This is a genomic window from Streptomyces sp. CB02923 (genome assembly GCF_001905005.1).
Classification (GTDB): Bacteria; Actinomycetota; Actinomycetes; order Streptomycetales; family Streptomycetaceae; genus Streptomyces.
This window is the reverse complement of record NZ_LWKZ01000023.1, coordinates 917918-974701: the sequence shown is the minus strand read 5'-3', so window position 1 is coordinate 974701 and position 56784 is coordinate 917918. Positions and strand designations below refer to the sequence as shown.

The window sequence follows — 56784 nt, the reverse complement described above, 5'->3', positions numbered from 1 at the left end:
AGGGCATGGGCATCCCCTCCAACAAGCTCCTGCTGGGCCTCGGCTTCTACGGGCGCGGCTGGCAGGGCGTGACGCAGGACGCTCCGGGCGGCACGGCCACCGGCGCGGCGCCGGGCAAGTACGAGGCCGGCATCGAGGACTACAAGCTCCTCAAGACCCGCTGCCCGGCAACCGGCAAGGTCGGCGGCACGGCCTACGCCAAGTGCGGCAGCCAGTGGTGGAGCTACGACACCCCGGAGACCATCGGCACCAAGATGGCCTACAAGAACCAGCAGGGCCTGGGCGGCACCTTCTTCTGGGAACTGAGCGGCGACACGACGAACGGTGAGCTGATCAAGTCCATCAAGTAGCCGCACAAGCCATCTCTCGCCGCTCCCCTTCCCGGCGCGGCCTGCCCGCCCTGCCCGCCACCGCGCCCGGTGGCGGGCAGGGCGCGTCGCCACAACAATGTCGCCACAACAATGCGGACCTACCGCGTCGCTGCGGAAGAGGCCAGGTCACAGTGGTGCGGTGGCAGCGGGCACGCGGTGCGGCACCGCCCTGCCCCGGCACCAGTGCCCCTCGCCCGCCACGTGAGCCCGTCGCCGTCCTGCGGGAAGCCCAGCACCAGCACCTGCTGACCTCCGCTCTCGCCCCGGCCGATCTGCACCCCCGAGCACTGCGGCGAGGAAGCCTTTCAGCGCGCCCTGCGCACCCAGGCCCGCACCACCGCCCTGCGCGCTGCGGGCATCACCGTCGCCATCACCCCCACGCTCCAAGTCGGCTTCCAACTCCTCGGTAGCGGCGGCCGCGGCCGCGAGCTTCCAGGCGAGCTGCTCTTCTCATTCGAGACGGTCTGCCATCGCCTGTGCACCCTGCAGCACACCGGCCGTCGCGGCGTCCCCATCTCCGTCCTCCGAGCGGCGCTCCTGGGCGGCCGTCCTCCCCCGCTGTGCCCGGTCTCCCTTCGGCCTGCCGACGCGGGAGGCGTGGGTATACCGTCGATGATGAGCACAACTCGTCGCTCCGGAGCAGACGTTGACCCTACGTCGACGGGTGGCTCCCAGGGGGAAGGGGCCGGGATGAGTGAACGGGCGCTGATCGGCGGACGGTACCGGCTGGTGCGGCGCACAGGGCAGGGGCCTGGGGGCGGGGAGCAGTGGCTCGCGCAGGACGAGGATCTGGGGGCCGCCGAGGTTCTGCTCACGGAGATGGTGCCGGCGCCCGGGGCGGACGCGGGTGAAGCGGCCCGGCTGCGCCGGACGCGGGAACGAGCCGACCAGGTGGGGCAGTTGCGCCGGCACGCGCATGTGGTCGCCCTGTACGACGTCGTGGAACACGAGGGCAGCCCTTGGGTGGTGTCCGCGTACCACCCGGGCGCGGTCGACCTGGAGACCCGCCTGCGGCAGGAGGGGCCGGTGCCGGCCGGTGAACTGGCCGGGATCGCGCTGGCGCTCGCCGCCGCGCTCGGCGCGGGTCACTTCCTGGGGGTGCTGCACGGGCAGATCTCGCCGTCCGCCGTCCTGCTCGTACCGAAGAAGGCGGACGGGCAGGCGCCCGGCCGGGTGCTGCTGACCGGTTACCTGTTCCGGGACGCTGTGCCGCCCGTAGGAGCGGCGGCCGGGTTCCTCGCCCCCGAGCAGACGCGGGAATCCGGCCTGGCCGCGACTCCGGCCGCGGACGTCTACTCGCTGGGCGCGACGCTCTATGCGGCTGCCGAAGGCCACCCGCCGCCCGCCCGCCCCGGCCCGCCCGGCCAAGCGGCGGAGTTGGCGGGTCTCGTGCGTGAGATGCTGGCCGAGGAGCCGGCGCAGCGGCCGTCCGCCGACACCGTACGGGCGGCGCTGGAGCGGTTGACCGGTGCGCACGGAGACGGCGCCGGAGCCCCGGAGTCCGAGGAGCGAACCGACGGGCGGGAAGAGGCCGGCGGCGACGGGCCCGGTACCGGATCCGCCGGAGAGAAGCGCCCGGGGCCCGCGCCGCGAGCCGGAGTGTGGCGGCTCGCGGCCGTGACGGCGGTGGTGGCGCTGATAGCGGCCGCCGGGACCCTGCTGGTGCTGAACGCGGTCAACCACGGCCATGGGGAAAACAAGGGCAAGGCACCGCCGTCCGCGGCAGGGAACACGACGCCGTCCGCGGCACGGAGCGCGATGCCGTTCCCGTACGGACAGATGGTCGGTCTCACCGAGCCGCTCACCACCGGCGACTGCGTCCGGGCCGTGTGGGCGGACCGTCCGCTGCAGTCCGTCCCCAACCTCGGCGTCGTCGGCTGCGGCGAGGGAAACAACGCCCAGGTCGTCGCCATGATGGACTTTCCCGATGTCGAAGCGGCGCGTGCCGGGGCCGCCCGGCAGTGCGCGCGGCAGGCCGACGAGGTGGCGGGACGGCTGCCCGATGCCGGGTCCTACGCCGTGGTGCCGACGGCGCAGGGCTTCGAGGCCGCGGGCCGGCGGGCGGCCTGCCTGGTCGTCTCCCGCCACACCCCGTTGAACGGGGAGGTGGGCCGCTTCCGCGATCAGGGCACCGACCTGTACCTGCAGCAGATGTCGGTCGGTGACTGCTGGACCTACAAGGCCGAGAAGGACACCTTCCAGTCGCTGCTGGCATCCTCGTGCGGCGCGTCGCACACCGACCAAGTGGTGGGATTCGTCGAGGCGCCGCCGCAGGGCATGAGCGCCGCCCAGGCCCTCAAGAGCGCGAACGACCTGTGCGCCAACCGCTTCGGAGCGGCCTGGGCGCCCGACGACAGCGTCGCCGTGTTCGGTTACGCCCCCGCCGACACTGACTGGGACAACGGTTTCCGGCAGGTGGTCTGCACCGTGGGCCGGGCCGACGGGAAGGCCGTGACAAAGGCGTACGCGCCGACGGGATCCTAGGGGTCCGGGCGGAAGGGGGACCACATGAGCGGCCTTTCGACGGCCCCCTCGGGGCGGGAGGCCACCCGGCTGCTGTGTGTGGGTGCCCATGTGGACCGGCGGTACCGGCAGCAGATCATCGAGGAACTGGTCGAACACGAGGAGCGGCCGGTCGCCGTGTCCCTCGGCTGTGACGTGCTGCCCGTCCTTGCGCACGCACTGCGTGCCCGGCGCTGGGAAGCGGCCACCGGGCTGGCGGTGCTCCTGGTGTGGGCGGCCTTCGCGGTGGTGGACGGCCGGGCGGCGGCGCTCTTCGCGGTGGTCTGGTGCCTGCTGTGGCTGGCCGCTCTGGCGTGGCGCCTGGTGGCCTCGACCCTCGTTCCGGGCCGGGCGGCGGTGGCCACGAGAGCGCCGCTGGTGGCCGTCACACCGTACGCCTTGATCTTCCTGGGCCTGCTCATCAGCCAGTTCCCTCTTTCGGTGCGCTGGGTCACGACCGGGGGCGTACCGCTCAGCCATGCCGTGGCCTTCCCCCTGCTGCTGGCGGTGCCGGTGTGGGCACACCGCGTACGGAGGGTGCTGTTGATGCGGCGGGAGCTGAGCCGGGAGTCGTTCGACGCCCGCCCCGCGCTCCGGCTGCCGGACACCCGGCGCTGTCGGCGCATCGGCGCGGCCATCGGCCGCGAACAGTTCTCCCCGCTGTGCGCCTACCGGCCGGACCATCCGCTGATCGGCTTCGGGACCACCTACGACGCCTGGTCCTTCATCCTGGAGCTCCGGCCGAAGGACCCGGACGCGGAGGACGGTGCCGACCGGCCGCCACCGCCCGGCGAACTGAGCAACCGCGACGTCCTCGACCTCATCCGGCCACAAGTCGCCTCGCTGCGGCTGGCCGTCCCCGCCGCCACCGCCCGTGACCGGCTCCGGCAGCTGAAGGTCGACGAGTGCGTCTGCCTGCCCGTGTACGGGCCGCGTCAGGACATGCCCTACGAGACCGAGCGGCTGCGCGAGTGCCTGCGGGAGGCGGTCGACGACCACGGCGAGGGGCGCCGGCACTTCCTGCGGGTCCGGATCACGGCCTGGGGCGGACAGCTGGTGGTGAGCGTCCTGGTCCGGGTGCACACCCAGGGCGCCATGCTGGTGCTCGAAGTGGCGCCGCACGTACTGGCGCCGGTCCGGACCGACTACGCGTCGGCCGCCGACTCGGCCTCCGACCACGACCTGCTGCTGCTGCGCAACACGGCGCTGGCGCTGTTCTCCAGCCCGGCGGCCTCCACCACCGCCGTCTTCGGGCTGCTGCGTACGGCCGTCACCGTGTCCCGGACGTGGCTGCGCCGGCCGACCCGGTCGAGACCGGACGGTCCTCGGGTGTCGGTCCGGGAACTGGGCAGTGCGCAGCAGGTGACCCTCTTCCAGGAGATGGACGTCAGCCGGTACGTGAAGACCGTGCAGGACCGCATCACGAACGGTGTACTCCAGGCGCTGCGGTCGAAGGGCTACGACACCCGCGAGTTCGAGCGGCAGTCCGTCACCGTCGGCCAGGGAGCGATCTACATCGGTGCGATGAGCGGTGGCGTCGCGTCCACCGGAGCACGTACGGACATCCACTACACCCCGGGAGACCGCCATGGCCCCACCCGCAGCGGACGGACCGCGCCACCCTGACGTCACCGGTGACCCATCGGAGCGCGGCCGGACCTCCACGGCCCCGCCGGGCTCGATCAGCGTGGGCGGTTCCGTCTCGGGCGGGGTGCTCAGTACCGGTCCGGATGCCCGCATCACCTACGGCACGGCGGAACCGGACGATCCGGCCCGGCTCCTTGCCGCGCTGGGCGCGCTGCGTACGGCGCTTCTCGACGCGTCGAGGCCGGGCCCCGGCGTCGGCACCGGTCTCGGCCCTGGCCCCGGCTCCGGCTCCGGCTCCGGCTCCGCGGAACGAGAAACGGACCGCACCGGCCTCGACGCCGAACTCGCTGCCGCTCAAGAAGAGATCGAACGCCGCGGGGCCCTCACGTCTCCGCGCCGCCGAGCACTGCGGGAACGGCTGGACATCATCGCCGCCGCGGCCGCCGGCGGCGCGTCACTGGCCGCCCTGGCCCAGACGGTCGCCGGACTCCTGACCTGACCATACGGCCCGCCCCGGACGAGCAGGGCGGGCCCATCGGTGGTCGGCAGCGGGAACCCGGGCACTCCCTTCGAACAGGCAGCAGCCGGGAAGACGTTCGATTCCACCGAGCGCCTTCCCGCCGCTTTGTACCAGCGCCCCCTGTCAGCCAAACCGGGAAATCGCCGCACCACGGGAAGTCCACCGCCCCTCTGCCCCATCGGCGAAAGGCAGCCGACACCAGACCTGCCCACACACGACTTCACCCCCGGCCAGGCGGACGCCCTGCAGCTTCTCGTGCTACGCCGCGGCGTAACCGAGACGGAACAGGCCCTGGTCCTGAGCCCGCTCCAGGTCCCGCTCCGGGCGCAGCCGGACCTCCAGGTCGCCGGTGCCGTGGTGGTCCGGCCCCGTCCCGTCCCGGCTGAAGCCGGACACCAGACCGGCCTCCTTCGGGTCGGCCTTGAGGTAGACGAGCAGCTTGCTCTTCTGCGGCGGGCACACGCAGGCGAAGTTCCGCAGCCGCCGGTACGTCCGGTAGAGGCGGTTCTCGGTTGTGGTGATGTCCTGCCCCAGGCCCAGCAGCGTCTCATCGACCGCGGCGGCCAGCTCCGCCATCGCCCCTGCGTCAGGTGCCCGCGCGTCGATTCGGCCGCTCACCGGTGCTCGCGCACGGCGTGCACGTCGTAGTGGGTGATGTCGCCCGCCACGCAGATCAGCCGCAGTGCGCTCCACCGCACCCGAGAGGCGGCTGCCGCCCCCAAGCACTCGCGGACCAGGTGCCCGAACTCGGCGCGACCTCGCTCACGCCACTGTGCATGATGCGGAACAGCTTCAGCCCCGACACCTTCCCTTCCTTCCCTTCCTTCCCTTCCTCGACTCCGGGACCTGCAACGCCTGCGCGGGACACGATTGTTTCCACAGAGGGCCGCGAAACGGTGAAGATTGAGGTGAGAGCCCGGCCGTAGCTATTCGGCCCCTCGTGTCCCCCGGGCATCGAGAGCCTGACGTTCCCCATACGTCCCCCGCGCCCCGGAAGGCAGCTCAGGAAGAGCACGTTTACCCAGGTCAGGCGCCATGCACAGGATGATGGACCGAGCGCCTTCCAAGCACCTGCCTTTTCTTCATGGCTCCGTACGTCCGCTCCGGCCACACCCTCCTGACGCGGCTGCACGGCTTGGCGCTTATGTCGCTTCTGGGGATTTCGCCGCGGGACGAGCCGAAGCACGATAGTTTTTCCGGATACAAGCCTGTCGCCAGCAGAACTAGCAGAATCAGCAGAATCAGCAGAACTATTGGAAGGATGGGAAGGGCCCGGTCATCGACCGGGCAGCTCCAGATGTCAACGCACTACGTGCGCACGCGCGAGTCATACCGTTCCGGAGTGTCTGGACAGCCGTCTCATCCGCACCAGTTCCTGACACCGGAGTCACTCCCGTCCCGCCTTCCCGTTCGCCCCTTCGCGGCCAGTGCTCCATGTCCCTGAGTCAGGAAGTTCGGATGAGCGAGATCGCGCGGCCGGAACCAGGATTCTCACCCGAGAGGCTGACTTTCTTCACGGACGCGATCTTCGCGATTGCGATGACGCTGCTGGCCGTCGAGTTGGAGCGCCCCGACGAGAAGGAGCTCGCCTCGGCTCGTGCGCTGGGCAGCTTCCTGGTGGACCAGCGGGACTCCTACCTGGCGTTCGCGCTGGCATTTGTTCTGCTCTGGTCGGTATGGCGCCGTCACCACAAGCTGATGGACCGGATCGGCAGACTGTCCACGGCCTTCCTGGCCTGGCACGCGCCGTTCCTGCTGCTGGTCGCGTTCCTTCCGTTCCCGACAGCCGTCATCGGCGCGTCGGTCAGCAATCCGCTGGCACAAACCCTCTTCGCCGGCACCATGGCGGCCATGGCCTGCTGCGAGGCCGTCATCAAGGAGGTCTCCACCCGAAGCGGCCTGGTCACCGGCGACGCAGCAGAATCCCGTCGGCACACCGATGGCTCCTGGGCCGTCAGCCTGTGGTTCGTCCTCAGCGGGGGCGTCTCCTGGCTGTTCCCCCAAGCCTTCGTACTGTGGTTCTTCGCCCCGCTGGCCGCCCCGTACGGCGGAGCACTCATCTCCCGCCTGCGCCCCTCTCGCCCTGAATCACCCGGGCCCGCACGCTCGCCGCGGTGAATGAGCACGCCGTGCCCTGTCAGGAGAAACCAACGGCCTCAGCGCGGACGGTTCTCGTTCACCTTCAGCGGGCCTGGGGCCGGGGTGGTGCGCCGAGCCGGTCGCGGACCGGGCTCTCGGAGGCGCTCCTGCGCCCGGTGGGCCAGGCCATGCAGTCCAGACCCTGATTGATCACACCTACTCTCAACGACGATCGCGCCTCCGCGCATGAGGACTGCCTTACTGAGGCTGCGGTGAGGGCGGGTCATGGCGTCACCTGTGCACCTTCGTTGCCGTAGCCACGTCCGCCGCACCCGCCATGGGCCACCCCCGCAGGATCCGCTGGTGCAGTTCCCTCAGCTTGCGTCCGGGTTCCGTGCCCAGCTCTTCCACGAGGCGATGCCTGACCTGTGCGTAACAGCGCAACGCCTCCGCACCGTCTCCGGCCAGGTACAGGGCGTGCATCAGGGCCTCGGCGACGGATTCGGCCGCAGGGTGTTCGTCGAGCAGATCCCTCAACTGCTGCGCCACGGCGGCCGGGTCGCCGCTGTACATCTCTATGCACGCGAGGCGCACCGCGACATCCACGCGCCGCCGCCTCCACGCCTCGCGCACCCGGACCGGCCATGCTCCACGCAGCCCGACGAGGGGTTCGCCGCGCCACAACGAGAGAGACTCGCGGAGCAGCGTGGCCCGCTGGTCCTGGGATTGTCCGCTCTCACAGGCCGATGCGGCCAGCCGGTGGAACCTACGCAGGTCGACCGCGTCGGGGTCGAGGTCCAGCTGATAGCCACCGGACCGGCGCAGCACCGGTAACCGTTCATGGCCATCGCTGCCCAGTTCTTCGCCCAGGCGCCGGATCCGGCATATATGCGCGTACAGCGCGCGGCGGGCGCCTTCCGGGGGCTTCGCATCCCAGACTCGCTCGATCAGCACCTCGACAGGCACAGGCCGACCGGCATCGACTGCCAGTGCGGCCAGGACTGCGCGGCGCTGGGGAGGCCCCGTATCCAGAGGATGTCCTCGCAGTACGACTTCTACCGGCCCTGACAGACACAGCCGCAGCACCATGTCCAGCCCCCGTTCACATCGTCTCCACGGTCCTCGTACACCCGGTGCAGGGCGACAACCTTTCGGCAAACTTTCAACCAAAGACCGGCTGTCAATCTGGTCCAGGAGATGCCGGCTCTCTGCCGAAGGCGGCGGTTCCGGCTGCGGAACGACGCGGAGTTCAGCCTGGCCACGACTCCGCACGTACAGACGGGGGTGCGCTCGTGCACCGATGGAACACGGCGACCGAGGACTCGCAGGCCCGGTGGGACGGTGTGCCGCACGAGGCGTCAGCGCCCGGCGCGCCAAGGCGACGAGGGGTTCTGGCGGGCGCCTTCGCGCTGCTCACTGCACTGCGGCAGACCGAGGACGCGGGGCTCACCGCCTTGGCGTCCGCATGTGGTCTGCCCAAGACGACGGCGTACCGGCTCCTGGACCAGCTGAGCAATCTGGGGGCTGTCGAGCACAGGCATGGCCGGTACCGCATCGGTCCGCAACTGTTTCAACTCGGCCATGGGTGGCAGCCGTGTCCCGAGCTGCGGCCGGCCGCACGACGACCGACGCGGCAGTTGGCTTCGGTCACCGGGACGACGGTGGGGCTCGCCGTGCTGCACCAAGGGCAGACGATGATCTTGGACTGGACTACTGCACTGGACTCGGCGCCCGCGAAGGTGAGCGATCAGCGGGTCTGGCCGTGGTACACGGCGGCCGGCAAGGTCCTGGTCGCCATGGCCGGCCGCCCACTGCCCGTCGGGCCCTTGCCGGGTACCTGGTCCAGCGAGGCGGCCGTCATCCGCGAACAGGGGGTCGCCTTCGATCGGCAAGAAGTGCTGGAAGGGGTGTGCTGCGCTGCCGTACCGGTGTACGTACGCAGCGGTCCCCCGGTAGCGGCTCTGTGCGTGCTGACCGGTCCGGACCACCGGCTGGATCGCCTCGCCGAAGCCACCCGGAGGACCGCGGCCACCATCGGCGCCGCGCTCGGCCACCGCAGGTGAGCTGCCTCCATTCCCGGCACCCGGGCCGCCGCTCGTCACACGTCTGACCGGCTCCGCGATCTTCCGCCCCTAGCTGTGGCGGTGTATGCCAGCCAGGAACCCGCACGCCCACCCCCGCAAACCGGCAGATCTCAGGCGAGATCCCACTCGAACCACTACTTGTCGCCCTGGCCTTCCAACGGGCCCGTGTGCGCGCCGTGACACTGCGAGCCGATCGTCCGGTCCCGGCTGCCCGTGCTATTGATTTCGCCGCAGGATCCCGCCGAGCGTAGGGGCGTCATGGCTGGATCTTGCTGACTTTTAAGATCCAGCCATGAAGAAGACGCATGTGGTGGCTGTGCTGGCCTTCGATGCCATGGCACCCTTCGAGCTGGGCGTGGTGGTGGAGGTCTTCGGCCTGACCCGGCCCGAGCTGGGCGACCTGCCCTGGTACGAACTGCGGGTGTGCGCCGAGGAACCCGGCCGGGACCTGCGGGCGGTCGGCGGTTTCACGGTGCGCGCCGAGTACGGGCTCGACGCGCTGGCCGCAGCGGACACGGTCATCGTGCCGGGGGTGGCCAAGGCCGGGGCGGAGGTCTCGCCCGCCCTGGTGGAAGCGCTGCTGCAGGCCCACGCGCAGGGGGCGCGACTGGTGTCGATCTGCTCGGGGGCGTTCGCGCTGGCGGCGGCCGGCCTGCTGGAAGGCCGGCGCGCCACCACCCACTGGCGCTACGCCCGCGCGCTCGCCGAACGGCATCCCGGCGTCGAGGTGGACCCCGACGTGCTGTACGTCGACAACGGCGATGTCCTCACCAGCGCGGGCAGCGCGGCCGGTATCGACCTGTGCCTCTACCTGGTCCGGGCCGATCACGGTGCGGTCGTCGCCAACGCGGTGGCGCGCCGCTTCGTGGTGCCGCCGCACCGCGAGGGCGGGCAGGTCCAGTTCATCGAGGCGGCGGTGGGAGAGGTCAGCCCCGAGGACGACGGCGTCACGCAGAGCATGAACTGGGCGCTGCGGCATCTGCGCACACCACTGTCCGTGCCCGCCCTGGCCCGGGCCGCGCGCATGTCGCAACGCTCGTACTTGAGGCACTTCACCCGCCGAAACGGCGTGAGCCCCATGCGCTGGGTCATCGCCCAGCGGGTGGCCGCCAGTCTGCCGCTGCTCGAATCCGGCGAGGGGACCGTGGACGAGGTCGCCGCCGCGGTCGGCTTCGACAGCACCGCGACGTACCGGCACCACTTCACCCGCCGGATGCGCACGACACCGACGGCCTACCGCAAGACGTTCATCAGCGTCCCCGCGCGCCCGTAGGGGCATTCCGACGGCTGGCGGCATCTTGACGGCCTCAGGCGTTTACGCCACTCGTGGGGCGGGCCCAGGGATCGGAGGATGGAGCCATCGCCGACCGGGAAACCCGGCACGGCCCACAGGGACCGCGTCCCCACCAGCAAGAACACGAGGTACTCCCGATGTCCGCCACCGCTTCCGCCGAGATCACCAGCGCCGTCCTGAGCGTGCCCGCCGCCACCCCGGCCGAGGCCGCCGCCCACTACGCCGCCCGGCTCGCCTTCGAGGCGGATGTCTCCGACGTCCACGCCGACCTGGCAACCGGCGCACCCGGCGTCGTGGTGGTCGACACTCGCAGCGACGCCGGCTGGGACCAGGGCCGCATTCCCGGCGCCCTCCACATCCCCACCGCACGGATCGCCGAGCTGGCACCGCAGCTGATCGACCCGGCGCAGACCGTGGTCACCTACTGCTGGGGCCCCGGCTGCAACGGTGCGACCCGCGCGGCGCTGGCCTTCGCCGACCTCGGCTACCAGGTCAAAGAACTGCTGGGCGGCTTCGAGTACTGGGTACGCGAGGGCTTCGCCTACGACTCCGCCACCGGCGTCGAGCAGCGCCCCGTCGACGACCTGACCGCCCCGCGCTCGGGCGTCTTGTGCGCGTGCTGAAGGACACTGCACGGCCGGACGGTGTGATCCGTCCAGCCACCGCGGCCGACCTGCCGACGACAGCCGACCTGTGTGCCGCCCACGCCGCCTTCGAGAGCGCCGGCCCCGTGCCCACCGATCTCACCGCCCGCCTGGAGCCCGTGCTGTTCTCGGCACAACCCAGAGCGTGGTGCCTCGTGGCCGACCACGAAGGCGAACTGATCGGTTATGCCACCTGCTCCGGGAAGTTCTCCACCTGGCAGGCAGCCGATCACGTCCAGTTGGACTGTCTGTTCGCCATACGGGAGCTGCTCAGCGCAGTACGACTGCCAGCAGGTCGGTGCCCAGCTCTGCCAGATCGGGCAGATTGAGGGTGTACCGGATGTAACGTCCCTGCCGCCGGGCCGTGAGCAGGCCCGCGCGGCGCAGCACGGCGAGGTGGCGGGAGACCGTCCGGAAACGGCGGCGCAGATTGACTGCCGAGGTGAGCCCGACGCGGACGGCGACAGCCTCGACCGGACATCCCGGCAGTGACACCCTGGTGAATTACAAGCAGGGCCGTCCCCATTCGGGGCGGCCCTGCGACCCCGTCAACGCGGTTCAGGCAGCGGCGGTCCGCCAGATCTGTACCAGGCAAAACTGATCCTCCCCGCCCAGCGCGGCCTCATGGCCGGTGGGCGTGCCCAGCACGTCGGAACAACCTCGCAGCGGAGAAGTGAAAGGACCCGCGTCCGGGTCGAACACCCACTGCCACCGCATCCGGTACGTGCCCGGCGACGGCAACACCAGCGGAATCTCCCTCAGCCCGCCGTCGACGGTCTGCAGGCCAAGCTCGCCCTCGGGAAGGTCCACCTCGGCCTCCTCACGCCCCGCCCACCGGCCCGACGGCAACGCCGGCGCAGTGGTCCACGACTCCAGCCGTATCACCGTCGTGCCGACCTCGGAGGGCACCTGCAGGTACACCAAGCCCGGCCCCGGGAGCAGCCACTTCGATCTGTCCGCATCATCATCGAACGTTTCCGCCCCCATGGTCGTGTCAACCAGCCCGAACAGCCGATAGCTCGCCGACACGGTCGTATCGCAGGAATCCAGCAACCTACCCATCAAGCACCTCGCAAATCAGGAAAGAACAGCGCTCAATGGCAACGCTCTCGCCGACTGTAAACGAAGGGAAAGAACACGCTCAGTAGGATCATCAGTCGCTCCGGGGCCAGACCACCACCCACCTAATTGGGGTCGGCATGCCGTACGTCGAATGGCGCGGGACCACGTGCCGGGTCAAATGGTGGTCCGGCGAGTACTTGGAGAACGGCAGGAAGAAGTACGAGAGCGAGAGCGGCTTCGATGACGAGGAGATTGCCTACGACTACGGTCTCGACCGCGGGTACGAGGTGCGCCACGGCACGCGCGTGGCCAAGATCCGCGGCGACATCTTGATGCTCTTCGGGATGCTGATGACCGACGCGGTGCAGCGATACAAGGTGCGGACGGAATCTCCTGTCCCGGTGCCCGCCCCGCGGCGCGGCCGGTACGTGAAGAAGGTCCGCAAGAGGAAGCGCCCGCTGGCCATGGGCCCGGTGTACCAGCTGGCTGTGAACGCGTACACGGTGTGGGGCTTCACCGGCTGACTTACCTCTGGGACGCGGCCTTCCAGGGGATGCGGCCCCGTGAGATGTTCGGGCTGCAGAAAATCTACGTGGCCCCGGCCTGGCCGGCCTCCGACCCCGACCCGGAGCAGCGCGAGGAGTCCTGCGAGCGGTACGCGGCGATGCCCGCCACCCGGGTGCAGTTCCAGCACCAGTGCGTGCACGGGAAGAGGGCGCTCACCGATCCGAAGCACGACTCCCATCCCACCGCACCCTCGTCCAGGCGCCCACCGCACCCGGTGGCGGGCAGGGCGCGTCGCCACAGCCATGACGGCATTGGTCTGGACCTAGAGGCCGTCGGGTCGCCATGCTGTTGACGAGCGCACGCCAATTCCCTCGGTGTGGAAAGGTGCCCGTCATGCCCCCACAGCCACCTCAGCCCGTGGAGCACACAGACCGAGCCACCGCGGCCTCCGGCCTCGGCCGCCGCTCGCTCATCGGGGCGCTGGGCGCCGGTGTGCTCGGCGCCGCGTCCGGGGTGCCCGCTTCCGCCGCGCAGGACCGGCCGTCGCCCTCCCGGCCGGAGCGCGCGGATCTGCGTCCGGCGTTCCTGGGTACGTACGGCAACGGCATCATCTCCTGCACGTACGACACCACGACCGGCGCACTGACCCGGCGCGGCGGTTTCCCGGGAGTGACCGACCCGTCCTTCCTCGCGGTCTCCCCCGACGGCAAGGTGCTCTACTCCCTCGACAACGGCGGACAGCAGGGCGCGGTGCGGGCCTTCGCCATCGGCAAGGACGGCGCGCTCAGCCCCCTGGGCCCGGCGCAGTCCACGGGCGGCGCCAACGTCACCCACCTGTCGGTGCACCCGGCCGGCCGCCATCTGCTCAGCGCCAACTACGGCGCGGGCAGCGTCGCGGCGCACCGGGTCAACGCCGACGGCAGCGTGGGCGCCCGTACCGCGCTCGTCCAGCACACCGGCTCCGGGCCCGACCCCGGACGCCAGGAGGGTCCGCACGCGCACCAGATCATCACCGACCCCCGGGGCCGCCACGTCTTCGCCGTCGATCTGGGCACCGACAAGGTGTACACGTACCGGCTCGACACCGCGAGCGGCACGCTGCGGCCGGTTTCCGAAGCCCGTTCGGTGGCGGGCGCCGGCCCCCGCCACATGGTCTTCCACCCGACGGCCCCCTACGCTTACGTCGCCAACGAACTGAACAGCACGATCACCGTCTACGGCCATGATCCGGCGACCGGCGTGCTCACCCGCGGCGAGAGCCGGCCCACCGTCCCCGGCGGATCCGGGGCTGCCGTCCGCAACTACCCGGCAGAGGTGGCGATTTCGTCCGACGGCCGGTTCCTCTACCTCTCCAACCGGGGACACGAGAGCATCGCCCGGTTCGCCGTCACCGCCGACGGGTCCGGCCTGCGCCTGATGGACACGGTGTCCAGCGGCGGCTCCTGGCCCCGGCACATCAGCCTCGCGCCGTCGGGCACGCTGCTGTTCGCGGCCAACCAGTACGGCAGGACGGTCGGCGTCTTCAGCGTGAACCGGGACACCGGCGCCCTCTCCCCGTCCGGGCCGCCTTTCACCACGTCCTCGCTCGGCTGCGCCCTGCCTCTATGAGGCTGCTCCTCTGATGCTGCCTCGATGACGCTGCCCCTGTGACGCGGTGCCCCGCATATCGGCAAGCCGGGCGCGTATGCCCATCCGCCGCGAGTTGGGCCTGCCCGTGGTCCGCGATGCGGCGCGGCCCGGCGCATCGGAGGTTCCCGCGCGTCCCGAGCCGGCCGAGAGGCCCGGGACGCGCGGGCCGGTCAGTCTCCCGCCGCCGCTCCGGCGGCGATGACCTCGCGGTTGACGGCGCGGACGCGGGCCGGGTCGACCTTGAGCTTGCGCCGGTCGTACGTCCAGAAGCCGTTGAGTTCGTTCTCCAGGTCGGAGACCTGCGTGTAGATCGAACCGGACAGCTGCTCGCGCGCCTGGCGCAGGTAGAACTTCCGGGTGTTGTCGACGTACTTCCGGGTCAGCTCCTCCGTGTCGGCCACCCCGCTGTAGATCACGGTGGGGGTACCGGGCCACATGTGGCCGGGAGTGCGCAGGGTGAAGCCGCCGTGTTCGCCGTCCATGGCGGCCCGGCGGTCGTCGGGTGCGGGCGGGTCGACGTTGCTGTAGTCGTGGTGATCGATGACGTCACCCTTGCCCGAGTCGCCCTTGGAGTTGCAGCAGTTGACGCCGCTGTGCGCGTTGACGACGCGTGAGGGGTCCTCGGCCTTGACGGCCTCGGCGAGGCGGCCGGTGGCCTCGCGGTCCCACTCGCCCCAGCCCTCGTTGAAGACGATGTAGCCGCCGACGGCCGGAGAGTTGTGCGTCTGCTTCATCATCTCCCGGCCCTGGTCGGTGAACGCCCGCTGCCCGCGCTCGCCGGTGATGTCGCCGGAGACGAAGTCCTGCCACACCAGCAGTCCGAGCCGGTCCGCGTGGTAGTACCAGCGGGGCGACTCGACCTTGATGTGCTTGCGCACCGCGTTGAAGCCGAGCTGCTTCTGCCCCTCCAGGTCGAAGCGGAGCGCCTCGTCGCTGGGCTGGGTGTGGAGGCCGTCCGGCCAGAAGCCCTGGTCCAGCATGGCGAGGGAGAAGAAGGGCTTGCCGTTCAGCACGAGCTTGGGATGGCCGCCGACCTTCTGTACGCCGATGGAGCGCATCCCGAAGTAGCTCTTGACGACGTCCTTCGGCCCGCCGTCGCGCAGGGTGACTTCGAGGTCGTAGAGGTAGGGGTCGTCGGGCGACCACAGGTGCTGGTTCCGCACCTTCAGGTTCAGGTTCGTGTTGGCCGCTCCGGTGACCCTGCCGACCTCCTTGCCTTCCTTGTTCCGCGCCACGGCCGTGACCTTCGCCCGCGAGGAGGCGTTGCGGGATTCCGCCGTCACCTTGAGGGTGCCGCTGCCGATGTCGGGGGTGCTGACGATCCTGTCGACGGCCGTCCTGGCGACGGGCTCCATCCACACGGTCTGCCAGATACCGGAGGACTGGGTATAGAAGATGCCCCCGGGGCGCGGCGTCTGCTTGCCCTTCGGCTGATCGGCGCCGCCGGTGTCGGTGACGCCGACGATGATCTCCTGCTGGCCGTGCTTCTTCAGCGCGTCGGTGATGTCGGCGCTGAAACCGGTGTAGCCGCCGGTGTGCCGGGCCACCTGTGTGCCGTTGACCCACACCCGCGCCTCGTAGTCGACGGCGCCGAAGTTCAGCTTGAGGCGCTGCGCGTGGCCGACGTGCCAGCTCTTGGGGACGGTGATCAGCCTGCGGTAGAACATGTGGTCCTCGTGCCGCTCGATCCCGGAGAGCTGCGACTCGACGGGGAACGGCACCGTGATCTTTTCGGCCAGCCGCTTGCCGAACGGGGGCTGCTCGTCCTTACCGGCGCCGGCGAACTCCCAACGGCCGTTGAGGTTCTTCCACTTCGCCCGCTTCTCCTGCGGCCGGGGGTACTCGGGCAGCGGGTTGTCCGGGTCGACCTTGTCGCCCCACTCGGTGGTCAGCCGGTGGGTGGAGAGGTTCCCGGCGGAGCGGATGACCATGGGTACGCTCTTGTCTCCGCTGGTCAGCCCGCCCTTGCCGTCGTAGGCGAAGCGCACCCGCTGGCCCTTCTGGACGGGCCCGGCCAGTGTGAGGACCACGGAGCGCGGGTCGCCCTCATCCCTGGCGACCGACGCCACGGGCATGTCCGTGGTGTCGACCTCCAGCATCAGGTGGCTCTTGAGCGCCTCGGTCACACCGACCTCGTCCTCGAACGTCGCCCGCAGCCGACGCCCGTCGGCGCCGACGGAGAGGTCCACCGGGTACGGTTCGAAGCCGTCCGGCGGGGTGAAGGCCGACTCCGGGACCGGCTGCCGCTTGACGTCCGGACTCTGCCAGCTCAGCGCCATGTTGGAGCCGCCGCTGTCCTGGAACATCTCGAACCGGAAGTCGTACTGCCGGCCGGCGGTGAGTTCGACGGGTTCGCTCTTGACCTCGACGTCCCAGTCGGGCAGCCAGTGGTCGATGACCGGCTTACCGTCGATGAAGAACCGGAAGCCGTTGTCGCCCTTGGCGAAGAAGGTGAACTTTCCGCTCCTGGGCGCCTCGATCTTGCCGCTCCACCGCGCCGTGGTGTGCTCGGTGCGCCCTGTGGTGAACCGGAAGACGGAGCTGAGGTCGGGGAAGTCGACGGCCGGTTCCAGCGTCGTCCCGCCGAGCTCGGCGAAGTCGCGGGCACCGGGCTTGGACATCCGGAAGTACTCGCCCTTGAGGCCGTGCCCGGCCTCCCGCGGTGCTGTGGCCGCGGGGTCGGCGCCCTGACCCGCTGCCCGTGCGGGGGGCGCGAGGCTGCTGACGGGCAGCGACGCGGCGAGGGCGAACAGCAGGGCCCAGAGAAGCAGTCGGGGGGACGAGCGGCGGGGTTGTCCCACGCGGTGTCTTCGGCGCGGGACACCTCTGGCCATCAGGCTCAGGCGATGCGAAGAAGGAAACATAGTCAAACAGTTAGGCACAGCGCGCACCGTAAAACAACAGTTCTGCACGGGAATGGCCGGACGACCGGCACTGAAGGGGACGCATGGAGACGGACAGATGGAGACGGACGCAGGAGACGGACGTAGGAGACGCAAGACCGGGAAGCGCGGGCGCGAGACCGGATCACGAATCGGGCACCGCCTTCTTCAGCAGCTCATAGACGGCGAAGTAGTTCTGTCCGCCGTAGCCCCCGGCGACGGCACGTCGGGCGGTCTCCTCCATCAGCCGGGGGTGCTCGGAGCTGACATGCTGTTCCTCGCTGGTGCGGGTGATGTGCTCCAAGGCGGTGAGGTTCATTTCCAGGGTGCCCAGGGCGCCCGGGTAGTCAGCGGTGTCCAGGCTGAGTGCCTGCTCGCCCAGACTTCCGTAGCCCACGACGGTCGGCATGAACCAGCCGAAGGCCAGCTCCGCGAACGTCCGCGCCGAAATTCCCGCCGAGGCGACGAGGGCGGTCGCGTGCAGATATCCGTTGATGGTCGTGTACATCATGTCGAGCAGTGCGGCGTTGTGGAGCACCGCGAGGCCGGCGTCCTCACCGAGGTGACGTGGGTCGCCCAAGCTCGTCAGCGTCCGGTGGTGCCGGTCGAAGACGCTCCGCGACCCGCTGTACAGGAACACCGCGCCAGGGCCGCCCACCAGCGGAGGCGGCACCATGACGGCGCCGTCGAGGTAGTCGATGCCTCGCTCCTCGCACCACCCGACAGCCGCGCGGGCCTCGCTCGGCGTACCGGAGTTCACGTTGACCAGGGCGCGGCCCTCAAGTACCGCGGCGGCCGGCTGGAGGACCTCGTACATGGCCTCGTAGTCCTTGAGGCACACCAGGGTGACCGGGCTCGCGGCAACCGCCTCGGCCACCGTCCGTGCCCGCACGGCGCCCTTGGCCACAAGGCCGTCCGCCTTCTCCGGGGTGCGGTTCCAGACGGTGAGGGAGTGCCCCTTGTCCAGGAAGGCTTCGGCCAGGGCCGTACCCATGGGGCCGAGGCCGATGACGGTAACAGGGTCGGGGCGCACGTCAGTTGCTTGCTGCGTTGTCATGCGTCGCAGGTTAGAGTCTGACATCGGTGTGAGAGTCAAATGCACTGCGGACGATGGGCGGCACATGCGTATCGGGGAACTGTCCCGCCGGACCGGCGTCAGCGTGCGCCTTCTGCGCTACTACGAGGAGCAGGGCCTGCTGCACCCCGTGCGCCGTCCCAGCGGGTACCGCGAGTACCGCGAGAGCGATGTCCGTACGGTCGGCGGCATCCGCATGCTGCTGGCCGCCGGCCTCACCACCCGGACCATCGCGGAACTGCTGCCCTGCATGAACAACGACGGCGGCAAACTGGTGCCCGCCTGCTCCGGCCTGCTTCCCGACCTGCAACGCGAACGGGACCGCATCGACCGAGCGGTGGCCGAACTGCTCTCCGCACGGGATGCCTTGGACACCATCATGACCGGCACGCCGCCCTTTGACGCTGCCGATCCCCAGGCCTGCCACGCCCTCGGGGACCCTGCCTAGCCCGTCGGAGACCCCGCCTGGTTCATCAGAGCCCCCGCCTGGTTCAGCGGACCGACAGGGCGGGGCCACGGCCTCCCGCCCTGTGGCCTCCCTGTCGGCGCGCCGCCATGACCCGTACGCCCCGGCGCGCTTCCACACTCCCCCCGCTCCGAGGGGCGGGCGCTCATCAGGGGACGGGCGGCCGGGTGGGTGCCGGGCAGGCCGGCTCGAACTCCTCGATCAGCCGCAGGGTGTCCCCCAGCCCTCGCACGAGCAGCGAGACGACCGTCTCCCGGTCCAGTTCCTGCCGGGCGATCCATTCGAGGGTGACGCCCTCGACGCTGGAGAGCCAGCCGACCAGCGCCGTACGGGCCAGTGCGGGTATCTCGTCGCGGCCCCAGGCGGCGTGCGCGATGGTGCCGAGCAGCTGCTCGCGGACCTCCGCCCGGATGGCGAGCACCTGCGCGTCGAAACCGACGCCGCCGGTGACGATGGCGCGGTAGGCCGCCTGATGGTGCTGGGCATACCGCAGATAGCCGTCGATCGTGTGCTGGACCCGCTCCATGGGCGGCAGGTCGTGGGTGCTCGCGGCGCGCCGGGCGAGTTCGGCGACGGCGTCCTCGATGATCGCGAGGTAGTAGCCGCGCTTGTTCTTGAAGTAGTAGTAGATCAGGCCCTTCGCGACACCGGCCTGACGGGCGATGTCGTCCATGGACAGGGCGTCATAGGAGGTGTCTGCGAACAGCCGCCTTCCGGTGGCGATCAGTTCGGCACGGCGCGCCTGCGAGCGCTCGGTGGTGCGGGCGACCCGTGGGGCACCGGGTCCGCGCTGTTGACTATTATTCAATTCGAGCCCTAGTCTCCAACTGCCACGGGTTTTCCGCAGTATGGCAGAGGTAACCCACCTGCGGCTTCGTCCCGTGACAGCTCCACCAAGCACTTCCCTCGCGCGCTCGCACGTGTCAACGGCTGCGCCGGCAGCCGGCCCATCGCTGCCCCGGGGAGGAAGCAGTGAGCAAGAACAAGCGGCCGTTGCCGCAGGGACGTACTTCCTGGAAGAAGACCGCGGTGACCGCGATTCCCGCGGTGCTCGCGGTCGGCGCGATGGCCTCGGTGATGGCCGAGGGCGCGCTCGCCGCGTCGTTCGCCGTCTCGGGCACCAACTTCCAGGTCGCGTCGGGCAAGCTGACCAGCCAGGGACTGTCCTCTTACGTGCACACCGACCGCGACGTGAGCGGCCAGGGACACCCCGTCGCCCTGCTCGGCCTGGGCAAGGCCGTACTGAGCGACATCTGCCAGGCGGCCGAGGTCAAGACACCGCTGGGCTCCGTGGTGTTCAAGCTGACCGCGGGCGGCGACGCCGGACAGGTCACCGCCGACAACCTCGTCATCGACGGCGAGGACCTGGTGGGCGACGCGCGGTTCGGTACGGCGCAGATCGGGCGGGACGCCTCCACCCTCGACGAAGTGCCCGGCGTCCAGGGCGAGAAGGGCAAATTCGGACTCCAGGCCGGCAACGTCGAGGTCGCCGGCGTCAGATCGCACGCGTGGTCCGCCACCGGCGGCAACTTCCGCCTCAAGGGACTGCGGCTGGACGTGAGCCTGGACGGCAAGAAGTGCTTCTGAGCACCCGGCGCCCGGCCGCCGGGCTCCCCTGGCCCGAGCGGCGGGCGGCGTTCCGCGGCTGGCGGCGGACCCGGCCGTTCTGGGCCGGGCTGCTGCTGATCCTGGGCGGCGCGGAACTGCTGCTCGTACCGCTGTCGCCGCTGACCGTACTGATCAGCCTCGGCCTGGGCGGGCTGGCCGCGATCGGCATCGGGCTGGCGCTGATCGTGGCCGGGGTGTTCCTGTGGCTGCGCCCGGCCGCGCACCACTACGTGAGCCTGCACGCGCTGATCCTGTCCGTCCTGTCCTTCGCGGCGACCAACCTGGGCGGATTCCTGGTGGGGATGGGGCTGGGCATCGCGGGCAGCGCGATGGGGTTCGGGTGGACGCCGCTGCGGGACGGGGACGGCGGGGACGGGGGCGCCGGGGACGGGAACGTCGAGGACGGGAGCGTCGGGGACGAGGACATCGGGGGCGGGAGCAGCGGCGGCCGGGGCAAGGCACTCGCCGTAGCGCTGCCGATCGTCCTGATCACGGTCATCGGCACGCCCCCGGAGCCCGCCCACGCGGCCGGCATCCCCGCGGCGCCCACCCCGCCGACGGTGACGACGACGCTGTTCGCGCCGAAGGGCTTCCTGCTGGCCGGCGTCACCGAGGTGCCGACGGCCGACGGTCCGGTCAAGGCGATGGTCCTCCGGATGAAGGCGGCCTCGCTCACGGACTACCGGCTCACCACCCGCGACGCCGCCGGCCCGCAACTGCGCCTCGGCGCCCGTAGCCTGGACCTCAGCGGCAACGTGACGCTCTACCTCACCAAGTTCAGCGGCTGTCTGGAAGGGCTGATCTGTCTGACCTTCACCCCCGACACCCTCCCGGTGCCGCCGGTCGTGCCGCCGTTCGTCTTCATGACCGACGTGGACGCCGAACAGGCCCTGGTCACCTCCGACCTGATCGTCGCGGACGGGCTGAGGCTCGATGCCGGGGCCGGGGCCGGGGCCGGAACCAGGGCCGGGGCGGGGGCCGGACCCAAGGCCGGAGCGCGGGCGAGGACGGCATGATCGGCCTGCCGGCCGCGCTGTTCTGGGCGTACGCCACCGGCTCGACGTTCGCGCTCTCCGCCGCCCGGCAGCTGCAGTTCCTCGAACGCCGCGCCGCCGACCGCACCGGGCTGCCCCGGCTGCTCGCCCCGCGCCTCGTCAGCCGCGCCGCGAATCCGTACCTGTGCCTGACGCTCCTGTACGCCGCGGTGCTGCTGGTGCCGACCGGACTGTTCCTGATGTGGCAGAACCCGTCCTGGTCGACGATGCACCTCGCGGACGGCCACCGCGGCGTCTGGGCCGGCTTTCCGCTGCTGTACGCGGGCGGTGTCGTGCTCGCGGCGCTCCTGGGCTTCCTGCTCGCCCAGGCCCTGTGCCTGGTCGGCGCGGGTTACTGGGCGTATCTGAACTGCGTCTGCGGCCACTTCCTGCTCTTCGGCACCCTCGTACACGGCTGGGACGGCCAGGGCTACCGCCGCTTCCTCACCACGGACAGCGCCGCACTGCGCGCCTGGCCCCGGGACAGTGTCGTCAACGACGTCCTGCGTTTCCTGACCTCCGGCACCTTCCTCACGCTCCTGGTCCTCGGCGCCGCCGTGATCGGCACGATGCTGCTGGTCGAGATCGGCTGGCTGGCCGAGGGCTGGCTCCTGCCGGGCGGCGCACAGGACCGGAAGGTCCCGCGCTTCCTCGCCGTGGCCATCGCGGGCGCGGGCCTGTACGGGCTGCCGCTGCTGGGCGCCCTCCTCGCGAGCGCGCTGGTCCGCCTCCTCGGCTTCCCCCTCGGCCTCACGGCCTTCGCCGCCGTGGCGGGCACGCTCCTCCTGCCGCGCCGCTCCCCCGTCCGCCTGCTCTACGCACTGGTGGGCCTCCCGAAAGGACACTGGCGGGCCACGGCGGATCTGCTGCCGGAGAAGCAGACGGCGGCGCATCGCTGACCGTACGGGCGCGCCCTCCGCCCCCGCGCCCGGCCCCGGGCTTTACTGCCCCGCCCCGTACCAGCACCATCGGCGTACGGGACGGGGGCAGGAGTCGCATCGGAGAGGTGACGCGTGGTCAACCCTTGGCTGGCGATGGAGGCGGGAGCCGATCCCGTGGAGCGCACCCGCACGGTGCGCCGCGCTCACGAGGAATTCCTGTCGGGCGGGACGGTGGCGCAACCCGTGCGCCCGGTCGTGGCCGACTCCTGGCGCCGGTCGGCGTCCGCACACGCGACCCTCGACGGGCCGGCGCCGATCGACCTCGACGAGCCGGAACTGCGCGCCTACCGCGACGGGCACCCGCTGGCCCGCGCCATGCCCGTCTTCCGCGATCTCCTGGGCACCATCGCCCACGACGGCGCCCACGTCCTCGCCGTCTGCGACCCGCAGGGCAGGATGCTGTGGGTCGAAGGCCACGCCGGTGTCCGCCTGCACGCGGAGCGCATGAACTTCGTGCCCGGCGCCCGCTGGGACGAACGGCACGCCGGTACGAACGCCCCCGGCACCGCGCTGGCCGCCGACCACGCCGTACAGATCTTCGCCACCGAGCACTACAACAAGCGCGTACAGCAGTGGACCTGCGCGGCCGCGCCCCTGCACGACCTGCGGACGGGCCGCCTGCTGGGAGCCGTGGACATCACCGGCGGCGACCACCTCGCCAGTCCGCACAGCCTGGCCCTCGTCCAGGCCACCGCCCGTGCCGCCGAAGCCCACCTGGCCTCGTACGTTCAGCAGACCGCGCCCGCCGCGCACCTTGCCGTCCTGGCCCGGGACGAAGCCCTCCTCGTCGCGGACGGCCGGACGCGGCGGCTCGGCCGCCGCCACAGCGAGATCGTCCTGCTGCTGGCCCGGCACCCGGAAGGCCTGACAGGCGACCAGCTGGCCGCACTCCTGTACGGCGAACGTGATGTCCGCCCGGTGACCCTCCGCGCGGAAATGTCCCGGCTGCGCCACGTGGTGGGACCGCTGCTCGACTCGCGCCCGTACCGCCTGACCGGAACCGTGGAGACGGACCTGGACACGGTGGAGGCGGAACTGACGGCCGGCGACCTCGCGGCGGCGCTCCGCGGCTACCGCGGCCCCCTCCTCCCCCTCTCCGAAGCCCCCGGCGTACGCCGCCTCCGGGCCCTCCTGGAAGGCCGGCTCCGACGGTCCGTCCTCACCCACCGCGACCCACGGACCCTGCGCCTGTGGGCCGACACCCCCTGGGGCGAACACGATTTGGAGATCTGGGAGGCGTTGGAAGCCGCCGCGCTCCCCGGAGATACCGGACCCACCGCCGCCGCAACCCGGCTCCGCACGGCATACGCGCTCCCCCCGGCTCCGCCGTCCCCCGCCCGATATGACCACTACAACCGGTACGACCATCACAACCAGTACGACCACCACAACCGATACGAGACGCCGTACACCTCAAAGCCCCCTGCACCCCCTGCACCCCCCGCCCGACGCGAGCACCCGCACGGCCGCCCGCCCGCGCCCGCAACCTCCCCGCAACGTCCACGTCCCTAGCCTGCGCACCGGCGCCCCGCCGCGGGAGCGAGGGCGCGACGACCCGACAGCGATGGGGAGCCCTCATGGCCCGTTACGCGAACCCTGGCGCCGCCGACGCGGTGATGTCCTACCGGAGCCGCTACGACCACTGGATCGGCGGCGAGTACGTGCCGCCCGTGAAGGGCCAGTACTTCGAGAACCCCACCCCGATCACCGGACAGCCGTTCACCGAGATCGCCCGCGGCACGGCCGAGGACGTGGAACGCGCCCTGGACGCCGCCCACGCCGCCGCGCCCGCCTGGGGCCGTACCTCCCCCGCCGAACGCGCCCAGGTCCTCAACCGGATCGCCGACCGCATGGAGGACAACCTCCAGTCCCTCGCGGTCGCCGAAACCTGGGAGAACGGCAAGCCCATCCGTGAGTCGATGGCCGCCGACCTCCCTCTCGCCATCGACCACTTCCGCTACTTCGCGGGCGCCATCCGCGCCCAGGAGGGCACCCTCTCCCAGTTGGACGACGACACCGTCGCGTACCACTTCCACGAACCGCTCGGCGTCGTCGCGCAGATCATCCCCTGGAACTTCCCGATCCTCATGGCCGCCTGGAAACTGGCCCCCGCCCTCGCCGCGGGCAACACCGCCGTCCTCAAACCCGCCGAACAGACGCCCGCCTCCATCCACTACTGGATGAGCCTGGTCGCCGACCTGCTGCCGCCCGGCGTCGTCAACATCGTCAACGGCTTCGGAGTGGAGGCCGGCAAGCCCCTCGCCTCCAGCCCGCGCGTCGCGAAGATCTCCTTCACCGGCGAGACCACGACCGGCCGCCTGATCATGCAGTACGCCTCCGAGAACCTGAAGCCGGTCACCCTCGAACTGGGCGGCAAGAGCCCCAACCTCTTCTTCGACGACGTCTCCGCCGCCGACGACGACTTCTACGACAAGGCCCTCGAAGGCTTCACCATGTTCGCCCTCAACCAGGGCGAAGTCTGCACCTGTCCGTCCCGCGCCCTCATCCAGCAGGGTCATTACCAGGGCTTCCTGGCCGCCGGAGTCGCCCGCACCGAACAGATCGTCCAGGGCCACCCGCTGGACACCGACACGATGGTCGGCGCCCAGGCGTCCAACGACCAGCTCGAAAAGATCCTCTCCTACCTCGACATCGGCCAGAAGGAAGGCGCCCGCATCCTCACCGGCGGCACCCGCGCCGAACTCGGCGGCGAACTCGAAGGCGGCTACTACGTCCGCCCCACCGTCTTCGAAGGCACCAACGACATGCGCGTCTTCCAGGAGGAAATCTTCGGCCCGGTCGTCGCCGTCGCCCCCTTCACCGACTTCGACGACGCGATGGCCCTCGCCAACGACACCCTCTACGGCCTCGGCGCCGGCGTCTGGACCCGCGACACCAACACCGCCTACCACGCCGGCCGCACCATCCAGGCAGGCCGCGTCTGGACCAACTGCTACCACGCCTACCCGGCCCACGCGGCCTTCGGCGGCTACAAGCAGTCGGGCATCGGCCGGGAGACGCACAAGATGATGCTGGATCACTACCAGCAGACGAAGAATCTGTTGGTGTCGTACTCGCCGAAGAAGCTCGGGTTCTTCTGAGTGCACAGAAAAAGGCGCCTGACCTGGTCTTTTGCCTGTCAGGCGCCTTCTTCTGCTCACACTCCGGGCGAGGCCCGTTTTGTGTGGTGCCTCCCAGTTCCTCCCATCGCTACACCCCTCCTGACCAGCTCTTCCGGACCAGTCACGGACCAAAACCTTGGTTCACCTCGCGGGAGCGCCTCCTCCGCTGACGCGGTCCCACTCCTGCATGGACTGCTCGTTGAGCCGGTTGGCCTGCTCCCGGACGCCGTCCAGGAACTTGGCGTAGTGGCGGAAGAGCACCTGGATGCTCTGGCCCGCGCGGCGGGCGCATTCGGCCGGGTCCACGCCCGAGTGCAGCCAGAACGAGATTCCGGCGTGCCGCAGGTCGTAGGGCCGCTTGGCCAGGCCGGTGGCGTGCTCCGTCCGGGTCAGCGCCAACTCGCGCGCTCGCGCCCACGTCGTTCCGTAGGCCGCAGCGTCCACGTAATCGCCCGCTCTGCTGGGCAACCGCCGCAAGCAGCCGGGCGACCTGAGCCGGATTGGGGACGGCAGCCGGGTCCACCTCCTCGTCGACCGCCGGGGCGTTCCACCTCAGCCCTTTGAGGGGGTTCTCCGCGAAGAAACCTTTCTCCATTGCCGTGTTGAGGACCTCGTTGAACGCGGCCCTCTTCCGCCGTGCCGTCTTGGCCGCAGCTGCCTTGCCGTCCAGCGTGTGACACAGGGCATCCAGCGCCCTGCGCAGCACGTCGGCTTCAGCCAGTGCGCTGACGGGCAGGGAATGGCGCTTCATCCAGTCGAGGGGCTTGCGCCACTTATCGGCCGGTTCCTGGTCCCACACGTTCTTGTTGAAGGCCCACGAGTACAGGGCACGCCGCAGCACCCTGGGCTCCGGGTAGGCCACGCCAGGCAGCACCAGAGCAGGCGTGATGGTGGCAAAGGCGTCAGCCAGGGTGCGGCGGGTGTTTCCCGGTGTGCGGTTCCATCGCTGGTCGAGGTATTCGTGGGCGAGGTCGTACCACGTTGTCCGCTGCTTGATGGCGCGCAGCTCGGACGCCGGCAAGCCCGTGTGCTCGTCGAAAGGTTCGCCGTCGCGCGCGGCTGTCACCAGCTTCGAGCGTCGGCTGTCGGCGAGCCCGGAGGTCATGAAAGACTCGGACTTCTCGCGTCCATTGACCGTCCACCGGACCATGTACGGCTTGCGCCGATCGGTACGCTCGCGTATGTCCCAGACGCGGACGTTGTAACTCATCGCCAAGCGTCAGAATCCCTTTCGCACGCCGCCCACCAGGTATCCAGATCGGCGCGACGACACCGAAGTTCCCCATTCGGCAGCTTGATCATGTGGGGCGCCTGCCCGCGCGCACGCAGGCGGTAGAACGCCGACGGGCTCATGCGGATTTCCGCCAGAACCTCGGCGAGTTTGAACGCAGGGGGGCGAGCCACGAATACTTCCTTCGTTCTGAGATACATCGATGAGGCGCCGGCGCGATGCATGGCGAGCCAAACAATTGCGCGTAAGCCGACATGTCCCACCGGGCGTCCGGCGAGACGTATCGCGACTGGCGCTGCAACGCAGCATCGGTAGCCGCATCCGCACGCTCCACCGCCAAGTACAGCGATACGGACTTCAATGATGTGAAGGATCCCCGGTTTGGCTAACCGGTGGTCGTCGGCTATGTTCCGCCCGTTCCGTCCTCGGCGACGCCTACCTGCCACCAGCGGTGACAGCCGTTAGCTGCTCCCGTGCCCGAGTCCACCTGCTCCCCGACCAGTCGACCTGCCTCGCAGGAGCGTTCAAGCCTCGCGACCAACGACTGGACGGACCGCGCTGCACAAAGACGCCTCCGACGAGACCAACAGCAGACGCCCAGACGGGTAGCGCACGAAAGACCACCGCAGTCCGGTTGCGTCTGAGCGAACACAAAGAGACTGAGGCGGTTGCCCGAGCAGATCGGAAAGTACGCAGAGGCAGAAGAACTCCTCATCGGTTACCCAGCGATCCGCTTAACAGCATTGCGGGCCAGGGGTGTCATACGTTGACATAGCCCCGGACAGGGTTCCACTCTTTTCGAAGTCTTTATCGTCTGCCGTGGGCGAATGCGTGACGGAGAAGCCGCAGCAAACGAAGGTCGCGGATCGCCCGTTGCCACTTCGCATTACCTGGCTGTCGCCCACCAACGGGACTTGCCCACGTCCGCCGCGCAGCTGCGGGCGTGGGCTGCTCATTCCCAGCCAGCTCCGGGCGGCGGCACCACGACGGGCCCGAACGAGCAGTTCATCCGCGGGTTGGGGACTTGTCGCGACGGGAAAGGCGGTCGTCGGCGGCCAGGGCTCCGTAGTGCCGGGCGGCCCGACACCTCGGCCACCACCGCCACCCATAGGTCGGCCTGCGCGGTCCGCCGGACGATGTCCAGCGCAGCAGACGCAGCGCAGCCTCCCATCCCGCTGCCCGGGGCCGACGAGCACCGACGAACACTGCTGACGCCGCGTCGGTGCCGCCCTGCCCTGTCCCAGCCCAGCGGCCACCGGAAACCGGCCACACGCTCAGCAACTGCAAGAACGGCTATGCGGGGCTTCCAAGGTCACTGCGCTGGACCAGGGAGTTAGGGCGCGTATTGAGTTGTGATCAATGAGTGGTCCGGGTGAGGGTCTTTGATCCAGATCATCCAGGCGCGCAGGTGTATGGCGAGGCAGCTGTCTGGGGTCCTATCGGATGGTGATGCCTCGCCACGCCCTGAGTTTATCGATCAGGCCCTCGACGGTGTTCCTCTCCTGGTAGAGGTCAGCATCGTGGTTCGGCGCTCGCCGCGCACATGCAACCAGTCGATCGACGCTTGGGTCGGATCAGTTGTGCGTCGTGGCCGGTGGGCCGGCGATGGCGGTGAGCCGGAGCTTGGTCTCGTCCTCACTGCCGGGCACGGCGGTCATGATGACGATCTTGAGCTCGGAGTCGCCGTCAGTCAGGACGTCGCAGTCCACCGTGACCATGCCCACCGACGGGTGGTCGATGGTCTTGTGGTCCTCGCGGTGCGCGGCCACCTCTCCGGTCGCCCATAGCTCGGCGAACCTTCTGTTGCCCGCGTTCAGATCGCGGATCAGCGCGGCCAGGCGGCTGTCCTGGGGGAAGCGGCCGGTGGCGCGTCGCAGGTCGGAGACGACGGCGGCGTCGGTGGCGTCGCGGTCCGCCTCGGTCACCGGCCACAGCGCGAGGTGGGCGGGGCCGGCGTGCACCGGGAACCTGTCGCGGGCGAAGTTGCGCAGCCGTGGCGGCGAGGCGGAGGGGTCACCCAGCAGCGCGGCCCACCCACGATTCCACCACACCAGTTGCCAGTCCGCCGCGAACACGGCGACTGCCACGTCCCCGAGGCGGGCGAGCACCCGCTGGACGCCGGGCGGGAGATGGTCAGAGATCGCGCCGTCCACCGGCGGTACGAGCTGGGCCAGCCGGTACAGGTGGTCCCGCTCGGCGATGGACAGTTGCAGGGCGCGCGCCAGGGACGCCACCACCGCCGCTGAGGGTGTCGTGGCCCGCCCCTGTTCCAGGCGCACGATGTAGTCGACCGATACTCTGGCCAGGTCAGCCAATTCCTCGCGCCGCAGCCCGGCCGCCCGGCGCCCGCGGACCACCGGCAGCCCGGCGGCCGACGGAGGCAGCCGATCCCGCCACGTGCGGATCATCACGCTCAGTCCGGTACCGGGTGTCGTCGACATGGCCTCCATCCTCCTGCATCCCCGGACGTGCATGGGCACGCGAGGGTGGTACTTGTCTTCCTACCGTCGAAGCGTCCCTGGTCCGACTCCTTCGTCGGGATCAGGATCGAACGCATGACCATCACCTTCATCACCGGAGCCAACAAGGGTCTCGGCCGCGAGACCGCCCGCCGCCTGATCGAGTGTGGCCACGCTGTGCTCGTCGGAGCCCGCAACCGCGAGCAGGGCGAGGAGGCTGCCGCTGCGCTCGGCGCACGCTACGTCCCCATCGACGTGACCGACGATGCGTCCGTGGCCGCCGCGGCCGCGGATGTCGCCGAACACGAGGGCAGGATCGACGTCCTGATCAACAATGCTGGTGTGCACGGCCCCGTCGGCGATCCCAGCGACCTCACCGCCGCCGACGCCCGCGCCGTCCTCGACGTCAACGTCATCGGGGTCGTCCGCACCACGACTGCGTTCTTGCCGTTGCTGCGCCGCTCGGACGACCCTGTGATCGTCAACGTCAGCAGCGGTATGGGCTCCCTCGCCCTCACCCACGATCCCAGCCGGCCCGAGTCGCACGTCGTCGCGCCGCTGTACACCTCCTCGAAGGCGGCACTGACGATGTTGACCACGCAGTACGCCAAGGGACTCAAAGGCATCCGCGTCAACGCCGCCGACCCCGGCTACACCGCGACCGACCTCAACGGTCACAGCGGCCCCCAAACCGTCACCGAGGGCACGGACGCGATCGTCGCCCTCGCAACCGAGGCGTCCAGTGCCGGCACCGGACGCTTCGTCTCCCGCCACGGCGAGATCGCCTGGTCCTGAATCCGGCCGTGCCGGATCAGCCACTCCAGGCGACAAGGACATCACGTAGTCGTCGCAGTATTCGGGCAGCTCCAGGGCGCAGATCGGATCGTGATCAATCTGCGGGATTCGCCCTCGCGGCGGGCCCGAACCGGTAGATCTTCTTGCGTGACTCAAGTACAACTGAAGGACGTCGAATGGGAGTTCATCGAGCCGTACCTGCCGATCGGCGAGTACGGCCCCTACCCCGAACGGCTGCGGCAGCAGTTCGAAAGCGTGATTTGGCGGTTCAAGACCGGCGGCCAGTGGCGGGAGATGCCGACACGGTTCGGCGCTTGGCCGACCGGTCATCCACGATCAGGCTGAAGTCCTCGGCGGAGAACTGGTCCATGACGAGCGTGGGCCGGCCGGGGCCGAGCTGCCACTCGCGCAGCCTCAGGGCTTCGGCGGTGGTGGACAATCCGGGGCCAGCGGATGCCACAGTCACGAGCAATCACCTCTCTGACCTGGGGTTTCCTGCAAGGTCGTCTACGTTGACATGCCCCTCGCCCGCTGGCCAGTCTTTCGTGAATTTTCCCCGTCTGCCCCCGGCGAACTGCTGTTGATAGACAGCGAGGTCAGCCGTCCGCCGCGCGACAACTCACTCGATGGACAGGTCCGGCAGGAGGAAGCCGAACCATGGTCGAGGCTGGCGTGTCAGCGAAGCTGATGGTGCCGTCGCCTTCCACAAGAGCGCTATAGGCGGGAAAAGAGAATTGTCTCTGCGGAGATCACAGCCCCGCCGAGGTCCCTGCGCGGCCAGAGGGCATCCGGCCGCTGGCAATTCAGTCCGATGTCGGTGGCACCTTCGGTGCCCGGAGCAGGCATCCGACGGCTGCGGCGAGCACGATGACGCCGACGGCGACGAGCGAGGCGGACAGGCCGTCCATGAAGGCGGACTTGACGCCGTTCCCCAGGGCCGCGCCCCTCGCGCCGAGCTGGTCGGCGACGTGCAGGCCCGCTGCGGCGGAGCCGCGTGCGGCCTCGGCGGCTTCGGCGGGGAGCCGGTCGAGGGAGGCGGGCAGGTTCGATCGGTAGTGGCTGCCGTAGATCGAGCCCATGACGGCGATGCCGACGGCCGAGCCGACCTCGCGGGTGGTGTCGTTCATGGCGGAGGCGACTCCCTGCTGGCCGCGGCCGAGTGAGCCGGTGATGGCGGAGGTGCCCACGGCTCCGGACAGACCGATGCCGAAGCCCGCCAGGACGAGTCCGCCGAGGAAGGGCAGGTAGCCGGAGTCGACGTCGAGCTGGGAGATGACGAACAGGCCGGCGCTCAGCAGGAGCAGGCCGGCGGTCATGGTGGCCTTCATCCCGATCCGTCGCACCAGGTGGGGGGTGGCCTGGGAGGTGGGCAGGACGACGACGGCGACGGGGACGAGGGCGGCGGCGGCCTTGAGCGGGCTGTAGCCGAGGATGAGTTGCAGGTACTGCAGGCCGACGAAGAAGAACCCGAAGACGGCCATGAACTGCACGAGGACGGTGACCGCGCCGGCCCGGAAGCCTTGGATGCCGAACAGGGCGGGGTCGAGCAGGGGGTGCTCACGCCGCAGGCCGAGCCAGGCGTACGCGGTGAAGGCCAGTACGGTGACTATGAGGGCGGCGATCACGACGGGCTCCGTCCAGCCCCGCTCGTTGCCTTCGATGATGGCGAAGACCAGGGCGCCGATACCGACGGCCGTGGAGACGGCCCCGGACACATCGGGCGGGGAGGGGTGCTCGTCCTTGGTGTCCGGCGCCAGGAGCAGGGCGGTGACGGCGGCCACGAGTGCGGCCGCGGCGCTGGTGATGAAGATCGACCGCCAGGAGAACCACTCCAGCAGGGCCCCCGCGGCGAGCATGCCGATGATGGCTCCGGCGGCGGCGAATCCGGACCAGGTGGCCACGCCCTTGGCCCGCTGCTCGGGAGGGAAGGCGGCGGTGATCGTGGACAGGGTGCCCGGCATGATCATCGCGGCTCCCAGGCCCATGACGGCTCGCCAGGCGATGAGCGCGGTGGTCGAGTCGGTGAAGGACGCGGCCAGGGAGGCGGCGCCGAAGACGATGGTGCCCGCGATGAGGACGTTACGGCGTCCGATGCGGTCGCCGATGGCGCCGAGGGGCAGGACGAGAGCGGCCAGGGCGACGGTGTATCCGTCGGCGATCCAGGTCAGGGCGCTGTTGGTCGCGGACAGATCGATGGCGAGGTCGGGCAGTGCGAGGTTGAGCGCGGAGACGGAGGCGACCACGAGGATCAGGGACAGGCACATGGCGAAGAGCACGCCGTTGTGGCCGGCCCGGCCGGTCGCGGCGGCGTCCTGCCGCCGGTCCTCGGTCCGATCGTCGGACTCGCGGTGGGGGCTGGTGGACATGGGGAACCGTTTCATTCGGTGCTGGGCTGGACGAGCTTGAATACCAGGCGCGCGGCGGTGCGCTGCGCCGCCCGCCGCAGGCGCACGGGGCTCGGCGGGACTGGTGGCGGTGTCGGGGAAGTGGCGGCCAGACGAGGGAAGAGCGCTTCGGCGTTGGCGCGGTTGACGGCGTTGAGGACGTCCCGGGCGAGGTTGTCGTCGAGACCGCTCGCGAAGTACTGCCCGGCTGGGGTGGGGGCGAAGGGCCAGTCGCTGCCGAAGAGCACGTGTCCGGGGCGGGCGAAGGCGAGCAGGGTCGGCAGGGCGGCGGGGCTGGAGGACAGCGCGGTGTCGAAGTAGAAGGAGCGGAAGTCGTCCAGTACGTCGAGCGGGCTGCGTGCGGTGTCGTTGGCGATGGTGAGGGCCATGCGGTGTGAGGAGTAGGGAACGAAGCCGCCGGCGTGGCTGAGGATGAACCGGACGTTCGGGTAGCGGCGCGGGACGCCGTTGCGGACCAGGAGGTAGGCGGCGCGGGTGGTGTCCAGAAGGAAGTCGGCGGCGAAGGCGGGAATGCCGTCGACCGGAGGAGCGGGCAGTTCGGCCGGGTGTACGAAGACCACCGCGCCGCGGTCGTTCAGCGTCTGCCACAGCGCGTCCTGGCCGCCCGCGCCGAGGTAGGTACCCCGGTTGTTGGCGAGCAGGGTGACGCCGTCGGCGCGCAGGTCGTCCAGTGCGCGAGCGGCCTCGGCGGCCGAGGTGTCGGAGTCGGGCATCGGCAGCGTGGCGAAGAAGCCGAAGCGGCCGGCGTGGTGGGTGGCCAGGGCCGCGCAGTGGTCGTTGAGGCGTCGGGCCAGGTCGGCGGCGTCGGCGGGTTCGGTGAGGAAGTTGGTGCCGGGCGTCGACACGGAGACGATCGACGTGGTGGTGCCGAGCAGGTCCATCAGCCGCAGGGCGGACTCGGCGCTCCAGTCGGGGAGGGAGCGTCCGCCGGCGTCGGCGATGCCGGTCTTGGCGAGCTCGTCGCGGTAGAAGGCGGGCACTATGTGCTGATGCACGTCGATGCGCTGTGCGGAAGGGGACATGAAGCGGCCTTTCCTGTGGTCTGCGGAAGTGCGGCTGTTCCACGGAGTGCGGCGGGGAAGTCGCGCCATCGGCCGCCGAGGGCTCCGTGACGCGCCTCCGCACTCTGACCGGTTCCGATCAAGGGAGCGCCGCGAGGTCGGGGGCGTACTCCATGGGGGGCCAGGAGCCGCACACCGGTCACCAGCCCTACGACCCGGCGGTTGCCGGGCTCATGCCTTTCTCCTTGCCGCCATCCGTGTCGCCGCGTCGTAGACCAGCTGGGCGTGCAGTTCGAACATCGCCACCAGGTCGACGGCGTCCCCGTTGATCTCCCGCTGGACGAACAGCCCGTCGGCGCCGGCGACGGCGTAGGTCGTCAGGATCTGGACGGACTCCTCGTCGAGGCCCGGAACGAGCGATGCGGCCATCTCGGCGATCTTCGCGCGCGCGATGTCGCGGACCTGGAGGAACACCGTGCGGCCGCGCGGCTCGGCCGGGCGCCGCTCCAGCGCGAGCATCAGCCCCAGGCGCAGGAAGTCGGGGGCGTCGACCAGTGACTTCGCCACGTTCCCAGCCACGGCGGTGACCCGTTCCAGCGGGGTGCCGGACTCCTCGTCCGGCAGTTCGAACGCGGCCAGCCAGGTGTCGAAGCTGCGCTCGATGACCGCGGCGATCAGGTCGTCCTTGTCCTTGAAGTGCCAGTAGATCGAGCTGGCAGGCAGTCCGCACGCGGCGCTGACGGCCACGATCGAGGTGCCTTCGTACCCGCGCTCGCCGGAGATTTCCACGGCGGCGTCGAGGATGCGCTGCCGCGACTCCACTCCGTTCGCCCGCTTCTTCCGGGTCGTCTGCGGCTTCGTCATGGCAGATGTCCTCCTGTCGGTGCGTTCCGCGCCGGCCGCTTGACCGCTTCCGGCGACCAGCTTACCGTAGCGCTCGTTCCAATTGTAGTGACCAATACAGGAAGGGTGTGCGGCATGATCGACAGTGAGGTGGCCCGATGACCGGGACCAGGGCCGGGTCGGAGAGCGAAGACAGCGTCTACGACGTGGCGGTGATCGGTTACGGGCCCACGGGCGTGACCGCGGCGAACCTGCTGGGAGCGATGGGGCTGCGGGTCGTCGTCCTGGAGCGGGACGACGCGATCTTCGCGCGTGCCAGGGCCATCTCCACCGACGAGGAGGTCGTCCGCATCTGGCAGCGCATCGGCCTGGCCGAGCGGCTCAAGCAGGACATGCTGACCGAGCGGGATGTGGACTTCGTCGACGCCGACGGCCGTACGTTCATCAGCGCGCGCCCCACCCCACGCGGGCACGGTCACCCACCGCAGATGTTCATCTACCAGCCGGCGCTGGAGCAGGTCCTGCGTGACGGGGTCGACCGCTACCCGAACGTGGAGATCCTTCTGCGCCACGAGTGCCTGCGCCTGCGCCAGGACGCCGACGGGGTGGAGCTGACGGTCGTCGGCACCGCCGACGACTCCGTCCACCGGCTGCGCGCCTCGTACGTGATCGCGGCCGACGGCGGATCCAGCCTCACCCGTGCCCAGCTGAACATCGGCTACGAGGGCACGACGTACGAGGACCGCTGGGTGGTGATCGATACGAAAATGCTCAAGCCCTGGCCGGACCACGACAAGCTGCGCTTCCACTGCGATCCGGCCCGACCGGCCGTGGACTGCCCGACCCCGCTGGGCCACCACCGGTGGGAGTTCCCGATTCTGCCCGGTGACGACGAGAAGCAGCTGACCACCGAGGAGGCCGTGTACCGGCTGGTGGCCCGGTACGGCATCTCCCGCGACAGCATCGACATCCTGCGCGCCACCGTCTACAGCCACCACGTGCGCTTCGCCACCCGCTTCCGGATGGGCCGGGTCTTCCTCGCCGGCGACGCCGCCCACGCCATGCCGCCGTGGATCGGTCAGGGTATGGCCGCCGGCGTGCGCGACGTGGCCAACCTCTGCTGGAAACTCGACGCCGTGCTGAGCGGCCACCTGCCCGAGAGCGTCCTCGACAGCTACGAGGCCGAGCGCAAGCCGCACGTCAGGGAGGTCACCAGGCGGGCGGTGTTCGTCGGCCGGATCATCACCGAGCGCCGCCGGCCCGTCGCCCGCGTCCGCAACGGCGTCCTGCGCACCCTGGACCGCATACCGGGCTTCGGCGACCGGACACAGGACTCGCACTGGATCCCCGTAGCCCGCTACAAAGCCGGCCTCCAGGCCCGTCCCCGCACCAAGGCGACCGGCCACCAGATCCCCCAGCCCTGGGTCACCGGCCCCGACGGCACCCGTGTCCGGCTCGACGACGCGCTCGGCGGCCGATGGGCCCTGCTGCACGCCAACACCGCCGTCCCGCAGCTCGTCTGGAGCCGATCCGGCGTCTCCTCCCTGACCATCACACCCCTCGGCTCCGGGCCGGCCGAAGGCACCCTCGTCGACAGCGACGGCGTCCTGCTGCCGTGGATGAGACGGCACGGCGCGGCCACGCTCGCCCTGCGTCCCGACGCCTACGTCTACGCGGCGGCCACCGCAGGCGCCCTGCTTCCGCCGCCGCCCCAGGGCTTCACCTCGTCCACGGCTCCGCGCCTCGACGCGTCCAGCACCCAGTGAGAACACCGACACAGTGAGGACACCGGCATCATGACGACGACACCGACCGGTCTGCCGACGATGCAGGAGACGACGTACGGCATCGGCGGACGGAAGATCTTCGCCGCGGAGACCGGAGAGGGCCCGCCGGTCCTGCTGCTGCACGGCGGAGGCCCCGGAGCATCCGGCGTCTCCAACTACGCCCGCAACATCACGGAGCTGGCCAAGGAGTACCGGGTCATCGTGCCCGATCTGCCCGGCTACGGCCGTAGCACCAAGGGCGTCGACGGCAGCGACCCCTTCGGCCATCTGGCCGACGGCATACGCGGACTGCTCGACGAACTGGGCCTGGAAAAGGCGCACCTGGTGGGCAACTCCTACGGCGGCGCCTGCGCCCTGCGCCTGGCCCTGGACACCCCGGACCGGGTCGACCGCATGGTCCTGATGGGCCCCGGCGGCATCGGCACCACCCGCGCCCTGCCCACCCCAGGTCTCAACAGCCTGCTGAACTACTACAGCGGCGACGGGCCTTCGCGGCAGAAGCTGGAGAAGTTCATCCGCAACTATCTCGTCTTCAACGCCGCCGACGTCCCGGACGCTGCGATCGACGAGCGCTACCGGGCCAGCATCGATCCGGAAGTGATCGCCTCACCGCCGCTGCGACGGCCGTCCGGGCCCGACGCCCTGCGGACCGTATGGAAGATGGACTTCACCCGCGATGCGCGCCTGTCCCGGCTGCCCGTGCCCACGCTGGTGCTGTGGGGGGCGCGGGACCGGGTCAACCGGCCGTCCGGCGGCCGGATGCTCGCCGAGCGCATGCCCAACTGCGACCTGTATCTCGTCGCCAACACCGGGCACTGGGTCCAGTTCGAACGCGCGGAGCTCTTCAACCGGCTGTGCGCAGACTTCCTGGCGGGCCGCCGATGAACACCGCAGCGACCAGCACCGCCTCCGTCTTCGGCGCCGTCCATCTCGGCTACATCGTCATCGAGACCAACCGCTTCGCCGACTGGCGCCGCTTCGGTACCGACGCCATCGGCATGCACCACGACAGCCTCTCCCGCGACCTGATGCGCTTCCGCCTCGACGACCAGGAATGCCGCTTCCTGCTCAGGCGCGGCCCGGCCGAGGACGTCGTCGCTACCGGCTGGCACATCGACGACCACGCCTCCTTCGAGCAGATCGAGGCCCGTATCCGGGCCCACGGCGTCCCTGTCGTACGCGGGCCGGACGAGGAAGCCGCCCTGCGCGGCGTGGAGCGCCTCCTGCGGTTCCCCGGCCCCAAGGGCATCACCCAGGAGATCTACACCACCCCGCTGACGTCGGCCGAACCGCTGCGCATGCTCGCGTCAGGCTTCGTTACCGGCGACTCCGGCATGGGACACGTCGCGCTGACCTCCACCAGGCCGACGCAGATCCGCGGCTACTTCAACACCGTCTTCGACGCCCGCCTGACCGACTACATCGACGAGACCATCAGCGGCGTCAAACTCAAGATCCGCTTCCTGCGCGTCAACGAACGCCACCACTCCATCGCGGTGGCCGCCACCCGCGGGCTGCCCATCGACCCGATCCGCACCCGCGTCCAGCACCTCAACATCCAGGCCGCCACCCTGGACGACGTGGCCCAGAGCTACCAGCGGGTGCACGAACTCGGCTTCGATATGGCGCTGTCGGTCGGCCGGCACACCAACGACAAGGAACTCTCCTACTACGCCCGCACCCCCTCGGGCTTCGAATGGGAAGTCGGCTGGAACCCGATCGTCATCGACGAGACGATCTGGGAACCCTCCACCCACCAGGGCATCAGCGTCTGGGGCCACCTCCCCGTCGGCCAGACCATCGTGGACAAGCTCGCCCAGTTCCGTGCCGGCGCCCGCTCCCTCGCTCACCCCGAGAACACGGTGCCCGCTCTCAGCGGCGCGGGCATCGCCGACGACTGATCCATATTTTGCCGCTGTTCGGACCGTACGCCTATACCTGTCATGCAGCGGCGGACTCCCGTCGCCGCCCCTCCCACAACCCCGCCCCTCCCCGACCGGAGGTAACTCCCGCATGTTCGCTCCACACCACTTCCCGCCGGGGGCGATCGTGAGCGCCCACGAGCCCGCCGACGCCGTGCACAAGGCGGCGGCCGCCCTGGAAGAGGCCGCCCGCACCGGCGCCCCCTGCGCCCCGGTGCGCTCGCGCCTGCCCGAAGGCGACGTCGAAGCCGCGTACGCCGTGCAGCGCCTGCACGTGGAACGCGGGATCGCCGCCGGGCGGCGGCTGGTGGGCCGCAAGATCGGCCTGACCTCGCCCGCCGTGCAGCGGCAGCTCGGCGTGGACCGGCCCGACTTCGGCGCGCTGTTCGCCGACATGGCGGTGCCCGAGGGACGCCCGATCGCCCCCGGCCGGCTCCTCCAGCCGAAGGTCGAGGCCGAGGTCGCCCTGGTCCTCGGCGCGGACCTTCCGCATCACGACCCGACCGTCGCCGACCTGCTGCGCGCCACGGCCTTCGCGCTGCCCGCCCTGGAGATCGTCGACAGCCGCATCGCCGACTGGGACATCACCATCGTCGACACCATCGCCGACAACGCCTCCTGCGGCCTGTACGTCCTGGGCGGCACCCCCGCCCCCCTGGACCGCGTCGACCTGCGGGCCGTGACGATGATCCTCACCAAGAACGGCGAGACGGTCTCCGAGGGCACCGGAGCCGACTGCCTGGGCAGCCCCCTCACCGCCGCCCTCTGGCTCGCCTCCACCCTCGCCGGGCTCGGCGACCCGCTGCGGGCCGGCGACATCGTCCTGACCGGCGCGCTCGGCCCGATGGCCGCCGCCGCCGAGGGCGACGAGTTCACCGCGCACATCGAAGGGCTCGGCACGGTCACGACCACGTTCGCATCCGCCGCCACGGAAAGGACCGCAGCATGAGCACGAAGGTCGCCGTCATCGGGTCGGGCAACATCGGCACCGACCTGATGATCAAAATCCTGCGGCTCTCCGACTCCCTGGAGATCGCCGCCATGGTCGGGATCGATCCCGACTCCGACGGCCTGGCCCGTGCCCGCCGCCTGAAGGTCGCCACCACCCACGAGGGCGTCGACGGCCTGGTGAGGCTGGACGAGTTCGCGGACGTCGAGATCGTCTTCGACGCCACTTCGGCCGGCGCGCACCGCCACCACGACGAGGTGCTGCGCTCGCTGGGGCGCAGGGTCGTGGACCTGACGCCCGCCGCGCTCGGCCCGTATGTCGTCCCGCCGGTCAACGGCGATGCCCACCTCGACGCACCGAACGTCAACATGGTCACCTGCGGCGGCCAGGCCACCATTCCGATCGTGGCCGCCGTCGGGGCCGTGACGCCCGTCCACTACGGAGAGATCGTCGCCTCGATCTCCTCCCGTTCGGCCGGCCCCGGCACCCGGGCCAACATCGACGAGTTCACCGAGACGACCTCGTCGGCCATCGAGAAGGTGGGAGGCGCCGTCCGGGGCAAGGCCATCATCGTCCTGAATCCGGCCGAACCTCCGCTGATCATGCGCGACACCGTGTACTGCCTGGTCAGCGAGTGCGACGACGCCGCGGTGACCGCATCGGTGGAGGAGATGGTCGCCCGGGTCCAGGCATACGTGCCCGGATACCGCCTCAAGCAGAAGGTCCAGTTCGAACGCGTCGCCGACGACGACCCCCTCCGCACACTGCTGCCCGTCGGCACGAAGACCACCGGCGCCGCGAAGGTCTCGGTCTTCCTGGAGGTCGAGGGCGCCGCCCACTACCTGCCCGCCTACGCCGGGAACCTCGACATCATGACCTCGGCCGCCCTGCGCACCGCCGAGCGCATGTCCGCCGCGCAGCCCTTCACCGAGGTGGTCTCCCGATGACTCCGAACCAGCCCCCCGCCCTGTACATACAGGACGTGACCCTGCGGGACGGCATGCACGCCGTACGCCACCTCTACACCGTCGACCAGGCCCGCACCATCGCCGCCGCGCTGGACGCCGCCGGGGTCGGCGCGATCGAGATCGCCCACGGCGACGGCCTGTCCGGCTCCAGCATCACCTACGGCGTCGGCGCGCACACCGACTGGGAGTGGATCGAAGCCGTCTGCGACAGCGTTCACCACGCGTTGCCCACCACGCTGCTCCTGCCCGGCATCGGCACCCTGCACGACCTGCGGCAGGCCCACGCCCTCGGCATCCGCTCGGTCCGCGTCGCCACCCACTGCACCGAGGCCGACATCTCCGCCCAGCACATCGGCGCCGCCCGCGACCTGGGCATGGACGTGGCCGGGTTCCTGATGATGTCCCACATGGCCGAACCCGGCGAACTGGCCCGCCAGGCCAAGCTGATGGAATCCTACGGAGCCGGGTGCGTCTACGTCACCGACTCAGGCGGCCGCCTGACCATGGACGGCGTCCGCGATCGCGTCCGCGCCTACCGCGACGTCCTCGAACCGGACACCGGGATCGGCATTCACGCCCACCACAACCTCGGCCTGGGCGTCGCCAACTCCGTCGTCGCCGTCGAGAACGGCGTCACCCGCGTCGACGCCTCCCTCGCCGGCCAGGGCGCCGGAGCCGGGAACTGCCCGCTGGAGGCGTTCGTCGCGGTCGCCGACCTGATGGGCTGGGAACACGGCTGCGACCTGTTCCCCCTGATGGACGCCGCAGACGACGTCGTACGTCCCCTGCAGGACCGCGAGGTCCGCGTCGACCGCGAGACCCTCACCCTCGGCTACGCGGGCGTGTACTCCAGCTTCCTGCGCCACGCCGAGGCCGCCGCCCGGCGGCACGGCCTCGACACCCGCGCGATCCTCGTCGAGGTCGGCCGGCGCAAGATGGTCGGCGGTCAGGAGGACATGATCACGGACATCGCCCTCGACCTCGCGGCGGCCGACTCCGCCGGCTGATCGGGAACGGCCGGCAAGGGGCGGACAGGACACCCCGTGGGCCGTAGGTAGGCAGCATGGCCGACATGCGGGATCTGTGGTGGGCAGCGGGCCGGATGGCCTTCAGCCTTGCGAAGGACGACGACTGGCGAAATCAACGGTGGGCCGAGTCATTGCCCCGCTCAGCTACATCGTTGGAGCCGGTCTGGCCCAAGACCTACAGCAGCGGCCCCTTCACGAACGCTCTGCCGGCCATCGCCCTGGTCCTGCACGCGGCCCCCTGGACGATGACCCGGGATACGTGCCGGTGGAAGACATCGGGACGGCGCTCACTCCGCCCCAGGATGCCTCGGACACGCTGTCGCTTGAGGACACCCTCCGCGAGGGCCTGATCGAACGACAGCATGACCTGGACGACGGCTCCCCACTGTCCTCACTGTTTCATCCGTTCCAGCAGCTCGGGATCCGAGCATGCAGCGGATCGTAGAAGGTCGCCGTACCGCGGCGAGCAAGAACCGGACAGTTGAGTCCTTCCCTCAAGGGGAAGTGCTGCGGTCATGCCGCCAGGCGGGTGCCGCGGCGCCAGATGGCACGGGTGTTGAGAGTGTCGCTGATGTTGCTGACCGGGTCGCCGTCGACCAGCAGAAGGTCGGCGCGCAATCCCTCGGCGATGCGACCCCGGTCGCTGAGGCGGAAGCGGCGGGCCGTGGTCGCCGTGGCCGCGCGCAGGGCCCGTGCAGGAGTGAGACCGGCCTGCACCAAGTACTGCAGTTCGTGGTGCAGACTCGCCCCGTGTGCCAGGCCCCCGAAGAACGTCTCGGGCATGGAGACGTCGGTGCCGGCCAGCACGTCGACGCCGGCGGCGTCCAGCGCGCGCACGGTGTCGTACACGTCGTGGAGTTTGCCCTGCGGGTAGCGGTTGTAGCTGGAGCGCAGGGTCCGGTCCCAGCCGGCGTCGAGGCGTGCGGCGACCCGGGGGTCGTCGGCGAGTTCGCTGCCGGTGACCCCCATCATCGAGGCGTTGAGAGTGACGCAGGGGATGACGAACATGCCCGCGTCCTTGATCAGGCTGATGATCTCGGCGGTGTGCGGCTGGTCCATGAACACGTGGGTGACGCCGTCGACGCCGGCTTCGGCGGCCGTCCTGGTGGCCTCCACGGTCAGCGCGTGGGCCACGGTCAGGGCACCGTACTTCTTGGCTTCGGCCACGCCGGCATTCACGGTGGCCTGGTCGAGCGCGGGCAGCCCGGGGTGTCCCTCCACGCTGCCGTCGTCGATCATGAACTTGATGAAGTCGGAGCCCCGGGCGAGGAGCTGCGGCACGAAGGCGGCGGCCTCCTCGGGCGTGGTGGAGAACGGCATCAGGGGCATCACCGGGGGAAGGTCCCACTTGGGCCGGAACCCTTCGGGCATCAGCTCGCTCGGGTGTCCGCCGGGCGGTGTGATGGCGAAGCCGGAGGAGCGCACATCGGCCTGTGTGTCGTCGTCGGTGATGGCCCCCCGGTTCTCCCGGGTGTTCATCCCCTGCATCTCCAGTTCGGTCGTCACCCCGAACCGCAGGGCGAGCGCCAGGGAACCCGGGGCGGAGTGCACATGGGCGTCGATGAGACCCGGCAGCAGTGTGGCGCCGCTGCCGTCGACGATCTCACTGCCCTCGGGAGCGTCGCCACCGATGCGGGCGATCCTCCCGCCGTCGATGACCACGGTCCGTACGCCGACCACCTTCTCCCCGTCGAAGATCTGCGCGTTGGTGATCGCGGTGAGCGTCATGACGGTCCGCCTCATTTCCTAAGCTCGTTCAATATTTACATATCCAATGCTATGCACTTATTGAATGGTATGCAAATGTGCCGGCCGGGCCTAGACTCGGCGTATGAGCAGCACGCCCTCCTCCGAGCAGCCCCCCGACGACCCGGCGCTGGATCAGATCGGTCCGGCGCTGTCCCGTCTGCGGCGACGCGCACCGGCATCGAGCAAGGACCTCTCCCGCAACCTCGTGCTCAACGTCATCGCCGACGCGCCGGGCGAGACGACCGTCGGCGGGCTCGCCGCCGAGATGGGCGTCGCGCAGCCGGTGGCCAGCCGGACCGTCGCCGCCTGCATAGCGGACGGACTGCTGCGGCGGGCGGCATCCCAGTCCGACGGACGCCGCACCGTGCTCGAACTCACCGATCACGGCGAGGCCGAACGCAACCGCTTCGCCGCCGAACAGCGAGAAGCGTTCCTGGAGATCACCGTCGCCTGGTCACCGGAGGAGCGGACCCAGTTCGCACGGCTCCTGACGCGGTACGGAGCCGACGCCACCGCCTGGTCCAGGAAACAGACCACAAGCCGCGACTGAACGAGCAGCACCCCGAGACCGAGTCATGGCCAGGAGCCCGGGCGTCGAACACGCTGACGGACGATCTACCGATCCAACTCTCACCCGTGAACCGGGTGAGAGTCCTGGGAACCGATCACACCAGCCCCTTGACCTGCGAATTCAAGTTGGCGGCAACTCAATGCGGGTCATGTCGCGGGCCGCCTTCTATGCCGTAGGCACCGATGACACGCCACTTCCGTCAACGGCGACGCTGACCTCCGGCGGCAAGCGCAGGGAGTTGCCCACAGTGCAGCGGTTCGTCATGGCCCGTAGCGCCTCTCACTGTGCTGAGCTGAGCTGAGCTTGTTGGGCGGAATGACGCGAACTTGTACGGTCCGTACTCGTGCCGGAGGCCCTTTGCCATGTCGAACTCGGCGAATACCCGCAGCCCTTCACGCGCGAGTCCGTGCCGCTTGAGGAACGAGCCCGCGTAGTAGGCCACACATGTGGCAAGCGCGGTCACGAACAGCTCCACCGGGGTCGGACCGGGTGCGTCCCCACCCGCAGGGACGGGTTGGTCCACGATCACTTTATGATCCAGTACCCCGGCTGCGTACGTCTCTCCGCCGTTGTGCCTTACCTCGATGCGGTCGGCACCTGGTGCTTCCCCCTGTCGCTGGTGAGAGCCCCTCTCGCCGTGGCGCGGTGCGGTTCCGTTCATCGCCGGTCCTTCTTCCTTCCTGCTGTCGTGCGGCCTTCGCCGTCCTGGACGGCTGCCGCGTCCCCGGTGGCCGCCGTCAGCCAGGTGACCGATCGGCGGATGTCGGAGGGCACGACGATGCCGATAAGCTTGCCGCTCGCCGGATCGAGGACCAGGGCGTGTCATTCGTGACTTGTCTGCAGCCGGGGCAACAGGTCGTCGGCCGGTTCGTCGAAAGAGACCGTGACGGTTGCAGCCAACGGGCGCATGATGTCGCGCAGTGTGGTGAGGGGCCGGTCTTCGAGCGGCACGCGGTTGATCTGCCGGGCGGACACCAGCCCCGCTGCGATTCCCGCGCTGTCGGTCACCGGCAACACCGAGCAGTCCAGAGCGGCCGGGTCGGGCTCCGAACACACCGCTATGCGCCGCCCGGCGACGACCAGCGCACCGTCCTCCGTCCCGACCTCCAGGCCGAACCTGCCGTACGTCGAGTCGTACTCCAGCAGATGCGTCAAGGTCCCGGCCGACGCCACATCGTTGACCGCCACCACCTCGACCGCCGTCGCCTGCCGCGCCACCCGCTCCAGCACACACCGCAGACAGTTCCGCCCGATCCGCCCGAACCCGTTGATCCCCACCCGCACGACCATGTCCTGATCCGCCTCCTGGATCATTTCTGGGGCGCCACCGGCCGGCGGCGCCAGCTTGCGCTGCCCCACCACCATCCCGGCCCACGACACGGCGAGCACGGGGCCGAACGGCCCCACGCGGGAACGCGGAACGGCCGTTCTGCCCCACGCGAGACGCGTCCACTGGACCGCATCACCAGCCCGGCGGGGGGAGCCGGCAGTTCTGAGGCCGTCCACGGCGATCGAAGCCAGCGAGCGGGCCGGGCAACGATGCGGCAGCCGAACACGGCGGACCGATACCGCCGAGGGCCTGCTCGGCGGCGTCGAGGGTGAGGGCCCGGACAGCCCGGGGTGCTAGAGATCGTCTTCAAAGGGTCAGATCCAGAGCAGGAGTGAGGCGATGGTGACGGCGGCGTGGTAGGACTCACGGGTCTTGTCATAGCGAGTGGCGAGCCCGCGCTGGGGCGCCAGCCAGGCGGGCTGGGTCCTGCCGAAGGTCGGCACCGGAACACCGGCGAGCTTCGTCATCGCCGTCTCCCCGCCGTCAACTGGCTCCGACAGGGCCGCTACGACCTCCTCGCCGAGCTGCGCGCCGAAGGCGCATAGCCTGCCTGCACCCAAGCCCGGATCGCCCGGAACGAAGCCGTCCGTCGATTGCTGGCACGCCACGCGACCTTCGACGGGCACGCCGCGGCCGTGCACGGCGACACGGACGGCATGACCGCCGGGCGCTGGGGCTTCATCTCCAAGAAATACACCGCGGACACCACACGAGACCTCCGTGTCCTGCGCGGCGTACCGGTACTGCTGACCCTCGCGGGCCACGACGTCCACGTGGACACCGCCGGCACGGAGCGCACCTACCATAGGATTCTGGGCGGGGGCAGCGCGCTGACAGTCGAGCGCTACCCGGACGCGACCCATTCACTACTCAAGCGGTCCATCGAGCAGTCCGACGCCAGGATCACGCTCACCGGGCTCTTCTCGCCCCGCTCACTCTTCGCGGCCGGATTCCTGGACAACCAGCGGCAATTCCTGAACGAACTCGGCCGAGGCACCGGCGGCACTTCCTGACAGCCCTTCGACGAAGGCCACACCGCCCCGGTCGCCGATGCGAGGCACACGCTACCGGACACGGCTGACGGGGAGACCGTCGTTGTGACGATGCCTGGGATTCTGACTCGTGGCAGGAATTTTGAGCAGCGTGGGACCAGGAATGCGCGCCTTCAAACCGGTCCGCGTCACCCTCGGGGAGCGCATGGGATCACATCGCGACATGACAACCGGAACACCCGCCCCCAGCGCACTACACACCGCCGTGAGCGAATCGTTGTGATGATGCTCGCGTCGCTCTTACGGTTACCTCGCGGCCACAACCGCTCGCGGGAGCGAAGGCGCAAATGCTTCTGCATTTCGTCGGCCAGGCCCCGTGATTCCCGTCATTCCCCAAGGGAAAAGGAGTGCGACCATGACGTACGAACGTCCCACACTGACCAAGGCCGGCGGCTTCCGGAAGGTGACGGGCGTCAAGAACACCGGCCCCAAGGATGTTCTCGGCGGCAAGCAGCTCCTCTGACGCGACCGGTGCGGGACGCTGAGCGCACCCGCACCTTGCCCCGGTCCGGGCCGGCCCCGCCTCGGCCCGGTCTGCGGTCGGCCGAGCCCGTCCGCCGGCGCGCCCCGCCCCTTCCGACGTCCGGAGCCCCACCGACCGAAGGCCGTAGCTGTGGAAGAGACTCTGTCCCTGTCGGCCCTGCCCAGCTGGTTCGTCGTCCTGCCCGACACCGACGCGGCCACGGCGGTCGCCGCGAAGGCACTTGCCTACGCGTCGCACAGCCTGCGTCATGCGTCCGGCAGGCCCTGGCTGGTGGGCCGGTGGGCGGCGGAGACGGCCGTCGTCGGAGTGCACGGCGAGACCCGCGTCGCCGCGATCGGGGAACACTCCGTCACCCTCCGGGAAGCGCGGCGCGCCGCCGCCGCGGTGGCCACCACGGCCTCGTTGACGGCGCTGGACCGGCACAGCACCACCTGGGCCGGCAGCTTCCACCTCATGGCCAGCTCGGGCGGCCGGGTCCGGGTGCAGGGCGGCGTCGTCGACCTGCGGCGGGTGTTCCACGCCGATGCCCCCTCCCCGGCGTCCGGCCGGGTGAGCATCGCCTCCGACCGGGCCGACGTGCTGGCCGAGTTGGTCGGTGCGGCGCTGGACGAACGCCGGCTCGCCCTGGAGCTGCTCACCCTGGGCGTGCCCCACCCCTTGTCCGGATCACCGCAGTGGCGGGGGGTCCACGTCCAGCCCGGTGGTCACCACCTGACTCTCGACATCGACGGTCGGGCCCGGTCGACCCGGTGGTGGTCACCGCCCGTCCCCGAAGTCTCCCTGGCGGAGGGAGCCATGCGCCTGCGCGAGGTGCTGACCGCCGCCGTCGAGGTGCGCGTGCGGGGACGCGACCTGGTGACGGCGGACCTGGGCGGGTTGGATTCGACCGCCGTGTGCTGCGCGGCGGCAGGCGGGGACGCGCAGGTCGTCGCTTACACCGCGGCCCTCCACGACGAACTCGGTGACGACGTGCACTGGGCGCGGCGGACCGTCCAGGCCCTGGGGTCCGTCGAGCATCACGTCATACCCGCCCAGGACACGGCCCTGACCTTCGACGGTATCGACACGCTCCGGGACATCCTGGATACGCCCAGCATGCTCACGGTCGACCGTAACCGCCGCATGCACCTCGTGGCCCTGGCCAGCGCACGGGGCTCTGGCCTGCACCTGACCGGGCTGGGAGGCGACGAACTCCTGGCCGGTACGCCCGCCCGGCTGCACGACCTGATCACCGCCCACCCCTTCGTCGCCCTGCGGGACGTGCGCGGGTACGCCGCCAAGTACCAGTGGCCCCGGCGGGAGGTGCTGCGCCAACTCGCGGACCGCCGCTCCTACCGGTCCTGGCTCGCCCGGGTCGCCCGGGACCTGACCGAGCCGGCCGCCGCCGCGGACGAGCCGCTGCTCGACTGGTCCGTACCTCCCCGTATGCCGCCCTGGGCCACGCCCGAGGCCGTCGTGGCGGCGCGCGAGCTGCTGACTGCCTGCCTGCCGGACGCCGAGCCACGGGGCAGGGGACACGGCGAACACCGGGAGCTGGCCGCCATGGACGGGATTTCCCAGTGGACCCGGCACATCGGACAGATGGCCGCGCCTCTGGGGGTCACCGTGGCCGCCCCGTACTACGACGACCGCGTCATCGAAGCGTGCCTCGCGGTCCGGACACCGGACCGGATCACCCCGTGGCGCTACAAACCCCTGATCGTCGAGGCCACGCGCGGCATCGTGCCCGAAGCTGTCCGCACACGCGACACCAAGGCCAACGCCACGTTCGAGGAAGAGACCGGGCTGCGGCGCCACCGTGCCCGGCTGCTGGCGCTCTGCGAGGAATCCCGGCTGGGGCGGCTCGGCCTGGTCGACGTGGGCGTCCTGCGGGAATGGTGCCGCCGCTCGCTGTCCGCGGAGACGGAGAGCTATCTGCTGCACCCAACCGTGGCCTGCGAAGTGTGGCTGCGTTCCCGCGAGATGGTACCGGCACCGCCCGGCCGCTGACCGAACGGAAAGGTGAAGGCGATGTACGCGCTGAAGCCCGGTGTTCTGCTGACCGAGACCGAATACGGCATGGCGCTGCTCGACCAGAAGAGCGCCGAGTACTGGACCCTCAACCCCACAGCGGCCGTCGTCCTCCAGACGCTGCTGGACGGCCACGGCGCCGGCCAGGCGGTGCAGGCGCTGACCGGGCGTTACGAGGACGTCGACACCGATCTGGCCACCCAGGACGTCACTCGCATCATCGACGACCTGCGCTCCGCGGGCCTCATCACACCGTAAGCGCCGCACCGGGCGCGCACCCGGCCCAGGGAAGAGGTACGCAATGTCGGCACCGGAAGCGGTCCCCTACCGCCCGCGCTCCATTCCCCTGACCCGCCGCTTCACGGCCCGAGTGGCGGTGGGCTGCGCCCACGTACTGGCCACCCTGCCACCCGGCCGCATCCGCGCCGTCCTGAGCCGGCTGCGGCGCGGGGCGCGGCCCGCCACGCTCGCCGAGGCGGCACGTGCCCGGCAAACGGTGCTCGCCGTGAGCCTGGCCGCCGGAGGCGGCAAAGGATGTCTGCCCCGGTCCCTGGCCACGGTGCTGCTGTGCCGCTTGCACGGGCAGTGGCCCGTCTGGTGCGTGGGAGTCCGCGCGCGTCCTCCGTTCGCCGCGCACGCCTGGGTGGAGGCCGAGGGCGAACTCGTCGGTGAGAACGTACCGGCTTCCTACTTCCAGCGCTTCTTCGCCGTGGAGTGAGGCCGTGACCTCAGCACCCCCCGTCGAGACGCGCCGCACCGGCGGACAGGCGCACCCACCGGAACGACCGGGCGGCCTCCCCGGCCCCGGCCCCGCGTGGTCCGGCCTCCGGGCTCTCGCCGGCCACCTCCGACCGCAACGCGGGCGCATGCTCGCCGGTGTCGCGCTCGGCCTGCTGGGCAGCCTCCTGGGGCTGGCCCAGCCGATGGCGGCCAAACAGGTGATGGACACCATCGGCCAAGGGCGGCCGGCCACCAGCCCCGTGGTGATCCTCAGCACGCTGGTGATGGCCGGCGGACTTCTCGCGGGCCTCGGCCACTACGTGCTCGACTGCTCCGCCGAGTCCATCGTCTGCACCGCCCGCCGCCGACTGGCCCACCTTCTTCCGCGCCTGCGCGTGCCGGTACTCGAGAACACCGAGCCGGGAGACCTGATCGCCCGTGTCACCTCCGACACCGCGTTGCTGCGGCGCGCCGCCCCCCAGGCCGTGTCGGCCGCGGTCACCGGCACTCTGATCACCACAGCGACCGTCGTGATGATGGGAGTGCTGGACGCCGTCCTGCTCGGCGTCACCCTCATCGTGATCGCGTTCGTCGGCCTCGTCGTCCTCGTGGTGTCCCCGCACATCGGCCGGGCCACCCGGCACACGCAGGAAGCCGTCGGCCGGCTGGGGGCCGGGCTCGAACGGACCCTGGGTGCCCTGCGCACCGTCAAAGCGGCGGGCGCCGAGCATCGGGAGACCGCCGCACTGCACCATGCGGCCGAGTACGCCCGCCGCACGGGCGTGCGCGCCGCCGCGTGGGAGGCGGTCTCCGCCACCCTGTCGGCCGTCGTCCTCCAGGTCTGTTTCCTGGTCGTCCTCGGAGTGGGCGGCGCACGCGTCGCCTCCGGCGCCATCGGCGTCTCCACGCTCGTCGCCTTCCTCCTTTACCTCTTCGCCCTCACCCCCCGGATCGGCCAACTGGTCGAAGGGGTGGGCCAGCTGCAGATCGGGGCGGCCGCCGCGGTGCGCATCCGGGAAGCCGAGACGCTGGAAGCCGAGGAAGCAGGGCCTGCGGAAGCAGGGTCCGCGCCACCGGAGGGTGCGGAACGACGCGGCGACGAGGCGGCCGCGGCTCCGCGGCGGTCCCCGGCCCCGCATGCACGGCGCGCACACCCCGCCGCCGTGGCCTTCGAGCACGTGCGCTTCACGTACCGCCCAGGTCTCCCGCCGGCCCACCAGCACGTCTCCTTCGCACTTCCCGCCGGAGGCATGACTGCGCTCGTCGGGCCGTCCGGTGCGGGCAAGACCACCGTTCTCGCCCTCATCGAGCGTTTCTACGAGCCGGACGCCGGACGCGTACTGCTGGACGGCAGGGACGTGCGCCAGTGGCCCCTCGGTGAACTCCGCGCCGCAATCGGCTACGTCGAACAGGACACGCCCGTACTCGCCGGCACCCTGCGCGACAACCTGACGCTGGGCACAGCCGACGTCACCGACGAACAGGTCGCCCGGGTGCTGCGCCTGGCCCGGCTCGACACCGCGACGGACCGCCTGCCGCACGGTCTGGACACCCAAGTCGGCCACCGCGGCAGCCGGCTCTCCGGCGGTGAGCGGCAACGGGTGGCGATCGCCCGGGCCCTGCTCCGCCGGCCCCGGCTGCTCCTGCTGGACGAGGCCACCTCTCAACTCGACGCGTCCAACGAGGCGGCCCTGCGCGACACTGTCACGGACATCGCGCGCCGCACCACCGTCCTGGTCGTCGCGCACCGTCTGTCCACCGTGACCACCGCCGACCGCATCCTGGTCATGGAAGCCGGGCGAGTACGGGCGCTGGGAACCCACACCGAACTGCTGGCACGTGACTCCCTGTACGCCGAATTGGCAAGCACCCAACTGCTCGGCCCCAGGCGAAGGCACGGCCCCTCGGCCCCGGGGCCGGAATGCTGACCTTTCCCGGGAAGGACGAACGAGGTACAGCGGGCTCGGGCCGATGGCGGCCAGACTCCAGTGACGACCGGCCCGGCCTGCCCATACCTCGGCGTTCTGCCCTCTTCCCCGTCGTCCGGCTCCCCACCAACGGGCAAGGCGAATGCTGGACGGCGCCGCGCCGCCAAGCCGGAACCTTGTGGCTGCGGAACATACGACGTGGCCGGGGCTGCGCCCCGCCCCCTCCACCGTGCCCGCAGTTCACCGCCGACTCCTCGACATCTGCCAGTCCCTCGACTGCGCCCCGGGCGCCACCGTGGTCCCGGACCGGCCCAAGGCTCGCCGCGAGTTCGCAAGGCGCATCCGCGCCCCTGGCCAGTGAGCAGGCTCCCACTGCGGCCGCTCACGGCGAGGACACCCGACGAGCGCTTCGCCGCCCGTTGTAAAAGTCATGCAGCCAGAGGTTCTTCCGTGTTGACCACGCTAGTCACCGCCGTCCTCGCCCCGCTGCTGGGCGCGCTCGTTCCAGGGCGCTTCCAGGAGCGGGCCGCCGAACTCTCCGTCCTCGTCAGCCACGGACAGGCGATGCGCCATGACCGGCTGGAGGCCGGCACCGCGCCGGCGGCATGGACGAGGCCGTGGGACATCCGGACCGCCGTCAGGCCACAGGCACGGCCAGACGGCGTACGAAGGGCCCTTCGGGCAGGCGATATCCTTTCACAATCATCCCGGGCCCGGGTCCTTGCGGAAGCAACACGACTCGTCGCCAGCGCTCCGGTCGATGGGGCCGAAGAGCCGTGCGCCGCCCGCTGTTGATGTGCCCTGCAGCACTGCCCTCCGCTGCTGCTGCCAGCAGTTTTCCGCCTCCTTCCGGTGGCACTTGTTACCCGCTCACGGCCGGTTTCAGCTGACTGGATTCATCCGACCAGTGACTCTCCCTGGGCATCCCTTGATCCATGCCGTTTCCGCTGGCATTCACCTTCGTCGCGTCATGCCGAAATGAGCGCGTACCGGAATGGCCGCTTGTGTGTGGCGCAAGCGTTTTCAATTGCTGCGATCGATATAGCCCCGCACTCTGAGCTGTCGAATATGCCGATGTCTCAATCACTTCTGGGGGGGCTGATCATGGGGGATGCGCTGGACGTCATGCAGGTCGCCATGGGTGGGGCGGCCGTGCTTGTCGCAGAGATGGCCAAGAGCGGCTGAGTGTCGTTCCGCGCGGGGGTGGCGCGGTTCTTCGGGCGGGGTGGCGAGGAGAGGGCTCAGCAGGAACTGGGCCTCGTCGACGCTGCGCATGTCCGGCTGACGGAATGTCCGGAGGGCGAGCGCGACGCCGTGTCCGAGGCGCTGCGGCAGCAACTGTTCATCCAGCTCGCGGCGTTCTTGCAGCATCATCGCGAGGCGGCGGCCGAGCTCCGGGCTCTGGTGGACGGGGCGGATTCGACTGAGGAGGGTCACCGGGTCCAGGCCAATGTGCAGCACAACACCAACAGCCAAGTCGTCATCTCCGGCGGTCCGCTGAGCGCCAACAGCATCACCTACCGGACTACTGGTGATGACAAGTGAGTAGTGAGGACACAGTCCCTGACGGCGTTCCGCCCGTACCTCCCGTTCCACCAGGAACACCATCCGCGGCCGCAGCCGGGACCATGAAGGTGAATGTGGAGGGCAACGAGCGCTCCACGATCATCGTCACGGCGGGATCGGTGACGATGACCGGGAAGCAATTGCTGCCTGTCACGCCCATCTCCGACGCCGACCGTCATGTGGTGCGCACGGCGTGGGTGAGCATCGGGTCCCGAGGCGAGCCCGTCACCGCCGTGACAGCCGCCGCAGCGCTGCTCACCGGCGAGGGACCGGCGCTCGCGGTGGTCGCCGGCCCACCTGGTTACGGCAAGCGCACCGCGGGAGTCAGAGCACTGTGGGAGGCGGCGCGGGCCCAGCAGGGGGCCGAAGGTCAGATGCCCGCGCTGCAGGAGGTCCGGCCCGACTGGGACAACCCCGAGGCCCCGGACACCTCCGTGCTCCCCGAGGACCCCGGCACCGGCTACCTGCTGGACGTCGCGGCAGAGATCGGCTCGTGGAAGGACCCGGTCAAGGTGGCAACGGCTTTGGTGGCGTACGCAGAGACGCTGCGCCGCAAGAGGTCGTTCATGCTCGTCGTCTCCGATGAACGAGGCTGGCCGGAGGGCACCTCGGGCACTTTGGCGCTCGTGGTCGCGCGGGCAACGGTCCGGCCGGACGCCCACCGGGTAGCCATCGCGCACCTGGAACACGTCCACTACAAGCGCGACCGGCTCGCTTGGCTCCGCACCAGCGGCGCGGAGCCGACCGGTACGGCTTCCCACCTGCTGTCCCGGAGCAGCAGTCCGGGCGAAGCTGTTCGGCTGGCGGCCAAGCTGGCCGCCGCGGAGTACTCGCCACAGGGCCTGAAGGACGCTGTATCCGAGTTCCAGGAATGGCACGACGAGATCAAGAATGTATTCGACAAGACCCAGGACAAGGCTGACGACCGGGCTCTGCTGATCGCGTCCGTTTTCCTCAGCGGCGAGGACGCCCTCACTGTTCAAAGCGCGGCCCGCAAGTTGTTGGGCGAAGGCGCGGAGCAGAAGGTACGCACCATCCTGACCGGGCCGGACCTGACGGCCCGGTTCGAGAGCGTCAACGCGCGCGTCAAGGAGCGCCGCGCCACCCTCGAAGACAAGCCAGGGTACGCGCGAGCTGTGCTGCTGCACCTGTGGCAGCAGCGCCCCGACATCCACCAACCTCTTCTGGCATGGCTCAGCGACCTGACATCACCGCAGCAACCAGGCGCCAAGCGCCTCGGACCGATCAGTGATCTGTTGGTCGAATTGGCCAAGGCACAGAACGACATCCGGGTCATCGACAAGATCCGCGACTGGATCGACCACGGCGACGCCGCCGAGCACCTGAAACTGATCGCACGTGTCCTGGCCACCGCCGCAGAGGCGGACGCCCTCGGCCCCACCGTGCGGGCCCGGCTCCTGAAGTGGGCTCAGGCCCCCGCCACGTCCGTGGCCAAGACCGTTGCTCTCGTCTGCCAGACCACGTTCGCCGACCGCTACCCCCATCAGGCACTCGTACGCCTGCGCCACATCCTGGGGCGCACCGATCGGGACACCGCTGTCACCGCAGCCGAAGAGGCCCTGCGTGCAATGGCCGGCCAGGACCACCAGCTCCCCCTGGTGTGGGACACGATCAGCAAGTGGGCCGTCGAGCCCCGCCATCTGGCCGGCCACCGCGCCTTCCTCTCCCTCCTCGACCCGAGCGCCGGCCCCTTCGCGCTCCGGGTGATGCTGGCGGCCGCCGAAAAACAGACAGAGGTCAAGGAAGCTCTGATCCAGGGCTGGAGCGCAGTGCTGTCGGACGAGCGGGTCAATCCTGAGGCTGGGGATCTGCTCATTGCCTGGGCCCACGCCCGGGTGAATGACGACTTGGTATCCGCCGACCTGGTCACGGACATCCTGCGCCAAGTCGTCGGGCGGCACCTGATGTCCACGCCGATCTCCGCCCTCGTGTTCGGCGAGCCGGACGTCCGCTACGACGCGGCCGTCATCGACTTGCGCAAGGAGCTTCAGCCCCCCCCAACGGACGTGTTGCCCGCAGCCGGCTCACCGTGGGGGCTTTGATCCGTGGCCACCAGTCGTTGGGCGCGCCGTCGTACCCGTAGAGCACTGCGGCACGCCTGCCGCTTCGACATACGCCTGCCCAGCCTCCATGACGGCATCGCCTTCGCCGCGCGGATCTCCGTCATGGAGGTGAGCGAGCCTCCATATCCGCACCCTGTCGAGGAGACCGCCTCGAAGGTACGCCAGGTGCTGCGCAAGGCGGCCACCGAGTTCGCCCGTACCTGCGACCCTGCCGACCCCGCTTCCGCGCATGATGCACTCGGTGCGCATCTGGGCTATCAACGCTCCCTGCCCAGCAGTCCACCCGTTGTCTTCGAAGCCGCGCTCACGCTGGATCTCCTGCCCGACGACCGGTCCGCCGTGGCGGCACTGCTCGCCGCACAGCGCAAACAAACGGTTGCCGATGTCCTGCGCCGACAGAAGATTGAGGCGCTGGCCAGGGAACTCACCAACCCAGCGGCCGTCCTGGCACGGTGGATCGAGCAGGACCACGCCGACTGGGCACAGCCACCGTGTGAGGACGCCGTGCGTACCATCGCGCAGTCCTTCGCCCAGTACCGTCCCGCACACGAACGGACCGCCGAGTTCGAGGCACTCGAACTGATCAGGGATTTCCTGGACAGTTTTCCCGATCTGTCTCAGAAGCAGATGCTCTACGCGCTCCTGGCAGGCGGCATGCACCACACCAACCGCCCCGAACACGCGGCGAAGGCCGCCGCTCTACTCGACGGCCGCACCCCGCCCGCACCGGATGGCGAAGCGTGAACCACCGCCCGAGCCGTGAAACAACCCGCTGGGACGTTCGATGAGTTCGAGCGCGCTGCGTTGGCTACTGTCGCCCCGTACCAGCTGGTACGCCTGGCGCCTGGCGCGAGCCAGCCGCGGCAGCCTCTCCTTCGACGCCGCCTGGCGGCACATCCGAGTCCGCCTGCATCCCGACGAAGCCCCCTTCCGCCGGCAGGGCCACCACCCAGGCTGCATAGGCAGGCGGCCGGACACCGAAGCCTGATCTCCGATCCGTACGACGTCCGTCTGGGAAACGCCCGATATCTCAAGGCCCTTCTCCATTTTCGCCACTCAAACAGCGTCGGCAACGTCCAGCGACCCGGGCGCTACACACACGCCAAGACTATTGAGCCGTCTGTCACGAGCTCCCGTCGGCTGAGGCCAAGATCCGGACCATACACGGACCAGTACTCCCCCAACTGCGGCGGCAGCCAGCATCACAGCAGGTCAGCACCACAATGAGCCTTGTACCACCAGCAGACGAAGAACCTGCTGGTATCGTACTCGCCGAAGAAGCTGGGCTTCTTCTAACGTCCCACCAGAAGGCGCCCGACTTCTGTTCCTCCACCCGTCAGGCGCCTTCCCTCCGGCCCGCTCAGCGCGGGGGCCGGAGATGTCGTACCTCCGCTACACCCCTCCTGACCAGCTCTTCCGGACAAGTCACGGACGACCTCGGGAGCGAAGGATGCTGGAGAAGTTCAGGGCGCAGGCTCGGGCACGGAAAGGTGAGCGCCGCGCTCATGCCGACTACACCGGTGGGGTCTACGGTTCGCTGCTCGCCGCCTCCGTCGTGGTCGGAGCCAGTACGCTCGGAAACTTTCCGAGGGTGGAGCTGGCGCTGCTGCTGCTCGCCACCGGGGTCGCCTTCTGGCTCGCGCACGTCCATGCCCAGCTCTTCGGCGCACGCATGGCGCAGCGCTCCCTGGACAAAGGAACCGTGCTGCACGTGTGCCGTGAGGAGTGGCCCATCGTGGAGGCCGCCGTGCCTTCCGCGGTCGCCGTGCTCGTCAGCCCCCTGCTGAACCTCGATGTCCAGGGCGCGGCCTGGCTCGCCCTCGCCGTCGCTCTGATCAGCCAGGTGGGCTGGGCCACCGCCGCCGCTCGGCGCGCAGGCGCCCACTGGCGCGAAGTGGTCCTCACCGACGCGGTCAACCTCGTGATCGGTCTGCTGATCGTCGCCCTCAAGTTCACGCTGAAGCACTGATCCGGGGCACGTCGTTGAGGGCCGGATTACCTCGCCAGCGCCGCTTGACGCGATGGGCGCGGCAATACGTCTGCGTCACCTCGATGAACTGGTCGCACTGCCGTATGCCGGGTGCGGGGGCATGAGGCCCTCATGGCGCACGGCACCCGGCATCCGGCATTCGCCCCGTCACCGGGCATGTACGCGGCCGCGGGCGATGAGCTTGCCGAGTTCCCACAGGAGCAGCAGTGCGGCGGCGGGTACGAGGGCCCATGCGAAATGCCTCAGGTCGAGTTCGGTGGTGCCCAGCAGACGGTGGAAGAGGTCCATCTGTGTGACCGCGACGGCGAGGACGACCTCGATGAGCATCGCCCGGTTCATCTGCTTGCTGTCGAAGCTGGCGGTCGTCAGCGCGGTACCGGTCTCGTTGCGGCATTCGAGTGCGGCCACGATCAGGCACAGGGCGAAGGCCGTGAACGCGATGGAATTGCCGATGGGAAGGCTGTCGAAGAGCGACTGACCGAGCTGGATCATGCAGAGCAGGCCG

Annotated in this window: 51 protein-coding genes and 6 pseudogenes (2 of these 57 only partly in view); 36 read left to right on the top strand and 21 right to left on the bottom strand. The window is 70.0% G+C overall.

Annotated elements, in window-relative coordinates; translation table 11 throughout:
• The 4 genes from A6A06_RS22440 to A6A06_RS22425 all read left to right on the top strand — a co-directional run.
• Positions 1 to 350 carry the 3' portion of a glycoside hydrolase family 18 protein gene (locus A6A06_RS22440; RefSeq protein ID WP_073763045.1) on the top strand. It extends 934 nt beyond the left edge of the window, so the window shows 350 of its 1284 coding nt (coding positions 935–1284); the start codon falls outside the window, past its left edge; it ends in the stop codon at positions 348 to 350.
• Between the two features lie 711 nt (positions 351 to 1061).
• Positions 1062 to 2855 (top strand): septum formation family protein, encoded by a 1794-nt coding sequence (locus A6A06_RS22435; protein WP_073763044.1) that lies wholly within the window; start codon positions 1062 to 1064, stop codon positions 2853 to 2855.
• A gap of 24 nt (positions 2856 to 2879) precedes the next feature.
• Positions 2880 to 4499: a hypothetical protein gene (locus A6A06_RS22430; RefSeq protein WP_073763043.1), complete on the top strand. Its 1620-nt coding sequence runs from the start codon at positions 2880 to 2882 to the stop codon at positions 4497 to 4499.
• A complete protein-coding gene (locus A6A06_RS22425) occupies positions 4462 to 4959 on the top strand; it encodes a hypothetical protein (RefSeq protein ID WP_073763042.1) in 498 nt (165 codons plus the stop codon). Before A6A06_RS22430 ends, A6A06_RS22425 begins: the two co-directional genes overlap by 38 nt.
• 279 nt (positions 4960 to 5238) lie before the next feature.
• Here the strand turns inward: A6A06_RS22425 and A6A06_RS43980 are convergent.
• Positions 5239 to 5750: pseudogene (locus A6A06_RS43980) on the bottom strand (DUF5655 domain-containing protein); the annotation flags it as partial.
• Between the two features lie 688 nt (positions 5751 to 6438).
• Between A6A06_RS43980 and A6A06_RS22415 the strand changes: the two are divergent.
• A complete protein-coding gene (locus tag A6A06_RS22415; protein WP_073763040.1) occupies positions 6439 to 7098 on the top strand; it encodes a TMEM175 family protein in 660 nt (219 codons plus the stop codon).
• A gap of 252 nt (positions 7099 to 7350) precedes the next feature.
• On the opposite strand, the gene A6A06_RS22410 is transcribed toward A6A06_RS22415, so the two are convergent.
• A complete protein-coding gene (locus A6A06_RS22410; protein WP_073763039.1) occupies positions 7351 to 8148 on the bottom strand; it encodes an AfsR/SARP family transcriptional regulator in 798 nt (265 codons plus the stop codon).
• A gap of 203 nt (positions 8149 to 8351) precedes the next feature.
• Here A6A06_RS22410 and A6A06_RS22405 point away from each other — a divergent pair, with 203 nt between their 5' ends.
• The 3 genes from A6A06_RS22405 to A6A06_RS22395 all read left to right on the top strand — a co-directional run bounded on the left by A6A06_RS22405 (position 8352) and on the right by A6A06_RS22395 (position 11060).
• Entirely contained in the window at positions 8352 to 9122 is a 771-nt protein-coding gene (locus A6A06_RS22405; protein ID WP_079194223.1) for an IclR family transcriptional regulator, read from the top strand.
• Between the two features lie 313 nt (positions 9123 to 9435).
• Positions 9436 to 10416, top strand: coding sequence for a helix-turn-helix domain-containing protein (locus tag A6A06_RS22400; protein WP_073763038.1), 981 nt, complete (start codon positions 9436 to 9438; stop codon positions 10414 to 10416).
• Positions 10417 to 10574: 158 nt separating this feature from the next.
• Positions 10575 to 11060, top strand: a complete 486-nt coding sequence (locus A6A06_RS22395; RefSeq protein ID WP_073763037.1) for a rhodanese-like domain-containing protein — start codon at positions 10575 to 10577, stop codon at positions 11058 to 11060.
• A 291-nt stretch (positions 11061 to 11351) separates the two neighbouring features.
• Here the strand turns inward: A6A06_RS22395 and A6A06_RS41955 are convergent.
• Both A6A06_RS41955 and A6A06_RS22385 read right to left on the bottom strand, forming a co-directional pair.
• Positions 11352 to 11489 (bottom strand): annotated as a pseudogene (locus A6A06_RS41955) (ArsR/SmtB family transcription factor); the annotation flags it as partial.
• 150 nt (positions 11490 to 11639) lie between these two features.
• Positions 11640 to 12143, bottom strand: a complete 504-nt coding sequence (locus tag A6A06_RS22385; RefSeq protein WP_073763035.1) for a hypothetical protein — start codon at positions 12141 to 12143, stop codon at positions 11640 to 11642.
• A 137-nt stretch (positions 12144 to 12280) separates the two neighbouring features.
• Here A6A06_RS22385 and A6A06_RS22380 point away from each other — a divergent pair, with 137 nt between their 5' ends.
• Positions 12281 to 12667, top strand: coding sequence for a hypothetical protein (locus tag A6A06_RS22380; protein ID WP_073763034.1), 387 nt, complete (start codon positions 12281 to 12283; stop codon positions 12665 to 12667).
• Positions 12668 to 12731: 64 nt separating this feature from the next.
• On the opposite strand, the gene A6A06_RS41950 is transcribed toward A6A06_RS22380, so the two are convergent.
• Positions 12732 to 12962, bottom strand: a complete 231-nt coding sequence (locus tag A6A06_RS41950) for a hypothetical protein (protein WP_199931068.1) — start codon at positions 12960 to 12962, stop codon at positions 12732 to 12734.
• Between the two features lie 81 nt (positions 12963 to 13043).
• Between A6A06_RS41950 and A6A06_RS22370 the strand changes: the two genes are divergently transcribed.
• Positions 13044 to 14258: a lactonase family protein gene (locus A6A06_RS22370; RefSeq protein WP_079194222.1), complete on the top strand. Its 1215-nt coding sequence runs from the start codon at positions 13044 to 13046 to the stop codon at positions 14256 to 14258.
• A 194-nt stretch (positions 14259 to 14452) separates the two neighbouring features.
• Here the strand turns inward: A6A06_RS22370 and A6A06_RS22365 are convergent.
• Both A6A06_RS22365 and A6A06_RS22360 read right to left on the bottom strand, forming a co-directional pair.
• Positions 14453 to 17113: pseudogene (locus tag A6A06_RS22365) on the bottom strand (PA14 domain-containing protein); the annotation flags it as partial.
• A 193-nt stretch (positions 17114 to 17306) separates the two neighbouring features.
• Positions 17307 to 18218, bottom strand: a complete 912-nt coding sequence (locus A6A06_RS22360) for an NAD(P)-dependent oxidoreductase (protein WP_073763031.1) — start codon at positions 18216 to 18218, stop codon at positions 17307 to 17309.
• A gap of 64 nt (positions 18219 to 18282) precedes the next feature.
• Here A6A06_RS22360 and A6A06_RS22355 point away from each other — a divergent pair, with 64 nt between their 5' ends.
• Complete coding sequence (locus tag A6A06_RS22355) at positions 18283 to 18684, top strand: MerR family transcriptional regulator (RefSeq protein ID WP_073763030.1); 402 nt, start codon at positions 18283 to 18285, stop codon at positions 18682 to 18684.
• A gap of 166 nt (positions 18685 to 18850) precedes the next feature.
• Here the strand turns inward: A6A06_RS22355 and A6A06_RS22350 are convergent, their stop codons facing one another.
• A complete protein-coding gene (locus tag A6A06_RS22350) occupies positions 18851 to 19510 on the bottom strand; it encodes a TetR/AcrR family transcriptional regulator (RefSeq protein WP_073763029.1) in 660 nt (219 codons plus the stop codon).
• Between the two features lie 164 nt (positions 19511 to 19674).
• On the opposite strand from A6A06_RS22350, the gene A6A06_RS22345 reads away from it, so the two are divergent.
• From A6A06_RS22345 to adh, 5 genes are all read left to right on the top strand, one after another.
• Complete coding sequence (locus A6A06_RS22345; RefSeq protein ID WP_199931067.1) at positions 19675 to 20289, top strand: DUF6230 family protein; 615 nt, start codon at positions 19675 to 19677, stop codon at positions 20287 to 20289.
• On the top strand, positions 20280 to 21326 hold the full coding sequence (locus A6A06_RS22340) for a DUF6114 domain-containing protein (RefSeq protein ID WP_073763027.1): 1047 nt from the start codon (positions 20280 to 20282) through the stop codon (positions 21324 to 21326). Before A6A06_RS22345 ends, A6A06_RS22340 begins: the two co-directional genes overlap by 10 nt.
• Positions 21323 to 22243: a hypothetical protein gene (locus A6A06_RS22335; RefSeq protein ID WP_073763026.1), complete on the top strand. Its 921-nt coding sequence runs from the start codon at positions 21323 to 21325 to the stop codon at positions 22241 to 22243. The genes A6A06_RS22340 and A6A06_RS22335 overlap by 4 nt, the downstream gene beginning before the upstream one ends.
• A 114-nt stretch (positions 22244 to 22357) precedes the next feature.
• A complete protein-coding gene (locus A6A06_RS22330; RefSeq protein ID WP_079194221.1) occupies positions 22358 to 23797 on the top strand; it encodes a GAF domain-containing protein in 1440 nt (479 codons plus the stop codon).
• Positions 23798 to 23862: 65 nt separating this feature from the next.
• Positions 23863 to 25386: an aldehyde dehydrogenase gene (adh, locus tag A6A06_RS22325; protein WP_073763025.1), complete on the top strand. Its 1524-nt coding sequence runs from the start codon at positions 23863 to 23865 to the stop codon at positions 25384 to 25386.
• 162 nt (positions 25387 to 25548) lie between these two features.
• Here adh and A6A06_RS43555 read toward each other — a convergent pair whose 3' ends face one another.
• The 4 genes and pseudogenes from A6A06_RS43555 to A6A06_RS22305 all read right to left on the bottom strand — a co-directional run bounded on the left by A6A06_RS43555 (position 25549) and on the right by A6A06_RS22305 (position 29088).
• Positions 25549 to 25851: a hypothetical protein gene (locus A6A06_RS43555; protein WP_274535886.1), complete on the bottom strand. Its 303-nt coding sequence runs from the start codon at positions 25849 to 25851 to the stop codon at positions 25549 to 25551.
• 762 nt (positions 25852 to 26613) lie between these two features.
• Positions 26614 to 26811 carry a helix-turn-helix transcriptional regulator gene (locus tag A6A06_RS42930; protein ID WP_073763024.1) on the bottom strand — a complete coding sequence of 66 codons (198 nt, stop codon included), beginning with the start codon at positions 26809 to 26811 and terminating at the stop codon, positions 26614 to 26616.
• Positions 26812 to 27971: 1160 nt separating this feature from the next.
• Positions 27972 to 28173: pseudogene (locus A6A06_RS41945) on the bottom strand (hypothetical protein); the annotation flags it as partial.
• Positions 28174 to 28212: 39 nt separating this feature from the next.
• The gene (locus A6A06_RS22305; protein ID WP_073763023.1) at positions 28213 to 29088 is read right to left on the bottom strand and encodes a helix-turn-helix transcriptional regulator; all 876 of its coding nucleotides are present in this window, start codon (positions 29086 to 29088) and stop codon (positions 28213 to 28215) included.
• Between the two features lie 105 nt (positions 29089 to 29193).
• On the opposite strand from A6A06_RS22305, the gene A6A06_RS22300 reads away from it, so the two are divergent.
• Together A6A06_RS22300 and A6A06_RS41940 are read left to right on the top strand one after the other, a co-directional pair.
• The gene (locus A6A06_RS22300; protein ID WP_073763022.1) at positions 29194 to 29892 is read left to right on the top strand and encodes an SDR family NAD(P)-dependent oxidoreductase; all 699 of its coding nucleotides are present in this window, start codon (positions 29194 to 29196) and stop codon (positions 29890 to 29892) included.
• Between the two features lie 147 nt (positions 29893 to 30039).
• Positions 30040 to 30228 (top strand): annotated as a pseudogene (locus A6A06_RS41940) (transposase); the annotation flags it as partial.
• Here the strand turns inward: A6A06_RS41940 and A6A06_RS43975 are convergent.
• From A6A06_RS43975 to A6A06_RS22275, 4 genes and pseudogenes are all read right to left on the bottom strand, one after another.
• Positions 30212 to 30358, bottom strand: a pseudogene (locus A6A06_RS43975) (DUF317 domain-containing protein); the annotation flags it as partial. The pseudogenes A6A06_RS41940 and A6A06_RS43975 overlap by 17 nt on opposite strands.
• Before the next feature lie 337 nt (positions 30359 to 30695).
• Positions 30696 to 32258, bottom strand: a complete 1563-nt coding sequence (locus A6A06_RS22285) for an MFS transporter (protein WP_073763020.1) — start codon at positions 32256 to 32258, stop codon at positions 30696 to 30698.
• An 11-nt stretch (positions 32259 to 32269) separates the two neighbouring features.
• Complete coding sequence (locus A6A06_RS22280; RefSeq protein WP_073763019.1) at positions 32270 to 33319, bottom strand: amidohydrolase family protein; 1050 nt, start codon at positions 33317 to 33319, stop codon at positions 32270 to 32272.
• A gap of 210 nt (positions 33320 to 33529) precedes the next feature.
• On the bottom strand, positions 33530 to 34162 hold the full coding sequence (locus A6A06_RS22275) for a TetR/AcrR family transcriptional regulator (protein WP_073763018.1): 633 nt from the start codon (positions 34160 to 34162) through the stop codon (positions 33530 to 33532).
• Positions 34163 to 34299: 137 nt separating this feature from the next.
• Here A6A06_RS22275 and mhpA point away from each other — a divergent pair, with 137 nt between their 5' ends.
• From mhpA to dmpG, 6 genes are all read left to right on the top strand, one after another.
• Positions 34300 to 35907: a bifunctional 3-(3-hydroxy-phenyl)propionate/3-hydroxycinnamic acid hydroxylase MhpA gene (gene mhpA / locus A6A06_RS22270; RefSeq protein WP_073763017.1), complete on the top strand. Its 1608-nt coding sequence runs from the start codon at positions 34300 to 34302 to the stop codon at positions 35905 to 35907.
• A gap of 30 nt (positions 35908 to 35937) precedes the next feature.
• A complete protein-coding gene (locus tag A6A06_RS22265; RefSeq protein WP_073763016.1) occupies positions 35938 to 36813 on the top strand; it encodes an alpha/beta fold hydrolase in 876 nt (291 codons plus the stop codon).
• The gene (locus tag A6A06_RS22260) at positions 36810 to 37829 is read left to right on the top strand and encodes a VOC family protein (protein WP_073763015.1); all 1020 of its coding nucleotides are present in this window, start codon (positions 36810 to 36812) and stop codon (positions 37827 to 37829) included. Before A6A06_RS22265 ends, A6A06_RS22260 begins: the two co-directional genes overlap by 4 nt.
• Before the next feature lie 112 nt (positions 37830 to 37941).
• Complete coding sequence (mhpD, locus tag A6A06_RS22255) at positions 37942 to 38799, top strand: 2-keto-4-pentenoate hydratase (RefSeq protein ID WP_073763014.1); 858 nt, start codon at positions 37942 to 37944, stop codon at positions 38797 to 38799.
• A complete protein-coding gene (locus tag A6A06_RS22250) occupies positions 38796 to 39746 on the top strand; it encodes an acetaldehyde dehydrogenase (acetylating) (RefSeq protein ID WP_073763013.1) in 951 nt (316 codons plus the stop codon). Before mhpD ends, A6A06_RS22250 begins: the two co-directional genes overlap by 4 nt.
• Positions 39743 to 40774, top strand: a complete 1032-nt coding sequence (gene dmpG, locus A6A06_RS22245; protein WP_073763012.1) for a 4-hydroxy-2-oxovalerate aldolase — start codon at positions 39743 to 39745, stop codon at positions 40772 to 40774. Before A6A06_RS22250 ends, dmpG begins: the two co-directional genes overlap by 4 nt.
• A 534-nt stretch (positions 40775 to 41308) precedes the next feature.
• Here dmpG and A6A06_RS22235 read toward each other — a convergent pair.
• On the bottom strand, positions 41309 to 42523 hold the full coding sequence (locus A6A06_RS22235; RefSeq protein ID WP_073763010.1) for an amidohydrolase family protein: 1215 nt from the start codon (positions 42521 to 42523) through the stop codon (positions 41309 to 41311).
• A 103-nt stretch (positions 42524 to 42626) separates the two neighbouring features.
• Between A6A06_RS22235 and A6A06_RS22230 the strand changes: the two genes are divergently transcribed.
• Entirely contained in the window at positions 42627 to 43094 is a 468-nt protein-coding gene (locus A6A06_RS22230; RefSeq protein WP_073763009.1) for a MarR family winged helix-turn-helix transcriptional regulator, read from the top strand.
• Positions 43095 to 43314: 220 nt separating this feature from the next.
• On the opposite strand, the gene A6A06_RS43970 is transcribed toward A6A06_RS22230, so the two are convergent.
• From A6A06_RS43970 to A6A06_RS41930, 3 genes are all read right to left on the bottom strand, one after another.
• A complete protein-coding gene (locus tag A6A06_RS43970; protein WP_443333768.1) occupies positions 43315 to 43776 on the bottom strand; it encodes an OsmC family protein in 462 nt (153 codons plus the stop codon).
• Positions 43777 to 43937: 161 nt separating this feature from the next.
• On the bottom strand, positions 43938 to 44504 hold the full coding sequence (locus tag A6A06_RS43965; protein WP_443333767.1) for a glyceraldehyde 3-phosphate dehydrogenase NAD-binding domain-containing protein: 567 nt from the start codon (positions 44502 to 44504) through the stop codon (positions 43938 to 43940).
• 255 nt (positions 44505 to 44759) lie between these two features.
• Entirely contained in the window at positions 44760 to 44912 is a 153-nt protein-coding gene (locus A6A06_RS41930; protein WP_199931064.1) for a hypothetical protein, read from the bottom strand.
• Between the two features lie 126 nt (positions 44913 to 45038).
• Here A6A06_RS41930 and A6A06_RS22210 point away from each other — a divergent pair, with 126 nt between their 5' ends.
• From A6A06_RS22210 to A6A06_RS22165, 11 genes are all read left to right on the top strand, one after another.
• A complete protein-coding gene (locus tag A6A06_RS22210) occupies positions 45039 to 45458 on the top strand; it encodes a hypothetical protein (protein ID WP_073763006.1) in 420 nt (139 codons plus the stop codon).
• A gap of 394 nt (positions 45459 to 45852) precedes the next feature.
• A complete protein-coding gene (locus A6A06_RS41925; protein WP_106970745.1) occupies positions 45853 to 45960 on the top strand; it encodes a keywimysin-related RiPP in 108 nt (35 codons plus the stop codon).
• Positions 45961 to 46110: 150 nt separating this feature from the next.
• Positions 46111 to 47970, top strand: coding sequence for a lasso peptide isopeptide bond-forming cyclase (locus tag A6A06_RS22205; protein WP_073763005.1), 1860 nt, complete (start codon positions 46111 to 46113; stop codon positions 47968 to 47970).
• 21 nt (positions 47971 to 47991) lie between these two features.
• Complete coding sequence (locus tag A6A06_RS22200) at positions 47992 to 48249, top strand: lasso peptide biosynthesis PqqD family chaperone (protein ID WP_073763004.1); 258 nt, start codon at positions 47992 to 47994, stop codon at positions 48247 to 48249.
• Between the two features lie 43 nt (positions 48250 to 48292).
• Positions 48293 to 48709, top strand: a complete 417-nt coding sequence (locus A6A06_RS22195; protein ID WP_199931063.1) for a lasso peptide biosynthesis B2 protein — start codon at positions 48293 to 48295, stop codon at positions 48707 to 48709.
• Between the two features lie 148 nt (positions 48710 to 48857).
• Positions 48858 to 50639, top strand: a complete 1782-nt coding sequence (locus A6A06_RS22190; RefSeq protein ID WP_242440870.1) for an ABC transporter ATP-binding protein — start codon at positions 48858 to 48860, stop codon at positions 50637 to 50639.
• Between the two features lie 978 nt (positions 50640 to 51617).
• Positions 51618 to 51824, top strand: coding sequence for a hypothetical protein (locus A6A06_RS41920; protein WP_199931062.1), 207 nt, complete (start codon positions 51618 to 51620; stop codon positions 51822 to 51824).
• On the top strand, positions 51825 to 52184 hold the full coding sequence (locus tag A6A06_RS22185) for a hypothetical protein (RefSeq protein ID WP_073763001.1): 360 nt from the start codon (positions 51825 to 51827) through the stop codon (positions 52182 to 52184).
• Positions 52185 to 52279: 95 nt separating this feature from the next.
• Complete coding sequence (locus A6A06_RS22180; RefSeq protein ID WP_199931061.1) at positions 52280 to 54268, top strand: hypothetical protein; 1989 nt, start codon at positions 52280 to 52282, stop codon at positions 54266 to 54268.
• Positions 54269 to 54271: 3 nt separating this feature from the next.
• Positions 54272 to 55033, top strand: a complete 762-nt coding sequence (locus tag A6A06_RS22175) for a hypothetical protein (protein WP_199931060.1) — start codon at positions 54272 to 54274, stop codon at positions 55031 to 55033.
• Positions 55034 to 55739: 706 nt separating this feature from the next.
• Complete coding sequence (locus tag A6A06_RS22165; protein WP_073762997.1) at positions 55740 to 56258, top strand: hypothetical protein; 519 nt, start codon at positions 55740 to 55742, stop codon at positions 56256 to 56258.
• Positions 56259 to 56426: 168 nt separating this feature from the next.
• Here the strand turns inward: A6A06_RS22165 and A6A06_RS22160 are convergent, their stop codons facing one another.
• Positions 56427 to 56784, bottom strand: the end of a protein-coding gene (locus A6A06_RS22160; RefSeq protein WP_073763307.1) for a cation-translocating P-type ATPase. It continues 2363 nt past the right edge of the window; the window shows 358 of its 2721 coding nt (coding positions 2364–2721); its start codon lies off the right edge, out of view; it ends in the stop codon at positions 56427 to 56429.

Bases quoted from the DNA above. Each gene is read 5' to 3' on its own strand.
- A6A06_RS22435 (WP_073763044.1), top strand. From the start codon at position 1,062: ATGAGTGAACGGGCGCTGATCGGCGGACGGTACCGGCTGGTGCGGCGC.
- A6A06_RS22430 (WP_073763043.1), top strand. From the start codon at position 2,880: ATGAGCGGCCTTTCGACGGCCCCCTCGGGGCGGGAGGCCACCCGGCTG.
- A6A06_RS22425 (WP_073763042.1), top strand. From the start codon at position 4,462: ATGGCCCCACCCGCAGCGGACGGACCGCGCCACCCTGACGTCACCGGT.
- A6A06_RS22415 (WP_073763040.1), top strand. From the start codon at position 6,439: ATGAGCGAGATCGCGCGGCCGGAACCAGGATTCTCACCCGAGAGGCTG.
- A6A06_RS22410 (WP_073763039.1), bottom strand. From the start codon at position 8,148: ATGGTGCTGCGGCTGTGTCTGTCAGGGCCGGTAGAAGTCGTACTGCGA.
- A6A06_RS22400 (WP_073763038.1), top strand. From the start codon at position 9,436: ATGAAGAAGACGCATGTGGTGGCTGTGCTGGCCTTCGATGCCATGGCA.
- A6A06_RS22395 (WP_073763037.1), top strand. From the start codon at position 10,575: ATGTCCGCCACCGCTTCCGCCGAGATCACCAGCGCCGTCCTGAGCGTG.
- A6A06_RS22385 (WP_073763035.1), bottom strand. From the start codon at position 12,143: ATGGGTAGGTTGCTGGATTCCTGCGATACGACCGTGTCGGCGAGCTAT.
- A6A06_RS22380 (WP_073763034.1), top strand. From the start codon at position 12,281: ATGCCGTACGTCGAATGGCGCGGGACCACGTGCCGGGTCAAATGGTGG.
- A6A06_RS41950 (WP_199931068.1), bottom strand. From the start codon at position 12,962: ATGCCGTCATGGCTGTGGCGACGCGCCCTGCCCGCCACCGGGTGCGGT.
- A6A06_RS22370 (WP_079194222.1), top strand. From the start codon at position 13,044: ATGCCCCCACAGCCACCTCAGCCCGTGGAGCACACAGACCGAGCCACC.
- A6A06_RS22360 (WP_073763031.1), bottom strand. From the start codon at position 18,218: ATGACAACGCAGCAAGCAACTGACGTGCGCCCCGACCCTGTTACCGTC.
- A6A06_RS22355 (WP_073763030.1), top strand. From the start codon at position 18,283: ATGCGTATCGGGGAACTGTCCCGCCGGACCGGCGTCAGCGTGCGCCTT.
- A6A06_RS22335 (WP_073763026.1), top strand. From the start codon at position 21,323: ATGATCGGCCTGCCGGCCGCGCTGTTCTGGGCGTACGCCACCGGCTCG.
- adh (WP_073763025.1), top strand. From the start codon at position 23,863: ATGGCCCGTTACGCGAACCCTGGCGCCGCCGACGCGGTGATGTCCTAC.
- A6A06_RS22305 (WP_073763023.1), bottom strand. From the start codon at position 29,088: ATGGAGGCCATGTCGACGACACCCGGTACCGGACTGAGCGTGATGATC.
- A6A06_RS22300 (WP_073763022.1), top strand. From the start codon at position 29,194: ATGACCATCACCTTCATCACCGGAGCCAACAAGGGTCTCGGCCGCGAG.
- A6A06_RS22285 (WP_073763020.1), bottom strand. From the start codon at position 32,258: ATGTCCACCAGCCCCCACCGCGAGTCCGACGATCGGACCGAGGACCGG.
- A6A06_RS22280 (WP_073763019.1), bottom strand. From the start codon at position 33,319: ATGTCCCCTTCCGCACAGCGCATCGACGTGCATCAGCACATAGTGCCC.
- A6A06_RS22275 (WP_073763018.1), bottom strand. From the start codon at position 34,162: ATGACGAAGCCGCAGACGACCCGGAAGAAGCGGGCGAACGGAGTGGAG.
- mhpA (WP_073763017.1), top strand. From the start codon at position 34,300: ATGACCGGGACCAGGGCCGGGTCGGAGAGCGAAGACAGCGTCTACGAC.
- A6A06_RS22265 (WP_073763016.1), top strand. From the start codon at position 35,938: ATGACGACGACACCGACCGGTCTGCCGACGATGCAGGAGACGACGTAC.
- A6A06_RS22260 (WP_073763015.1), top strand. From the start codon at position 36,810: ATGAACACCGCAGCGACCAGCACCGCCTCCGTCTTCGGCGCCGTCCAT.
- mhpD (WP_073763014.1), top strand. From the start codon at position 37,942: ATGTTCGCTCCACACCACTTCCCGCCGGGGGCGATCGTGAGCGCCCAC.
- A6A06_RS22250 (WP_073763013.1), top strand. From the start codon at position 38,796: ATGAGCACGAAGGTCGCCGTCATCGGGTCGGGCAACATCGGCACCGAC.
- dmpG (WP_073763012.1), top strand. From the start codon at position 39,743: ATGACTCCGAACCAGCCCCCCGCCCTGTACATACAGGACGTGACCCTG.
- A6A06_RS22235 (WP_073763010.1), bottom strand. From the start codon at position 42,523: ATGACGCTCACCGCGATCACCAACGCGCAGATCTTCGACGGGGAGAAG.
- A6A06_RS22230 (WP_073763009.1), top strand. From the start codon at position 42,627: ATGAGCAGCACGCCCTCCTCCGAGCAGCCCCCCGACGACCCGGCGCTG.
- A6A06_RS43970 (WP_443333768.1), bottom strand. From the start codon at position 43,776: ATGAACGGAACCGCACCGCGCCACGGCGAGAGGGGCTCTCACCAGCGA.
- A6A06_RS41930 (WP_199931064.1), bottom strand. From the start codon at position 44,912: ATGACGAAGCTCGCCGGTGTTCCGGTGCCGACCTTCGGCAGGACCCAG.
- A6A06_RS41925 (WP_106970745.1), top strand. From the start codon at position 45,853: ATGACGTACGAACGTCCCACACTGACCAAGGCCGGCGGCTTCCGGAAG.
- A6A06_RS22200 (WP_073763004.1), top strand. From the start codon at position 47,992: ATGTACGCGCTGAAGCCCGGTGTTCTGCTGACCGAGACCGAATACGGC.
- A6A06_RS22195 (WP_199931063.1), top strand. From the start codon at position 48,293: ATGTCGGCACCGGAAGCGGTCCCCTACCGCCCGCGCTCCATTCCCCTG.
- A6A06_RS22190 (WP_242440870.1), top strand. From the start codon at position 48,858: ATGCTCGCCGGTGTCGCGCTCGGCCTGCTGGGCAGCCTCCTGGGGCTG.
- A6A06_RS41920 (WP_199931062.1), top strand. From the start codon at position 51,618: ATGAGCGCGTACCGGAATGGCCGCTTGTGTGTGGCGCAAGCGTTTTCA.
- A6A06_RS22165 (WP_073762997.1), top strand. From the start codon at position 55,740: ATGCTGGAGAAGTTCAGGGCGCAGGCTCGGGCACGGAAAGGTGAGCGC.